At 35.6% G+C, this 57,671-nt stretch carries 54 protein-coding genes, 1 rRNA gene and 1 pseudogene (2 of these 56 only partly in view); 12 read left to right on the top strand and 44 right to left on the bottom strand.

Annotation, left to right across the window (positions count from 1 at the left end):
- From ASO14_RS14525 to ASO14_RS14500, 6 genes are all read right to left on the bottom strand, one after another.
- Positions 1–397 carry the beginning of a sensor histidine kinase gene (locus ASO14_RS14525; RefSeq protein ID WP_068457001.1) on the bottom strand. The gene continues 1,343 nt to the left of window position 1, outside the view, so only the first 397 of its 1,740 coding nucleotides appear in the window; its start codon is at positions 395–397; its stop codon lies off the left edge, out of view.
- The gene (locus ASO14_RS14520) at positions 394–1,161 is read right to left on the bottom strand and encodes a response regulator transcription factor (RefSeq protein WP_068456996.1); all 768 of its coding nucleotides are present in this window, start codon (positions 1,159–1,161) and stop codon (positions 394–396) included. Before ASO14_RS14520 ends, ASO14_RS14525 begins: the two co-directional genes overlap by 4 nt.
- 99 nt (positions 1,162–1,260) lie before the next feature.
- Complete coding sequence (msrAB, locus tag ASO14_RS14515) at positions 1,261–2,373, bottom strand: bifunctional peptide-methionine (S)-S-oxide reductase MsrA/peptide-methionine (R)-S-oxide reductase MsrB (RefSeq protein ID WP_068456992.1); 1,113 nt, start codon at positions 2,371–2,373, stop codon at positions 1,261–1,263.
- 18 nt (positions 2,374–2,391) lie between these two features.
- Positions 2,392–2,940, bottom strand: coding sequence for a TlpA family protein disulfide reductase (locus ASO14_RS14510; RefSeq protein WP_068456988.1), 549 nt, complete (start codon positions 2,938–2,940; stop codon positions 2,392–2,394).
- A 14-nt stretch (positions 2,941–2,954) separates the two neighbouring features.
- Entirely contained in the window at positions 2,955–3,671 is a 717-nt protein-coding gene (locus ASO14_RS14505; RefSeq protein WP_068456985.1) for a cytochrome c biogenesis CcdA family protein, read from the bottom strand.
- A gap of 140 nt (positions 3,672–3,811) precedes the next feature.
- Positions 3,812–4,726, bottom strand: a complete 915-nt coding sequence (locus ASO14_RS14500; RefSeq protein ID WP_068456982.1) for a GGDEF domain-containing protein — start codon at positions 4,724–4,726, stop codon at positions 3,812–3,814.
- Positions 4,727–4,906: 180 nt separating this feature from the next.
- On the opposite strand from ASO14_RS14500, the gene ASO14_RS14495 reads away from it, so the two are divergent.
- Positions 4,907–5,278 carry a hypothetical protein gene (locus ASO14_RS14495; RefSeq protein ID WP_068456979.1) on the top strand — a complete coding sequence of 124 codons (372 nt, stop codon included), beginning with the start codon at positions 4,907–4,909 and terminating at the stop codon, positions 5,276–5,278.
- 18 nt (positions 5,279–5,296) lie between these two features.
- Here ASO14_RS14495 and ASO14_RS14490 read toward each other — a convergent pair whose 3' ends face one another.
- The 10 genes from ASO14_RS14490 to ASO14_RS14445 form a co-directional block, all read right to left on the bottom strand.
- Entirely contained in the window at positions 5,297–5,653 is a 357-nt protein-coding gene (locus ASO14_RS14490) for a MaoC/PaaZ C-terminal domain-containing protein (protein WP_068456976.1), read from the bottom strand.
- The gene (locus ASO14_RS14485) at positions 5,629–5,988 is read right to left on the bottom strand and encodes a hypothetical protein (protein ID WP_068456971.1); all 360 of its coding nucleotides are present in this window, start codon (positions 5,986–5,988) and stop codon (positions 5,629–5,631) included. The genes ASO14_RS14490 and ASO14_RS14485 overlap by 25 nt, the downstream gene beginning before the upstream one ends.
- The gene (locus ASO14_RS14480) at positions 5,985–7,076 is read right to left on the bottom strand and encodes an acetyl-CoA C-acyltransferase (RefSeq protein ID WP_068456968.1); all 1,092 of its coding nucleotides are present in this window, start codon (positions 7,074–7,076) and stop codon (positions 5,985–5,987) included. The genes ASO14_RS14485 and ASO14_RS14480 overlap by 4 nt, the downstream gene beginning before the upstream one ends.
- The gene (locus ASO14_RS14475) at positions 7,069–8,517 is read right to left on the bottom strand and encodes an AMP-binding protein (RefSeq protein ID WP_068456966.1); all 1,449 of its coding nucleotides are present in this window, start codon (positions 8,515–8,517) and stop codon (positions 7,069–7,071) included. The genes ASO14_RS14480 and ASO14_RS14475 overlap by 8 nt, the downstream gene beginning before the upstream one ends.
- A gap of 57 nt (positions 8,518–8,574) precedes the next feature.
- Positions 8,575–9,156 carry a biotin transporter BioY gene (locus ASO14_RS14470; RefSeq protein WP_068456963.1) on the bottom strand — a complete coding sequence of 194 codons (582 nt, stop codon included), beginning with the start codon at positions 9,154–9,156 and terminating at the stop codon, positions 8,575–8,577.
- A gap of 155 nt (positions 9,157–9,311) precedes the next feature.
- Positions 9,312–10,778, bottom strand: a complete 1,467-nt coding sequence (locus ASO14_RS14465) for an N-6 DNA methylase (RefSeq protein ID WP_197409931.1) — start codon at positions 10,776–10,778, stop codon at positions 9,312–9,314.
- 74 nt (positions 10,779–10,852) lie between these two features.
- On the bottom strand, positions 10,853–12,361 hold the full coding sequence (locus ASO14_RS14460) for a DUF1846 domain-containing protein (RefSeq protein ID WP_068456957.1): 1,509 nt from the start codon (positions 12,359–12,361) through the stop codon (positions 10,853–10,855).
- A gap of 163 nt (positions 12,362–12,524) precedes the next feature.
- A complete protein-coding gene (locus ASO14_RS14455; RefSeq protein ID WP_197409930.1) occupies positions 12,525–13,772 on the bottom strand; it encodes a GTPase family protein in 1,248 nt (415 codons plus the stop codon).
- Between the two features lie 312 nt (positions 13,773–14,084).
- Positions 14,085–15,620 (bottom strand): GGDEF domain-containing protein, encoded by a 1,536-nt coding sequence (locus ASO14_RS14450; RefSeq protein WP_068456952.1) that lies wholly within the window; start codon positions 15,618–15,620, stop codon positions 14,085–14,087.
- A 117-nt stretch (positions 15,621–15,737) separates the two neighbouring features.
- Positions 15,738–17,219, bottom strand: coding sequence for a phytoene desaturase family protein (locus tag ASO14_RS14445; RefSeq protein WP_068456948.1), 1,482 nt, complete (start codon positions 17,217–17,219; stop codon positions 15,738–15,740).
- Positions 17,220–17,435: 216 nt separating this feature from the next.
- On the opposite strand from ASO14_RS14445, the gene rluF reads away from it, so the two are divergent.
- Positions 17,436–18,143, top strand: coding sequence for a 23S rRNA pseudouridine(2604) synthase RluF (gene rluF / locus ASO14_RS14440; RefSeq protein ID WP_068456946.1), 708 nt, complete (start codon positions 17,436–17,438; stop codon positions 18,141–18,143).
- Positions 18,144–18,343: 200 nt separating this feature from the next.
- Here the strand turns inward: rluF and rlmH are convergent, their stop codons facing one another.
- The 8 genes from rlmH to yycF all read right to left on the bottom strand — a co-directional run bounded on the left by rlmH (position 18,344) and on the right by yycF (position 26,212).
- The gene (rlmH, locus tag ASO14_RS14435) at positions 18,344–18,823 is read right to left on the bottom strand and encodes a 23S rRNA (pseudouridine(1915)-N(3))-methyltransferase RlmH (protein WP_068456943.1); all 480 of its coding nucleotides are present in this window, start codon (positions 18,821–18,823) and stop codon (positions 18,344–18,346) included.
- An 89-nt stretch (positions 18,824–18,912) separates the two neighbouring features.
- On the bottom strand, positions 18,913–19,077 hold the full coding sequence (locus ASO14_RS14895; protein ID WP_082701495.1) for a CxxH/CxxC protein: 165 nt from the start codon (positions 19,075–19,077) through the stop codon (positions 18,913–18,915).
- Between the two features lie 146 nt (positions 19,078–19,223).
- Positions 19,224–20,444, bottom strand: coding sequence for a S1C family serine protease (locus ASO14_RS14430; protein ID WP_068456940.1), 1,221 nt, complete (start codon positions 20,442–20,444; stop codon positions 19,224–19,226).
- Positions 20,445–20,629: 185 nt separating this feature from the next.
- The gene (locus ASO14_RS14425; protein WP_068456937.1) at positions 20,630–21,418 is read right to left on the bottom strand and encodes an MBL fold metallo-hydrolase; all 789 of its coding nucleotides are present in this window, start codon (positions 21,416–21,418) and stop codon (positions 20,630–20,632) included.
- Between the two features lie 12 nt (positions 21,419–21,430).
- Positions 21,431–22,324, bottom strand: coding sequence for a two-component system regulatory protein YycI (locus ASO14_RS14420; RefSeq protein WP_068456934.1), 894 nt, complete (start codon positions 22,322–22,324; stop codon positions 21,431–21,433).
- Positions 22,311–23,666 (bottom strand): YycH family regulatory protein, encoded by a 1,356-nt coding sequence (locus tag ASO14_RS14415; RefSeq protein WP_087682060.1) that lies wholly within the window; start codon positions 23,664–23,666, stop codon positions 22,311–22,313. The genes ASO14_RS14420 and ASO14_RS14415 overlap by 14 nt, the downstream gene beginning before the upstream one ends.
- Positions 23,666–25,495 (bottom strand): cell wall metabolism sensor histidine kinase WalK, encoded by a 1,830-nt coding sequence (gene walK / locus ASO14_RS14410; protein ID WP_068456929.1) that lies wholly within the window; start codon positions 25,493–25,495, stop codon positions 23,666–23,668. Before walK ends, ASO14_RS14415 begins: the two co-directional genes overlap by 1 nt.
- A 6-nt stretch (positions 25,496–25,501) precedes the next feature.
- Positions 25,502–26,212, bottom strand: coding sequence for a response regulator YycF (yycF, locus tag ASO14_RS14405; protein WP_068456927.1), 711 nt, complete (start codon positions 26,210–26,212; stop codon positions 25,502–25,504).
- Between the two features lie 311 nt (positions 26,213–26,523).
- On the opposite strand from yycF, the gene ASO14_RS14400 reads away from it, so the two are divergent.
- A complete protein-coding gene (locus ASO14_RS14400; RefSeq protein WP_068456923.1) occupies positions 26,524–26,931 on the top strand; it encodes a hypothetical protein in 408 nt (135 codons plus the stop codon).
- A gap of 54 nt (positions 26,932–26,985) precedes the next feature.
- Here ASO14_RS14400 and ASO14_RS14395 read toward each other — a convergent pair whose 3' ends face one another.
- From ASO14_RS14395 to rpsF, 8 genes are all read right to left on the bottom strand, one after another.
- A complete protein-coding gene (locus ASO14_RS14395; protein ID WP_068456921.1) occupies positions 26,986–28,278 on the bottom strand; it encodes an adenylosuccinate synthase in 1,293 nt (430 codons plus the stop codon).
- Between the two features lie 136 nt (positions 28,279–28,414).
- Complete coding sequence (gene dnaB, locus ASO14_RS14390; protein ID WP_068456918.1) at positions 28,415–29,776, bottom strand: replicative DNA helicase; 1,362 nt, start codon at positions 29,774–29,776, stop codon at positions 28,415–28,417.
- Positions 29,777–29,788: 12 nt separating this feature from the next.
- The gene (gene rplI, locus ASO14_RS14385) at positions 29,789–30,238 is read right to left on the bottom strand and encodes a 50S ribosomal protein L9 (RefSeq protein WP_068456915.1); all 450 of its coding nucleotides are present in this window, start codon (positions 30,236–30,238) and stop codon (positions 29,789–29,791) included.
- Positions 30,235–32,211: a DHH family phosphoesterase gene (locus tag ASO14_RS14380; protein WP_068456912.1), complete on the bottom strand. Its 1,977-nt coding sequence runs from the start codon at positions 32,209–32,211 to the stop codon at positions 30,235–30,237. Before ASO14_RS14380 ends, rplI begins: the two co-directional genes overlap by 4 nt.
- Positions 32,212–32,223: 12 nt before the next feature.
- Positions 32,224–33,177: a YybS family protein gene (locus tag ASO14_RS14375; protein ID WP_068456909.1), complete on the bottom strand. Its 954-nt coding sequence runs from the start codon at positions 33,175–33,177 to the stop codon at positions 32,224–32,226.
- A gap of 163 nt (positions 33,178–33,340) precedes the next feature.
- Positions 33,341–33,577 (bottom strand): 30S ribosomal protein S18, encoded by a 237-nt coding sequence (rpsR, locus tag ASO14_RS14370; protein WP_068456906.1) that lies wholly within the window; start codon positions 33,575–33,577, stop codon positions 33,341–33,343.
- A gap of 36 nt (positions 33,578–33,613) precedes the next feature.
- Positions 33,614–34,147, bottom strand: coding sequence for a single-stranded DNA-binding protein (ssb, locus tag ASO14_RS14365; protein ID WP_068456903.1), 534 nt, complete (start codon positions 34,145–34,147; stop codon positions 33,614–33,616).
- A gap of 38 nt (positions 34,148–34,185) precedes the next feature.
- Positions 34,186–34,476 carry a 30S ribosomal protein S6 gene (rpsF, locus tag ASO14_RS14360; RefSeq protein WP_068456899.1) on the bottom strand — a complete coding sequence of 97 codons (291 nt, stop codon included), beginning with the start codon at positions 34,474–34,476 and terminating at the stop codon, positions 34,186–34,188.
- Positions 34,477–34,634: 158 nt separating this feature from the next.
- Here rpsF and ASO14_RS14355 point away from each other — a divergent pair, with 158 nt between their 5' ends.
- Entirely contained in the window at positions 34,635–35,198 is a 564-nt protein-coding gene (locus ASO14_RS14355; protein ID WP_068456896.1) for a DUF3267 domain-containing protein, read from the top strand.
- An 18-nt stretch (positions 35,199–35,216) separates the two neighbouring features.
- Here the strand turns inward: ASO14_RS14355 and ychF are convergent, their stop codons facing one another.
- From ychF to rpmH, 12 genes are all read right to left on the bottom strand, one after another.
- The gene (gene ychF, locus ASO14_RS14350; protein WP_068456893.1) at positions 35,217–36,317 is read right to left on the bottom strand and encodes a redox-regulated ATPase YchF; all 1,101 of its coding nucleotides are present in this window, start codon (positions 36,315–36,317) and stop codon (positions 35,217–35,219) included.
- 76 nt (positions 36,318–36,393) lie between these two features.
- On the bottom strand, positions 36,394–36,600 hold the full coding sequence (locus tag ASO14_RS14345; RefSeq protein WP_068456891.1) for a DUF951 domain-containing protein: 207 nt from the start codon (positions 36,598–36,600) through the stop codon (positions 36,394–36,396).
- A 2-nt stretch (positions 36,601–36,602) separates the two neighbouring features.
- Positions 36,603–37,511, bottom strand: a complete 909-nt coding sequence (locus ASO14_RS14340; protein WP_231726963.1) for a mechanosensitive ion channel family protein — start codon at positions 37,509–37,511, stop codon at positions 36,603–36,605.
- Between the two features lie 150 nt (positions 37,512–37,661).
- Positions 37,662–38,501, bottom strand: coding sequence for a ParB/RepB/Spo0J family partition protein (locus tag ASO14_RS14335; protein ID WP_068456888.1), 840 nt, complete (start codon positions 38,499–38,501; stop codon positions 37,662–37,664).
- Positions 38,494–39,255 carry a ParA family protein gene (locus tag ASO14_RS14330; RefSeq protein ID WP_068456883.1) on the bottom strand — a complete coding sequence of 254 codons (762 nt, stop codon included), beginning with the start codon at positions 39,253–39,255 and terminating at the stop codon, positions 38,494–38,496. The genes ASO14_RS14335 and ASO14_RS14330 overlap by 8 nt, the downstream gene beginning before the upstream one ends.
- 114 nt (positions 39,256–39,369) lie before the next feature.
- Entirely contained in the window at positions 39,370–40,215 is an 846-nt protein-coding gene (noc, locus tag ASO14_RS14325) for a nucleoid occlusion protein (RefSeq protein ID WP_068456880.1), read from the bottom strand.
- A 156-nt stretch (positions 40,216–40,371) separates the two neighbouring features.
- Positions 40,372–41,088 (bottom strand): 16S rRNA (guanine(527)-N(7))-methyltransferase RsmG, encoded by a 717-nt coding sequence (gene rsmG / locus ASO14_RS14320; protein ID WP_068456877.1) that lies wholly within the window; start codon positions 41,086–41,088, stop codon positions 40,372–40,374.
- Between the two features lie 31 nt (positions 41,089–41,119).
- On the bottom strand, positions 41,120–43,009 hold the full coding sequence (gene mnmG / locus ASO14_RS14315) for a tRNA uridine-5-carboxymethylaminomethyl(34) synthesis enzyme MnmG (RefSeq protein WP_068456875.1): 1,890 nt from the start codon (positions 43,007–43,009) through the stop codon (positions 41,120–41,122).
- Positions 43,010–43,041: 32 nt separating this feature from the next.
- Positions 43,042–44,430 carry a tRNA uridine-5-carboxymethylaminomethyl(34) synthesis GTPase MnmE gene (mnmE, locus tag ASO14_RS14310; protein WP_068456871.1) on the bottom strand — a complete coding sequence of 463 codons (1,389 nt, stop codon included), beginning with the start codon at positions 44,428–44,430 and terminating at the stop codon, positions 43,042–43,044.
- Positions 44,431–44,582: 152 nt separating this feature from the next.
- Positions 44,583–45,314 (bottom strand): RNA-binding cell elongation regulator Jag/EloR, encoded by a 732-nt coding sequence (gene jag, locus ASO14_RS14305; protein ID WP_068456868.1) that lies wholly within the window; start codon positions 45,312–45,314, stop codon positions 44,583–44,585.
- Between the two features lie 67 nt (positions 45,315–45,381).
- Entirely contained in the window at positions 45,382–45,771 is a 390-nt protein-coding gene (gene rnpA, locus ASO14_RS14300; protein ID WP_068456865.1) for a ribonuclease P protein component, read from the bottom strand.
- Between the two features lie 101 nt (positions 45,772–45,872).
- Positions 45,873–46,007 carry a 50S ribosomal protein L34 gene (gene rpmH / locus ASO14_RS14295; protein ID WP_036200974.1) on the bottom strand — a complete coding sequence of 45 codons (135 nt, stop codon included), beginning with the start codon at positions 46,005–46,007 and terminating at the stop codon, positions 45,873–45,875.
- A 546-nt stretch (positions 46,008–46,553) separates the two neighbouring features.
- Between rpmH and dnaA the strand changes: the two genes are divergently transcribed.
- From dnaA to ASO14_RS14255, 8 genes and pseudogenes are all read left to right on the top strand, one after another.
- Complete coding sequence (gene dnaA, locus ASO14_RS14290; protein ID WP_068456863.1) at positions 46,554–47,897, top strand: chromosomal replication initiator protein DnaA; 1,344 nt, start codon at positions 46,554–46,556, stop codon at positions 47,895–47,897.
- Between the two features lie 168 nt (positions 47,898–48,065).
- Positions 48,066–49,202 carry a DNA polymerase III subunit beta gene (gene dnaN, locus ASO14_RS14285; protein WP_068456860.1) on the top strand — a complete coding sequence of 379 codons (1,137 nt, stop codon included), beginning with the start codon at positions 48,066–48,068 and terminating at the stop codon, positions 49,200–49,202.
- Positions 49,203–49,349: 147 nt separating this feature from the next.
- Entirely contained in the window at positions 49,350–49,577 is a 228-nt protein-coding gene (yaaA, locus tag ASO14_RS14280; RefSeq protein WP_068456856.1) for a S4 domain-containing protein YaaA, read from the top strand.
- Between the two features lie 3 nt (positions 49,578–49,580).
- Complete coding sequence (recF, locus tag ASO14_RS14275; protein ID WP_068456853.1) at positions 49,581–50,696, top strand: DNA replication/repair protein RecF; 1,116 nt, start codon at positions 49,581–49,583, stop codon at positions 50,694–50,696.
- 70 nt (positions 50,697–50,766) lie between these two features.
- Positions 50,767–52,686, top strand: a complete 1,920-nt coding sequence (gene gyrB / locus ASO14_RS14270; RefSeq protein WP_068456851.1) for a DNA topoisomerase (ATP-hydrolyzing) subunit B — start codon at positions 50,767–50,769, stop codon at positions 52,684–52,686.
- A gap of 28 nt (positions 52,687–52,714) precedes the next feature.
- Positions 52,715–55,200, top strand: a pseudogene (gene gyrA, locus ASO14_RS14265) (DNA gyrase subunit A).
- Between the two features lie 153 nt (positions 55,201–55,353).
- The gene (locus ASO14_RS14260) at positions 55,354–56,427 is read left to right on the top strand and encodes an HD-GYP domain-containing protein (protein WP_068456848.1); all 1,074 of its coding nucleotides are present in this window, start codon (positions 55,354–55,356) and stop codon (positions 56,425–56,427) included.
- 427 nt (positions 56,428–56,854) lie between these two features.
- Positions 56,855–57,671: ribosomal RNA gene (locus tag ASO14_RS14255) — 16S ribosomal RNA — on the top strand (it continues 731 nt past the right edge of the window).

Genomic DNA, 57,671 nt, shown 5'->3' with positions numbered 1-57,671 from the left:
TGAGCCCTTTTTCATTCGATAAGATTTCACCATTTTTACTGACAATGACAACCGACTCAATCGCTTGGTCTGTGGACATCGTTGTACGAATTGTAGATAGTAAATCTTGTTTTGTCGTTTGATTACGTTCTTCTGTTGATAAGTAATTAACAAGCTGTGGATTCTCTGCTAGAACGCGTGACACAGCTTTTAAACGATCTAAATACAAATCAATATACATACCACTTTGTTCAATGGCAGTCTCTGTTGTCGTAGTTTCTTCTTTTTGAACAATGGACGTCATACTGTAATACAAAATAATTCCCATACAAGCAAGTGTTAAAATACTTGCGATGACGTAATGCAAGGACATCTGTACACGTAATTTTTTTAAAACTGGAAAACGCGCTTTTTTCATTCTTTCACCTTATCTCGAAATTGATTCGGGGACATCTTGTACTTCTTTTTAAAAGAACTACTTAGATAATTCGGATCATCAAATCCAACTGCCGATGCAATTTCATATACTTTCATATTCGTACTAAGCAAGAGAATTTTTGCTCGTTCCAAACGTGTTGTCAGCATATACTCTTGAAAAGTTTGACCGTATAATCGTTTAAATAAATTGCTTAAATAGGACGTACTGAGTGATAATTGTTTTGCTAAATACGTTAGTGAAAAATCAACATCATTCATGTGGTCATCAATCTCTTTTTGAATCTTCTCTTGGTACCCTGTGTCATCTACTGTATCTACTTTTTTCGTTAAATCTTCTACGATTTTTGTCACAGCGAGGTGCTTATCATCTTGTTGACGTTTTGCGATGAGTTTTTGCAATGTTTGTTGAATATCTGTTTTAGATACAGGCTTTAATACATAATCATCTACACCTGCTTTTAAAGCTGTCAACGCATAATCGAAGTAGTCATACCCTGTAATCAACGCAATTTTTGTATCAGGTTTTATCTCTTTGACCGCAATTGAAAAATCAAGACCATTCATCTTTGGCATATTAATATCAGCTAAAATTAAATCGGGTTCATGCTCTTTAAAAAGCGCCAGTGCTGCTTCACCATTGGAAGCTTCATATACTTCTGAAATCGAGAGTGCATCAAAATCAACGAATGAGCGAATGCCACGAATAATAATCGCTTCGTCATCTACTAATAATAATCTATACATAACACGTATCACTCCTTTTCTATGTAATAAGAAAGAGAAACCACGTGAAACGCGATTTCTCTTATTGTTTTAGCTTTTCTTATACTGTACTAAATCAACCTATTTTGCAAATTTCAATAGGTAGCCGTAACCTTCTTTTTTCATATCTTCTTTTGGAATGAATTTGATTGCTGCACTATTAATACAGTAGCGTAGACCGCCTTTATCTTTTGGGCCGTCATCAAATACGTGACCTAAATGGCTATCGCCTGTACGACTTCTTACTTCTGTTCGAACCATATTGTATTTATTATCTTCACGCTCTACAATAACCGCTGGATCGATTGGTTTTGTGAAGCTTGGCCATCCACACATTGAATCATATTTATCTTCTGATGCAAATAATGGTTCACCTGTTACCACATCTACATAAATACCTGGTTCATATGTGTCCCAATATTCATTTGAGAATGCGCGCTCTGTGTCGCTACCTTGTGTTACTTCATATTGTTCTTTTGTTAATTTCTTTTTGATTTCTTCTGCACTTGGTTTTGGATATTTCGCAGGGTCAATCAATGAAGGTACTTTTTGATCTTCAAGTGAATCGAATTCCACATGGCAGTAACCATTCGGATTTTTCTCTAAATAATCTTGATGATATTCTTCTGCTAAACCAAAGTTTTTAAGTGGTTCTACTTCCGTTACAATTTTATCATCATAACGTTTTTGTTCTTTTGCCATAACTTTATCAATAACTGCTTTATCTTTTTCATCTGTATAGTAAATACCTGTGCGATATTGTGTACCGCGGTCATTACCTTGTTTGTTTAAAGATGTTGGATCGATAATTTTAAAGTAATAAGAAAGTAGCTTTTCTAGATCTACACGTTCTGGATCATATAATACATGAACTGTTTCCGCATGACCTGTCTTACCGCTAACGACTTCTTCATACGTTGGATTTTTTGTTGTACCATTCGCATAGCCTGACGTTACATCATAGACACCATACACACGTGCCATATAGGCTTCGACACCCCAGAAACAACCGCCAGCTAAATAGATTTCTTTTAAGTTCTTCTTATCGAATGTTAAATTCTCATTTGGATTTTCAGGGAACTTTGATTCTGCCCCATTACTGCCATTTGAACCACCACTTGTAATGCCAGCTGAACCACATGCCGCAAGTAGCAATACAGCGCCTAGTAAATAAAGCCATAAAAATTTCTTCATTTGCCTGACAACCTTTCTCTATTTAATTTCTTTAAATTTCTCGATAATTTGTTCGTTACTTGCATGTCCTGGTAATGTTTGAACAACTTTACCATCTGATGAGATATACGCTGATGTTGGGTAACCACGAACGCCATATTGGTCGGCAATTTTACCACCTTCATCAAGTAATACTGTAATATCTGGTGCTTCTTCTACACCACTAAACCATTTTTTAAAGTCGGCTGTGTTTTTTTCGTTTTTGTAGCCAGGTGCTACAACCGTTAATACTTCAAAATCTTTTTTCGTATTTTGTAATGTATTTAACTCCTCAAGACCTGCTAAACAGATTGGACACCATGAAGCCCAAAACTTCACATAGATCTTCTTACCTTCATAATCTTTTAAGCTATGTGTTTTGCCATTTACATCTGTCAATGTGAAATCAGGTGCTGCTTCACCTGCACTCGCAGTTGTAGTCGTTGTTTCATTTGATTTTGATTCTGTCTTCGTTTCGCCACCTGAGGAACAGGCAACTAGTAATAACATCAATACGGTTGCTAGTGTTAGAATTTTTATTCGTTTCATCTACTCGTTCTCCTTTACTGTGGAATAAGTGTTGTAAACCAATTTAGATTATTTGTCATTAAGAATAGACCCATGATGATGATAACCACACCACCGAATACTTTTAACTTCCCCATATACTGATTTAATTTGCGTACGCGCCCTAGTAATAAATCTGAAAATAGCGCTAAAACAAGGAATGGGATTAATAAACCAAGTGCATAGATGAACATTAATAATGCACCATATGCTGCTTGTCCTTCACTTGCTGATAAACCGAGTACTGCACCTAAGATTGGCCCAATACAAGGAGTCCATCCCATACTAAATGTTAAACCGAGTAAGTATGTTCCAAACAAATCACGTTTATTACTGCGATTCACTTCAACTTTCTTTTCGCGATTTAAAAATGAAAAGTTGAATAGTCCAACTTGTTGTAAACCTAAAAATACGACAATTGCACCGCAAATGACGATGAACCATTCACTTTGTACAACTGCACCTAAATAACCTGCGCCAAAACCTAATAATACAAAACTTGTTGATAGACCCGTAACGAAAATAATGGTCTTCAAAACAAGTAGCGGATGAATATGCCACTTCCCAATCGAGATGACTTTTCCTTTCGCTCCCTGTTCAGTTGTTGAAAGAATCGATATATAGACCGGTAATAACGGTAAAATACATGGAGAAAAAAATGATAGTAAGCCCGCAATGAATACAGAGCCCCATACAAGTTGCTCGACAGCCAATGAAGACACCTCCGTTCATGTTGTTATCCCTATCTTACTGATTTTATAGTTTTTAGAACATAGAATAAGCTATGCAAAATCTTTAAAATGATGTGGTCATACAAAAAAAGATACCTCTTAAAAGAAGTATCTCATTCACTCTATAATTGTTTTTGCTGTTTCTTTTGTTCATACATTTGAAGGTCTGCTTCATGTAATAGTTCATTCATTTTGCCATATGAATTTGGTGCATAAGCAGAACCTACAGACATTTGAATTTGTTCATGTATATTAGATAAATAACCATGTACTTTCTTGATATACTGTTCGAATTCAGTATAGTTACAATTCGGTTTAATAATCACAAATTCATCTCCACCAATTCGTGCAACCACTGTATTTTCACAAGCATATTGTTGTAAAGCTTGCGCCGTTGCTTGAATCATAAGATCTCCAGTCATGTGACCATATGTATCATTCACTTCTTTTAAACCATCTAAATCAATTACAGCAATCATCATTTCTTCCTGTAGTGCATCATATTTCTCCAATTGTTGTTGAAAATATTGACGATTGTAAACACCAGTAAGTCCGTCTCGAATTGCTTGATTAGATAATTTTTCTTCTAAAATAACCTTCTCATGAATGTTACGAAATAGCCCCTGAACAGCCACATAACGTCCATTTTCATAGACTGGAGTCGCATATTCTTCAAACCAAAGGTACTCTCCATGATGATTACGAAAGCGAAATCGAAGTGGTTGTGTGAAATCGACTTCACCCCGCTCCTTCGCTTCTAATAATGCATAATCTTCTGGATGAACTAAATCATAAATTGCTTTAGGATTATGAAGATGCGATTTTAACGTTCCTGGTCCTAATAAATCATCAATTGTCGGGCTTAGATAATGATATTTAAATTCTGGATAAGTTTCACAATAATAAAGTAAATCTCGGATGTTCTCTACAGATTCCACCATAGGTTGTAATAAAGTAATTTTTTTAGAAAGCTTTACTTTTTGCATGTAGATATAAGAGCATAAAATTAATAATAGTAAAACCACAAATAATATCATCATTTACCCACCCATCTAAAATATATACTATTTTATACATTATAAGATCTTTTTAACTAGAACTAAAGATGTATTGTATATACTTTTTAATATTTCCACTATTTTTAAATGGTTTATTGATTTACATTATAAATCTTTTTTTATATTTTATGGTAAAATAAGGTGGAGGTGGTGAATAATATGAACTTTAAACAACTATCACTCGGTAAAAAAATTATCTTAATTACAACTGTAATCGCTCTTATTTCTTTATTTTTGCCGTGGGTTGAATTAGGTATTTTAAGTGCTTCTGGTTTCCAACAAGGTGGATATCTTTTTTTAATTGCTTTTATTTATCCAGTTTATTGTGTTCTCAAGAATACTTATATAAATAAAGTTGGCGGACTAGTTTGTGGAATCGTAGCATTAATTGCTTCAATTGCTTATATTAGTTCAAAATCAGACGAAATATTTGGGACTGCCATTAATGTAGCAGGTTCAGGTGCCTATCTTTTTTTAATTTCAACAATCGGATTGATTATTGGCGTAGTTTTAGACAAAAGAATCTCATAGTAAAAAGAGTGAACAAATTTAAATGCGTTCACTCTTTTTGATTCCCCCTCGAACTACTTCATGCAATTGTATGGTGCCTTTGAATTTTATTTCTTGTACCGTAGATATCACTTCTATTTCTAGTATTTCTTCCGCATAGACGGGTGATAAAAATGTACATGCTATTTGTATACTTCCTTGCTCAAGTTGAAACAATGATTCTAGGCGCGATATGATTTTTGATTGCACGAGTAATCCATGCGCTACAATACTTTTAAATCCAGCTTGCTTTGCTGCTAATTGATCTACGTGAATGGGATTCTTATCTCCTGATAATATACTATATGCGTGAATTTCTTCACATGAAATTTTTAAAGTGAACTGATATCGTTCCATATTAAATCAGACTCCCCTTCAAACAGGCATTTTTCTTCATCGTATATTTTAATGATTTGCTGTACATACATAATATGTCGCTTTTTAATAGGATTAGTTATATAAATCTTCACATGATATACATGATTCACATACATCGTTTCATACATGATACAATTTTGTTTACGTAAAATAGGTGGACTTGACCATATATATAATTCCTGTGCAAATTTGCAAGCAATCATTGGAAACATATGAGGTAATTGTCGATTGTTTTTAGGTTCCATATCCATTAAATCTAAAAATTCCTTTACTTCTTCTTCTGTAAATGCGATATCAAAACATTTCTCTTTCATACAACTACCTCAAATAAGACAGCTACACCAATCCCACCACCACTACCGATTGCTGCTACTACATACTTTAGATTTTCCCGTCTTTGTACTTCATAAAATAAACGCGTGATTAGAATACTCCCTGACGCACCGTAAGGATGTCCAATGGTTAGTGCCCCTCCTCCGCAGTTTATTTTTTCAAGTGGAATATTCAACTCTTGCATACATGCCACTATTTTAGATGCAAAAGCTTCATTTATCTCAAATAAGTCAATTTGTTCTACTGTTAGTTGTTGCTTTTTTAAAAGCTGTTGAATTGCTGGAATCGGTGCAGCTCCAGGATAATTCGGATGATTTCCAACTACGACACTATCAATAAAACGTAGGACTGGTTGAAATCCTTGTTGAATTGCTAATTCTTCTTCCATAATCAATACTGCTGAAGCACCATCATGAATACCACAACTATTAGCTGCTGTTACAGTTCCATCTTTTAAAAGTGGACGTATTCTTTTGAGTAAAATAGCTAAATCCCTTTTCTTATATAATTCTTCATCACATTGTAACTGCTGAATCGGTATAATTTCTTGTTGTAAATATTCACTCTCAAACGCTCGCCATGTTCTTTCATAACTCGTTAAAGCATAAGTATCTTGCTGTTCTTTTGAAACATAAAACTTTCGCGCTACATTTTCAGCTGCTTCAACCATATCTGGATCGCCTATTTCTTTTGGTGAAAATTGTGCTCTTTTAGAAAAGGGTGATGTACTAGCACTTTCAACCCCACCAGCAATATAACATTGTCCTGCTCCGGACTTTATAAAGTAACTTGCCAGTCTAATGGCTTCTAACCCTGCACTGCATTGACGGTCAATTGTCATGCCAGGGATTTCCATCGGTAAACCCGCTTCCAATACGGAAAATCGCGCTACATTTCCACCAGGCCCTACAACATTTCCTAAGATAACATCGTCAATTGGCACTGTTAAACCTTCTACTAAACTTCTTAAAATAGGTGTCATCAATTGTTGTGGCGGTATATGTTTAAATTGTCCATTTACTTTTCCAATTGGCGTTCGTTTAGCTTTCAAAATTACCACATTAAACATATGTAAGCTCCTCACGTTCAATCTGCTTCAGTAATTCGCCGCGCGCTATTTTACCGCTTGTCGTATAGGGCATTTGCTCAACAAATAACCATTTACGTGGGATTTTATAAGATGCAAGCACTTTTCGACAATGCTTTTTGAGCTCCAATCTACTAACATTCCCTTTAATAATGGCTACAATCATTTGTCCCCAATAAGCATCTGCAACACCCATCACTACAGCTTCTTCGACGAATTCATGTGTCTTTAATACCTGTTCGATTTCTTCAGGGAATATATTAATACCGCCGTATAAAATCATATTATGTTCACGTCCTATAACTGTTACATAACCTTCTTCGTCGATATATCCCATATCATTTACTGTCGCAAACCCTTCTGCGTCACAAATCGTTTCAACCTCACGATTCATACCTGTAATATATCCATCAACCAATAATTCACTTCTTACATAGATTTTGCCTATCTGTGTTTCTTCTTTTTGATGTCGAATTTGAATTTCAACACCTGTACAAACTTTACCAACTGTCTCTGGACGATTTAGCGCGTCTTCATTTGATAAAACGGTGATAAAACTTGTTTCACTTGCGCCATAAAATTCATACATTTGGACATCATAAAAAACTTCATGAATTTGTTTTTTTGATTGTGATGACCATTTCGCTCCAGATGAAATCAATTGAATCGACTGTTTTACAGCCATTTGAGATTTAAAAAACGCTTCTATCATTGTAGGAACAACATATAAAACAGAGATTGGGTGTTGATTCAAAAACTGCATCGTGAATTGCGGCGTGAATTGTTCCATGATATATACACTTCCACCTAAATAAAGTGTACTCACAGCTCCATATAGAAAATGCGAATGAAATAAAGAACCCGGAATTAAAACATGCTTCGTGTTATCCAAATAAAAATCACAACGATTACATTGAAAACTAGCTACCCATGATTTTTGTGAACGAATAAAAGCTTTAGGAGTGCCTGTTGTTCCAGAAGTAAAACCAATATAGAATGGTTTATTTTTTTCTAATACTATATTTTCTGTTGGGAAAGAACGTATAGCTAAATCTAAATCGACGACATCAAACCAGTTTTGCGATAACTGATGATGCTTACTTTTTAAAGCATCTGTTGTCACAATGAGATCGGGCTTTGATAGTTGGATTCTTTTCATTAATTCATCTGTTGTCCAACGCACATCATAAGGAACAGCTACCCACCCTGCTTTTGCAGCACCTAAAAAAACTTGTAGAAAGTGACGGCTATTCGGTAGTAAAATACCAACGGTTTTATATTCATTTTGCATACTTTTTAACCAGTGTGCTGTTTGATTCGTCCACGTATGCCACTGTGAATAGCTAATTTTTTCAGTAGAAGTTGTAACTGCTATTTTTTCAGGATCTTCATTCACAAATACTTGATATGTTTCCGTAATCATTAACTTCCTCTCCTTTAATAAAAAAGAAGGAACCACTTAAGAGATCCCTTCAACATTTTAAATACTTTCCGTCATCATTTTTTTCACTGGCTTTTTTGATAAAGCTCGTACAAAGAAAGGATGTTTTCTTAATTTATAGACCAAAATAGAAGCGATAATCGCTTTTAATACATCCCCTGGTAAATAAACTAGACCTAACTTCACAGCAGTTAGAACAGGAATATCCATCATAAATGCTTGCATCGGCATACCAATTAAATACACTACAAAAATACCTGCTGTTAAATTCACAAGTAACACTTTATACAATTTAAGATTTTGAATACGTGAGAATAAATAACCAACCACGAAAGCTGCTAGTGGATAACCAATTAAGTAGCCAACACTCGGTCCAACAAATACACTTAATCCCCCACGCCCACCTGATAATAAAGGCATACCAGCTGCTACTAATAATAAAAAGACAATTTGACTCAAAGCTCCTAAACGCGCACCTAAAATTCCACCAGCTAATAAAACACCGACTGTTTGTAATGTAATCGGCACTGGTGTAAATGTTAAAACGATTGGTGGAATCATTCCAAGCGCCCCCATGATTGCTGCGAATAAAGCAACAAAAGTTAATTCTTTACGTGTCATTTTTTCAAACCCCTTTAAACAAAATATGTAATAAATTCTGGTGTTATCATACTGTAATCTTTCGATATGTGTCAACCAATTTTTATTTTAAGTTAACTTATTTAGCAATAATAAATTAGTATATAAAAAAAGTATGCACTCCATGTTGCATACTTTTATGTCCGTTGTACCAGATTCCTATTAAATTCTTTAATTTTCTTCGTTGTTTCATTTGAGAATGCAGTAACGCGATGAATCATGTCGTTGATGTCCCTTAATTGATCCTCATATGCATATTGTTGTTCTGCAAGTTCATAAGCTTGTTTTGCTAATATGCCTAACTGACTTTTTTGCTCATTCGTAAACGGTAATAAAGGGACTCTCGCCACATAACCTGAGGTCACCATATTTGAACGATTTAAAATACCACGTACTAAATAGGTGACTAAATCTGAATTGAGGTAGGCTAGTAACCACCAGACATCTTCATCCTCACAAATAATATTCGCGTTCACACCATAAGTTGCATTTTTAGGTAAACGACTCGCTGTGAAAGCCACGCCCATGGAAGAACAGGTAATACCAGATTGATAAAGTAGTTGCTTATTACGCACGTTAAACGTTTTAATCATTCGATCAAATTCTAAAAAATCTTCATGTAAATAAAGTCGAACCGGTGCGTAGAAGCGGTGACTTCCCGGATTTTTATAAAATGGAATTGTAAATGGTGCACGTTTTTCTTTTGATAAATAAAGTGCGTCTTTTCCTGTTGAAATACCTGTCACACAATCAAACTTATCACCGAGTCGGTCATATTGAAAAAGCTTTTTAACCTCCACAGGACAATCAATCATCCACTCCGCATAATCTTTTTCATCATTCAAAATTAGTTCATCTAACGTGTGTGTGTCTACTTCTCCATTCATAAATTCAGTCAGCTGTTGTTGCAATTGTTCTGTAAAAGCAACTGTTGAAATTGGTCGGTTTTTTGCATAGACGCCCTTTTGATAAGACGTTCCTTTTTGTAAAATGATGATGCTTGTTCTTACGTCTGCCGATTGTTCATGAAACAAATCTGTTGGACACATCGTAATCTCATGAATCGTACATGTTTCCAATATCTTTCTGCGTAAATTTTGATGAGCCTTCGCTGTAAAGAAAGAGTCATATGTAATCAATCCAAGTACTGCACCGTCTTTCGCTACATCAATTAAAGCCGATATGAACATGCTATACATATTGTGTACGCCCACATCGGAAAATAATGTCTTCAATTCTTTTTTATTCTTTTGAATATAATCGACTTCGTGGCAATTATAAGGAGGGTTCGCAATATAGTAATCATAGTGAAGTGGTTCTCGTTGTTCTCTATATACATCAATAAAATTCATCTGTGTAAATGTACAACCATATGTTTCTTCATGTCGAAAAATATCTACACCGTCCACTGTATAACCATCTGCTAAGAAATGCGTGACTAACTCTTCCTTTCCCACACAAGGGTCCAATACAGTTCGTCCATCTGGTTGAATCATGCGAAGTCTGTCCGTCAAATAACGCGCTACGAAGTCAGGTGTATAGTAATAGCCAAGCTCTCGTCGGTCCATCTTCTCTATTTGTAAAACTTTCGAACCTCTACCCAAGATACTCTCCTCCTTTTCTTTTATTGTACATGAAAAAATGTAGCCTTCTCTTGCAAAGAAGACTACATATATCATTAGTTATAGAATAAATTATCAGTTGGATAGATTGGATCGTTCGTTACGTCCATACCTAAGTTTTTCAATGTTTGCTCATTCTCACGATTTAAAATAACTGTTGAATGCGCCTGTGTATCTTGTAAGTTTGGTAATTGCTTATAAGCTAACTCAGACGTTGGATTCGTTACTGCGCTAATTGATAACGCAATTAACACTTCGTTCGCCGTTAATGTCGGTACACGACTATTTAGCTCATCTGTTTTTAAGCGTTGAATTGTTTCTAAAATCATTGGTGATAATAGTTTAATTTCATCTGAAATATTCGCTAATTTCTTCAAGCTATTTAAGATGGCTGCAGCTGATGCATCCATTAACTTTGTTGTACGCCCTGTAATCATTTCACCGTTCGGTAATTCTACAGCGATTACAGCTTGTAAATTCGTGCTACCTTCTTGTTCCTGTAATTGCTTCGCATATTCACGCGCAGGTAATACCGGCGCACGATCTTCTTTTTTCAAATTCGTTTCTTCTAAAATCACTTGCATGTGTCGTACGCTATCTTCATCAGCTAAACCTTTTTTATAATCATTCTCTACGCTAAAGCTACGACGAATAATCTCTTGGCGCGCTGCTTCTTGTACGATTTCATCATCTGTAATACCTGATTTCAGACGGTTTACACCCATATCTGTTGGTGATTGATATACCGATTCTTTACCTGTAATACGCTCAATAATACGTTTAATGACAGGGAATGTTTCCATATCACGATTGTAGTTTACAGCGACTTTTCCATACGCTTCATAGTGATAGTTATCAATTAGGTTCACATCTTTTAAATCGACTGTTGCTGCTTCATATGCGATATTTACAGGATGTTTTAAAGGTAAGTTCCAAACAGGGAATGTCTCAAACTTCGCATAACCCACTTTACTACCTAAACGATGTTCATGATACATCTGATTCAAACACGTCGCTAACTTACCGCTAGCTGGTCCTGGAGCTGTTACAACGACGATTGGCTTCGTTGTTTCGATATATGGATTCTTCGCAAATCCTTCTTCACCAATGACTTCTTCTACGTTTGTAGGGTAACCTTTGATTTGGCTATGTGTGAACACACGAATACCACTACGCTCTAACTTCGTCATAAATACTTTTGCTGTCGGTTGTCCTTCATAACGTGTTAAAAGTACGCTATTCACAGAAATACCGTATGCGCGGTACTCGTCGATTAAACGCAGTACATCTTGGTCATAGGTAATCCCGTAATCTTCACGTACTTTATTACGCTCGATATCTCCTGCATATACACAAATGATAATCTCTGCATTATCTTTTAATGTGTTTAATAATTTGATTTTCGCATCTTCATCAAATCCTGGTAACACACGCTTCGCATGTTTATCACCGATTAATTTCCCACCAAATTCTAAGTATAACTTATCATACTGCTCTACTCGTTCTAGGATATAAGCAGATTGTTCTTGCAAATACTTCTCGATATCAAATCCAACTTTTTTCATTTGATTTCTGCGCGCCCTTTCTCTCAAGCTCTTTCCTCAAATGGTTGCCCATTTCGAAAGAATGCTCACTAAAATACATCTTTTATCATTATAAGGCTTTCAAAAAAATAGACAAAGGAAAAATGACACAATCTAAAAAACGATTGTGTCATTTTGTGATTTATTAACTTAAAATAGTTTGTTTATTTTTTGTTTCTTCTTGCGCTTCTTCCATTAATTTTTTGGATTCTTCTTTTGACTTTCCGTCAATATAATAAGCCAATGCCGCTTTACCAACTGAATAAGTACCTGTGTAAGCTAATGAGCTACTAATAGCTGCACCACTTCCAGGTATCGTTAGATTCAATAATTTAGAGCCTTGTTGAGCGATAAAACGTAATGCCATACCAAATAATGCTACGCCACCTAAAGATAAAATAAACTCTCTAGCTGATTTTACATCTAGCTTCTCACCTGCTAGATACGCAATTACTCTAACCTCTAAAATTTGAATTGGGATTAAAATAGCAATATCACTAGCTGGAATTGGTGTAATAGCTATACTTGCACTAGCTGTTGAAAATACTTTTATAAACTTATCTGCTACTTTTCGAATTGCTACTTCATATTTATTGTTTAGCATCATATACACAGCTGCTCGAAAATCGATATTATCTTCTAATAGTTGTAGTAACTTATCAATATTGTAACGACCATCAAACTCGATTGTTAATGCTTCTTTTTCTTCCTTCGTTAACTCCTCTGGATTATCGTGATTCCATTCAATATAAGAGGAAACTGGTACAACAAACGCTTTAGAGATACCTACGTCTGATAATACCTCCTTAACCTGCTCTACTTTAGTATTAATATTTTCTTTCTTTTTTGTTGAGTATTGAGTAGGTTCTTTAATTCTTGAAGGCTCTATATCATCAATTCGATTAATTACCGTAATAAGTGGTACATGAATGTCTAATTTTTTATAAATTTCATTTAAATACATTGCATCCTCTCTTAACGTAGAGCGATCAGCACCATTTGTGATTAATAAAAAAGCATCTGGCTCAAAATCTTCAATAACTTTTTGTAAATCTATTTCTGCCTCACTATCTGTTTCTTGGACATTTTCACGTATTCCACGTGTATCAATTATCTCAAAAACTACTTCATCGCCTTTTTTATACTGAAATACATGAGCTTCTGTTGTACCAACATTTACAGAACTTGTTTCGGCAAGATATTCACCAAACATTGCATTAATTAAACTACTTTTACCAACACCTGAACGTCCCATAATGACTAATTTAGGTGGACGTTTTTCTTTTACACCATCAACTATTTCTTTGATTTCTTTTGATTGTACTGCTTTTAAAATTAATTCTTTAGCTGGTTTAGGCAATGAAAAATCTAATTGATCTATGAATGTTTCCATTGATTCTAATATTTTAACAATTTGACTTAATCTCTCTTCTAAAACTACTACGTTTTGCTTCATAATACATCTCCTTAATATTTTTATATAATTCATACGTCACTCATAATTCTACCTTTAAATATATTTTTTTACCATATTTTTATAATAAAAAAATAAAAAATAGTCTTTTTAAAAAAAATATATTATTTTTTTGATTTATCAGTATGATGTAGATATATTTCTTACAAAAATCAATCATACTATCATCTTTTTCAAAAACTAAAAAACTTCAGCACATTTTTATGTTGAAGTTTTTTAGTTTTTGTATCTTTATATTTCCTTCAGCTTATCTAATTTTCGTTTTCGTTTCATCTCATACATCGCTTGATCTGCTTGATGCATCAGCGTTTGCTCATCATTTCCGTCTTTCGGGAATTGGCTCATACCTACGCTAAGCGATAGTGATAAATCAGGATACTTCGCTTCAGTATATGCCTCAAAAGTACTTTGTAATTGCTTTGTGAAGTCATTCAATTGCTGCTCAAAATCGGGCTCTTTCATGAACAGTACAAACTCATCTCCACCTATTCGTGCAACCGTTCCTTTATCACCAACAGCTTGTTGTAAAATCTGTGCAGTCGCTTGCAATAGCTCATCTCCACATTGGTGACCATATCCATCATTTAAGCTCTTAAAATGATCCACATCGATTAAAAGAATTGTAAGTGTTTGATGATCTCGTTGACACACTTCAATAGCTGCTTCCAGTTGATTCGTAAATAATCGTCGATTTGGTAAGCGCGTCAATGTATCATGGTACGCTAAAAATTCAATTTCACTCTGATATTGTTTTTGTAATGTCATATCTTGAAGAATTAACAGAATGTGCATTTCATTATCTACCATCACATAGTCTGCATTCACTAATACAAAAAAATGAATATCTTCATTCGAAATATGCATCGCATAATCTCTAATTTGTTTTTCATGTAATAACTGTTCTTGCAGCGACTTGTCGAGTAACCCAAATAGTTGATTTTGTTGTAAATGTAGACGTCCCAACAATTTAGTAGCAGCTGGATTCGCATCGTGCACTTTCCCTTGAAAATCGAGCAGTACAATCGCATTCGGATTTAAGCGGAATAGCTTCTCATAACGTTTATCATATAAATTTAAAAAGTCGTATTGCTTCATCGTGCGAAGTAAGAAATAACACCAGACAATTCCTGCATAAATATATGAGTGTGGAGGCAATAGATTTTCATACTTGAAATAGCCTAGTACAATATTCAAAGTAATCGCGACATAGACCCCTATAATGAGTTGTTGGTAAATCTTTCGCTGCTCCTCTAATTTCGAACGGTGTTTTGCGATAAATAACGGGATTAAATACATACAATCAATGATTGTTCCTACTGTCATCGCAATATAATAATTCGTATTATAAACAGGATATTTCCACATTCCTGCCTCAAAGAAGTCTTGTGTATAAACAAGCTCCGCACCTATAAATGTATTCATAATGACGAATACAATTGGAACATAAAAAATATACGGATATATAAAACGCGGCCAACTCTTATAAAGGCCTGTAAATTTTATAAGAAAATGAAAACACAATCCTGGAATAATCATCCCGACACTACTTAACCATAGAGCAGATAGTATTGAACTATATTCAATTGGCACCTGATTCCTCACATATTCTTCAACAAACATCAATAAAAAACAAAAAGCAATCAAACTGAGTAGAATATGTTCCGTCTTTCTTTTGTTACGAAGAAGTATGTCGGTTGCCATGTATGCTAAAAATAAAATAGGGATCATGTGCGTCACTAATAGTACAAACGCCTCTTTCAACTCCATCTATAGATTGCCTCCTTTCCCAATATTTTATAATTATATCGTACCTTATCTAATTTATTTAGACTATAAATTTCGAATTTTTAAAATTAAAAAACTGTCCATTATAGAATGAACAGTTTATTTTAAACGATGTGTATGCATAATAGCGCGTGCTGCGTGGTAACCACTCAATGCCGATGATAGTGTTCCCGGTCCCGGAAAGGCTTGTTCACCTACAATATAGAGTTGTGGCAAAGGTGAACGAACACTTTTCTGTTTTGTAATAGCATTTCTCACTGTTAACGGGAAACCACCGACACTCGTTTTCCCCATATACTTTTTATATGTTAAAGGTGTTCCGGATTCTTCATAAATTAAATAATCTTTTATATTAATTACTTTTTGAATCTCCTTAAACATCGCATCCGTTATTTGCTGTTTAATTGCTTTATATTCATCTTTTAATTCCTTTCTCCATCCATCTTCATTCGCATGAATGGAAATCGTCATCATGACTTCTTCTGGTACCTTCTCCCCTTGATCGTCGTAAGCAGGTTGAAACGTTGCATATACAGGTCCATGAACATCTGAAAATAATACCGTTTGCTCTTTACTCGGCACAATTTGAAGCGCAAAAGGAAGGGGTCTTCCCTGTAATTCCTGATGCCAGAATGAATCTTTTAAAAGTGCATCTACACGAAAGGCACCCCAAGAAAATGAATCTGAATCGGCGTAACTTGTGCCCTTGCCGAATGAAATTCCAGTGTTATTAATGACGATATCGAATTCACCACTTCGCTTTCGACTTGTCACATGCCACTTTTTCTGTTCATATGTCAGCTCTTTTACCGTCGCTGCTAAAATAACCTCACCGCCAAGCGCGACAATACGCTCAGCTAACACTTCGCATAATTGCCCCATACCTTTTTCAATATAGAAACTACCACGTCTATAGATTGCTAATGCTAAGCTAGAAGGTAGCAAAGCAGCCTCTGTACAATCCGTCTGTGCTGCATCCATTAACTGTGCATCAATCAACTGACGAAGCGGCTCATACGATTCTAAATGGTATTTACGTAATAAATCCTCCACTGTCCACGTCGCATAGCGCGCCAAATGTAACATCGCTTTTGGATGTGTTAGTGCATGACTTGGTAACTTCCCTAAATCATAAGGACGACTAATCGGCATCGAGACACCCGTAGCTGTTACACCGTACACATATTCACTAATCTGCTCAAGCTTTTTCCAAAAAGTCTGCACATCTTTTTGACGTTCTGGTAGTACCTGTTGCAATTCTTCATCCCATCTTTTTTGATCCTGATAAATCGAGATTCGACGATCCGATAAGATGATATCCATTGGATGTTGCAACAACTGGAATGGCAAATCAAGTTGAAGTTCTTTTATTAAAGTATCGAGTAACCCCCGTTCTTCCAACCCAAAAGCAATCGTCGCACCCGTAGGAAACGTGCGCCCTTTTCGCACATACGAACCCGCCGAACCACCAACCTTTGTCGCCTTTTCAAGAACCGTCACCTGATAACCCTTCTTCGCCAAAAAAGCACCAGCCATCAAGCCACCAACACCCGCACCAATAATACAAACCGTTTTACCCAAGAGGAACCTCTCCCTTTCCAAGACATCGATTCATGTAATTGTTTTCATGTTTATTAAAGCATAAACAAGATGTATGTATAAAGAAAAGCATCTTATTTAGAGAGACTATGATGACAATCCATAATTCAATTACCTACACAATAGTATGTAATTTATCCTTAAAATAAAGTATAGTTAGTATTTAATAAAACAATCCATGAATAAGGATGTGGCAACATGCGTATTAATAAATATATAAGTGAATCTGGGAAGACTTCTAGACGAGGCGCTGATAAATTAATTACAGAAGGCAGAGTTAAAATTAATGGTAAACGTGCAACTATAGGTAGCCAAGTCGAACCTGGGGATGAAGTTGAAGTAGATGGAAATATTGTCCGAGTGGCACGAAATAATGTCTATATTGCCTTAAATAAACCTGTTGGCATTACGAGTACAACCGAAAAAGGTGTAAAGGGAAATATTGTTGATTTAGTCAACCACCCATTAAGAATATTTAATATTGGGCGTCTGGATAAAGATTCAGAAGGCTTAATACTTATGACGAACGATGGTGACATTGTGAACGAAATTCTGCGTTCTGAAAATAGACATGAGAAGGAATATATCGTTTCAGTGGATAGACCCATTACGCCCGAATTCTTGAAGAAGATGTCGGAAGGTGTCAAAATATTAGGCACAACAACACTTCCATGTGAAGTCGTTCAACTATCAAAATATGATTTTAAAATCATTTTAACACAGGGATTAAATCGCCAAATTCGCCGCATGTGCGCTGAATTAGGCTACGAAGTTTACCGATTACAAAGAATTCGCATCATGAACATTGAATTAGGCAAACTTCCTCCTGGACAATGGAGAGATTTATCTAAAAAAGAGCGAACTCAATTATTTAGAGAATTAAACTACGAACCAAAAGAATGGTAAAGTAGAATGATTATTGGATTGATATCTAATTAAGAAACTCAAAAACCGCACTTACTTGTGATGACAGTAAGTGCGGTTTTTTGAGCTTAGTAAGTTATATTGGAACAAATGTTGTAACTCCTACAGATTTTTATTCTTATTCTCTAGCTAACAAAAATAAATCACAAACTACTGTAATTGATGGTTTATTAAAATAGCACTTACTTATGGTACGGTTCACCTTTCATAATTCGAAAGCTGCGGTAAATCTGTTCGGTCAGGACGAGTTTCATGAGTTGGTGAGGGAGTGTCATTTTGCCGAACGAGATTTTGGTGTCGGCGCGTTTGAGTACGTCGTCATGTAGTCCGAGTGATCCGCCAATGATGAAGATGATTTTGCTTTGTCCATAGGTTAAGAGGTTCTCAATCTCTTTTGACATCCCTTCAGATGTACGTTGCTTCCCGTCAATTGCGAGTGCAAAAACGTAAGCATCTTGTGGTACTTTAGCTAAGATGCGTTCTGCTTCTTTTTTCTTCACAATCTCCATTTCTGCTTCACTTAATTGTTCAGGTGCTTTTTCGTCCGCTACTTCAATTAAGTCTAACTTCGTATAACTACCCAGACGTTTCGCATATTCATCAATGCCCAATTTCAAATACTTTTCTTTTAATTTTCCAACTGAAATGATACTAATCCCCACGTATTCGTCACTCTTTTCCTTTATTTGTTAGTGAGTTATCCACAAAACTTATACACATATCCACAAAACACCCTATATGTTGTAGGCGACTATTTGTTCCCTACAACATATTCTGCTGGTGCTTCACAGTATGCACATGATGTGGACAACTGTTCGCTTTCTTCTAGCTTATTTAAAATTGGAAAATCTTTTTCCTTTTCTAGGAACACATCAATCGCATGTCCTGTATGGTTTTCACAGCATTTAATCTCCATAATCTAACATCCTTTCTATTTTCAGAATTTATAAAAAGTTATACACAATTCACATTTTTTATCCACACATCATTGTAACAAACAAAAAAGACTGTCGCAAAGTGTATCCACACTTTCTACGACAATCTCTTTTGAAGTTATCCACATTATTTAGAAATCGTACTTGTTAGTTTCATCGTTTTCGTTACAAGTTTACCGTCTTGGTAAGCTTTCACTGTAACTGAATCGCCCACTTTTTTACTGTATAGGATTTTACGTAATTCAACTGAGCTACCGACTTTTTGTCCATCCATCTCAACAATTACATCGTATTGTTTAATACCTGCTTTTTCAGCAGCTGAACCATTTTCAACTTGTGCCATGACAACGCCTTCTGTCACGTCTTCAGGCAACTTTAATGTTTCTTTTTGATAGAATGCAGGTACTTCTGTTAAGTCGATTAACGATACGCCCATCGCTGGTCGTTGTACTTTACCTTTCGCTTCTAGCTCACTAATGATTGGAATTACTGTGTTACTTGGAATAGAGAATCCTAAACCTTCAACTGTAGATTGTGAAATCTTCATTGAGTTAATACCAATTACTTGTCCTGCTAGATTGATTAACGCACCACCTGAGTTACCTGGGTTAATCGCTGCATCTGTTTGTAATACTTCCGCATTCCAGTCTGCATTACCATCACCGTTAATATCCATTGGTACTGTTCGTTCTGTACCTGAGATAACACCTGTTGTTACAGAACCGTATAAATCTAAGCCAAGTGGGTTACCAATCGCAATCACTGTTTCCCCTTGTTTTAGTTTATCCGAATCACCGAATTTCGCTACTGTCGTTGCATATTTTTCATCCATTGAGATAACAGCTAAGTCTGTCCATTGATCTGTACCTACTAATTTTGCTTCTACTTTTTTATTGTTTGGTAATGTTACTTCTAAACGATCTGCATCTTCTACAACGTGATTATTCGTTACGATGTATGCTTTACCGTTCGCTTTTTTATAAATAACACCTGAACCACTGCCTGATTCTTCTGTTGTGCTTGAATCACGGTTATCTGTGCTTCCACCAAATGCACCACCGAAGATATCATTCGCTGTTTGGCGTTTTTGAATATTTGTAATCCCAACAACTGCATCCTTCGTCTTATCAACAGCTTTTGTGACATCTGTCGTTACTTCTGTGGATAGTTGTTCTGTTTTTACAGGATTCGTTGTATTATTACTTCCTGTATTCGAGATAGAAGGTACAATCAACCAGACAAGTAATGCGCCGACAATTACACCGATTAAACCCGTGAAAAAGTAGCCTACTTTACTTCCCTTTTTTTGTTGCCGTCTTCCATGTTCTGTATCATCATAGTATCCCATTTGTTTTCCTCCCTCTATTCTTTTGTTATTCTTACTATACCTGTCAAACATGAAAATTAGATGAAAATTGCTTTAAAATACCCTCAAAATTTCATGATATCTCATTTATTCCCCTTCTCGAATAGATAAAAACTATCTCTTCAAAATATAAAAAGAACAATCGCATTTTACGATTGTTCTTCAAATTAGACCATTACTAACTTCGTTGGCTCCTCTGCATCCGTATCATGTAGATGAACAAATTCACCTGGCATGATGCCAACAGATTGCAGCGTTTGTGCCACGCTAAGTCTTGCTAAATCTTTCATATTATTATCTTTACTTAGATGCGATAAGTAAATATGCGTATCTTTTTCAAATACCACATCACTCATTGCAATTGCCGCATCTTCATTACTCACATGCCCCACATCGCTTAAAATACGACGTTTTGTAGACCACGGGTATGAGCCCATCTGCAACATATTCACATCATGATTACTTTCGAATACGAATGCATCTGCTCCGCGTATAATCCCCTTCATACGGTCACTCACGTAGCCTGTATCCGTAATCACTGCTAACTTACGACCATTCTCATGGAATGTATAAAACATCGGATCTGCGGCATCATGTGACACACCAAACGATTCAATCTCTAATGTTCCAAAAGCCTGAACCGTCTCCATATTGAATTGAAAACGCTGGTCTAATGGAATATTCCCAACAGATGGTGTCATCGCTTGCCACGTCTTCTCATTCGCAAAGACCGGCACATTATATTTACGTGCTAATACCCCAACACCTTTGATATGGTCTGAATGTTCATGTGTGACAAGAATACCTGATAATTTTTTAATATCGCGATCAATTTTGGCAAATAGCTGCTCCATCTTTTTACCTGTCAGCCCTGCATCTACGATGAAAGCCTGATCGCCACTTTCAACATAAACAGCATTACCCGTACTACCACTCGCCAATACACTAAACTTCATGTGAAAGACTCCTTACTTACTTAATTCAGATTGCTTTGCATCTACATTTGAGCGAACTCTCTCTTTATATTCTACATCCGTAGCTGCTTTATTTTTGAATTGAATATTTTTTTCAATATCTAATATTTGATTATCTACTGCGTTCACAAAAAAGTCCTGTTGTTTTTTACGTCCATTTTCATCTGGTACCATAGCACGAATATGCCATGTTGGAGACAATACTTGCGTTTCTGTTAATGGAACTAATGTTGAATAGCCCAAATTCACAAATGAAATGGTTGTATGGTCTTTTAAATAACCTTTTTCAAAAATAGTTTTAATCGCTTGAATTGGTTTAATCAACATACTTTTCTCACCAACAGCTTTTAAAGAACCAAACATCGTTTGCTCATACTTTGTAATCTCTTCTTTTTCAGACCAATAAACTTTAATGGTCGCACTTTGATTATAAAAGATTGTTTTATCGTTCATCACTTGGAAAAATGTCGCTTCGCGTGCCGATTTATTAATCTGCCATAGTCGATATTCTTCACCTTTGAAAACCGTCCTTTTTAAGAACTCAGTTAGTGTTTTTTCATTTAGCGCTTCTAGTTTTTCTGGTTTTTTCATTGTTCCTTCAATAATCATATTATCACTTACTGTAATAATTTGATTTTTCGTCACTTGATCAAAATCAAAATTATCAAAGGTATTAATTCTTCCTGATACGTATGTTACTTTCTCCGTCGAAACAGGTAAATTCCCTACTGAGATATTCGCATTTTTTAAATCACTCTCAATATTGGATTCACCAAGTACTTCTAGCTCTTGTTCTTCATTGTAATTATTAATATACACCGAGTATAAGAATACATTCAAAATAGAGAATACGATGATAAAGATGGTTTTTGTTTTACTCCAATCCATCTGTATCACCTCCTACTTGTGCATCTTTCGGGTTAATTGGATACCATACACCATCTAAACGATAAAACCATGTCGGTTCAAATAAATAAATAGATGAGCGCCCTTCATCTTGTTTCATTGTTAATCCAACACGAAGTGCAGTAATTTTATTGAAGTCAATTTCATTACTTGCCATCAGTTTTTGAACGACATCAATACCTGAAATTAGCTTAATCTCCTTATTTTCCTCTTGTGGTAAATAAGCTAATTTATATGTCGGACGAATGTAACGATAGATGCGACCATTCCCCCAGAATGCTTCAATTTTAGCTGTACCTAAATCTGTTTTTAGCACTGGTAAATTTTCTATATACAGTTGATACACTACTTCTTGTGCATTATAGTCCACGTTGGCATAACGATAATCGCCTGTCCAGCCACCGTGTAAGTTAATAAAATTAAACGTTGATGCAATCAAATTACTCTTTTGAATATTTTCTTGATTCTCTGTAGCTGTCGCATCTACAAATGTTGCGAGATAGCGATTTTTATCAATTGTCATAATCGATTTATCATCAGTGTATTTATCAATACCTGCTTCTAAATCTGGACTCATCTTTACAATACCTGGCATCGTAAAGAGTGCATTTTTAAAATCCTCAATGCTAATCGCTGAAATCAGATATTTATACTGTGTTAATTTTTGCGTTTGAGTTGGTAAGAATAGTGTATTTGCATTATCTCTTTGAATTGGTTCATATGATGCTAAATCTTGGAATGATCCTAACACATCATTTTTAAAACCGTTCTCACTTTTCACTTTCACTTTTCCTCTGTATAACTGCTTCTGTTTTACATTAGAAAAAAGAATTGTTAATTCATTCTTAGGGATATCTGATTCTTCTGTAGACCAACTGATAATGACCTGATCGAAATTAATTTCAGGTACTTTCTTACTTGTCACAGGAAGTAAACTTTGAAATACAGGCATTGGTACTTCTCCATCGAATTGAAGAACAATTCGTTGATCTACTAATAGTTGATCATTTAATTTTTGTAAATTAAAGTTACTACTAACAGTTGAAATATCCGTCAGTTGCCATTTCTTCATCTCAGTAAATAGTGGAGCCATTTCTTCTGTATCAATGGTTCCACGCCAGTCACCTTCTTGATGAATTAATAGACGAGCAGGCTGAATAATTTCAGGTAATGTTCGTTTTTTGTCCATCAGTACACCTGCTGGCTCTGGCTTTTCTACTTTTTCATAGTTTGGATGGTATGACCAAATGGAGAATGTTAATAAAATACTTAGACCAACTAGAATAATTAATACAACGGTTTTACTTTGTTCTAAATACTTCATTATTCCCACTCACCATCCTCTTCTGCATTATTTGGTAATGTAAAGAATACAGATGTGCCTTTTCCCTCTACTGATTCAGCCCAGATGCGTCCACCATGTGCATTAATCATTTCACGTGAAATGGCTAGTCCAAGACCTGTTCCACCCATAGAGCGCGCGCGTGCTTTATCTACGCGATAGAAGCGGTCAAAAATGCGATCAACATTCTCTTTTGGAATTCCCATACCCGTATCTTTAATTTCGACTAAAATCTCGTCATCAATATTTGTTAATTTAAAGCGAATAGATCCACCATCTGGTGAATACTTCAACGCATTTGAAATAATATTATCAATAACTTGTGTGATTTTATCCGTATCAATTTCAACATAAATAGGTGTAGTTGGTAGCTCACGAATAAATTCTACTTCTTTAGATTTCGACATCTCAAATCGATTAATAATACGATCAAAGAATTTAACGAAATCAACGAAATCTGTATTCAATTCATATTCACGACTATCCATACGAGATAGTTGCAGTAAGTCTGTAACCAGACGAATCATACGCTCTGTTTCTGTACGTGTTACATTTAAAAATGTTGGTGCAATATTTTCATCACGCCATGCACCATCTGCTAGCGCTTCTAAATAACTGCGCATCGTTGTAAGCGGTGTGCGTAACTCATGTGATACATTTGAAACGAAGTCACGACGTTCCATTTCAATTTTTTCTTGTTCTGTGATGTCATGTAATACGGCAATTAAACCATTCACAAAACCTGTCTCTTTTTGAATAACAGAGAAGTTTGCTCGCCAAATATAAGGGCGGTCTTGCGTGCTAAAATCTAAATTCACAGCCTCTTGCATATGAATCAAATCTTCAAATGTGTATTCTTCATCTAAGCCCAGAATCTCTGTAATTTGTCGTCCCATTAATTCATTATTTTCAGTCGCAAGTAATTTCTGTGCAGGCGCGTTAATCAAAATAATTTTTCCTTTACGATCTGTTGCAATTACACCATCTGTCATATTCGTTAAGACAGATGCTAACTTCCTTCTCTCACCTTCAGTCGTTGAGTGCGCCTCTTGTAAGCGATTCGTTAAATGGTTAAAAGATACAGCCAGCTGACCGATTTCGTCATTCCCGTATACTTTAACCTTTCTCGAATAATTCCCTTTTGCCATTGCAACAGCTTGCCTACGCATATCCGAAATTGGTTTTGTAATCGTCTTAGCGATGAAAACGCCTAAAATAATTGTAATTAATAAAGCAATTGCTGTACCTACGGCGAGAATTTTATTAATCGTAGCCATTTGTTCAAATACCGTTTCAATATTGGCTTTAACATAGATGACACCAATTGTTTTTCCTTGTGATTGAATAGGTTTTGCAATAATCCATACGCGTTTATCAGTCTTTTTATCAATCGCCATCTTTTCAATTGGTGATGATGTAGAAAGCGCTGAAGTCACTGCGCTTTCTGCGGAACGCTGGCCAATAATCGATTGACTGTTATTATCTGAAGTCGCTAAGATTCTATTATGTGAATCGATTACACGAATTTCACTAATATCTCCCGAACCAGAAGACAATCCACCTAGAATATCGCGTAAATTGGATTCCAGTGTCCCATCATTTTCTTCACGTGACTTAACCATTTCTTCTTTCACGCTAAAATCGACTAGCTTAAGACGATCTGTTACGGAATGCGTAAAGTTGTGCTTAAGCGTAGTCTCTAATTTATTCGCAAAGTATAACCCCATAATTTGCATGGCAATCAATATTAAAAGTACATAAATCAATACAACTTTTGCGTGTACAGATTTAAAAAAACCTACCTTTTGCATTCAACATTACTCCTGTTCAGGATTTCTCAAATAGTACCCCACACCACGACGTGTTACAATCCATGCTGGATGACTTGGATTATCCTCAATTTTTTCACGTAGACGTCGAATTGTTACGTCAACTGTTCGTACATCACCGAAATAGTCATAACCCCAAACAGTTTGTAATAAATGTTCTCGTGTCATCACTTGTCCGATATGTTTCGCTAAATAATGTAACAATTCAAATTCACGATGTGTTAATTCAATTGTTTCATCTCTCTTTAAAACTAAATAAGCTTCTGGTTGGATCGTCAATGAACCTACAACAATATCATTTGAAGACTCTTCTTCCTCTTCAACAGTCGCTGTTGTTTGATGGCGACGCATATTTGCTTTGACACGCGCAACTAACTCACGTGTACTAAACGGCTTCGTTACATAATCATCCGCACCAAGCTCTAAACCCAAAACTTTATCAATTTCAGAGTCTTTCGCTGTAATCATAATAATTGGTGTGTCGTATTTTTTACGTACCTCACGCACTACTTCCATACCATCTCGTTTTGGTAACATGATGTCTAATAAGATTAAATCTGGTTTTTCTGCTTCTACTTTTTCTAAAGCTTCATCACCATCATAAGCTGTTACTACACTGTAACCTTCTTTTGTTAAATTAAATTGTAATATATCTGCAATCGGTTTTTCATCATCCACTACTAAGATTTTCTTATCCAAATTCTTTCATCCTTTCTCTCTAAAATACACTGTTTTATTTACATTCACTCTCTATTTACTCTAACATGATTTCAATTCTGACGCACCTTTAGGTAATATTTTGTAATTTATTCCCCAGGAAATATTATAATACATAAGAATGAACTCTTCTAACTTATCATATATTATAAATACTACCCATTTTGAAATTGTATTGTAAAGAAATTGAAACTTTCTATACATATACTTTTGTTATGAAAATAATCCAAAAGGGTACTATTCGACATGAATCAACTTCATTTTCCAAACATTTAAGGAAAGGTGGCCCATCTTTGGTTAAGAATCGTACATTACTTCTCATTGCTTGTTTTGTATGGCTTATTGCAGGAATTAATATTGTACGCATTGGCTTACTTGCTTATGTTGGACATATAACTGCCCTCAATATTATTTTATCAATTATTGTCTTTTGTTTGTTTTGGTTTTTGATTTTTAATCGCCTCGTTAATAAACATACGATTCGAATTGCTGGCTATGAGACAGAAAAACAATATTTTTGGTATTTCTTTGATTTAAAATCGTTTATTATCATGGCTGTTATGATGACACTCGGTATTACCATTCGTGTCATGAATTTAATGCCCGAATCCTTTATCGCATATTTCTATACAGGTTTAGGTACAGCCTTAACCCTTGCAGGAATTAAATTCGGGATTCGTTATCTTCGTTTTGATACGTAGGTATAAAAAAGCAGGAACCGCGTCTCATGCGATTCCTGCTTTTTTTATATGATACTAAATCTCGTCCCAAATATTTAATAATACATTTGTTTGATCACGGTCAGGACCTACTGAGAATGTAGCGATTCGAATACCTGTTAATTCACTTACACGTTCTACATACTTACGTGCATTTTCTGGTAAATCTTCTAAACGACGAACACCTGTAATATCTTCGTCCCATCCAGGAAGTTCTTCATAAATAGGTTTGCATTGTTCGATAATGTGTAAGTTTGCTGGATATTCTGTAATACGTTCACCATTATAATCATAAGCTACACAAATTTTCACTGTATCTAAACCTGATAAAACGTCAATTGAGTTGAGTGCTAAATCTGTAATACCTGAAACACGACGTGAGTGACGTACAACCACTGTATCAAACCAACCAACACGACGTGGACGACCTGTTGTTGTACCGTATTCACGACCGACCTCGCGAATTTGATTCCCTACTTCATCAAATAGTTCAGTTGGGAATGGACCATCACCTACACGTGAAGTATATGCTTTTGATACGCCGATTACACGATTAATAGAAGCTGGGCCAACACCTGTACCTGTTGTAACACCACCTGCTACTGGGTTTGAAGATGTTACATATGGATATGTTCCATGATCTACATCTAATAGTACGCCTTGAGCACCTTCAAATAATACTTTGCCGCCTTCATCCATGACATCATTTAAGATCTTAGAAGTATCTGTTACATAAGGAGCAATCTCTTGACCATACGCATAGAATTTTTCAAAAATATCATCAAACTCTAATCCTTCTACTTCGTAGAATTTCGTGAATAAACGGTTTTTCAATTCTAAGTTTGTACGTAATTTTTCTTCAAATACATCCTTATCAAGTAAGTCTGCAATACGAATACCAATACGTTGTACTTTATCTGTATAACATGGCCCAATACCTTTACATGTTGTACCGATTTTTGCATCGCCACGTGAAGCTTCGTCTACTTTATCTTGATGAATGTGGTACGGTAAAATGACGTGCGCACGATTTGAAATACGTAGATTTGACGTATCCACACCACGTTCTTGCAATCCTTTTAATTCTTTTACTAAAGATTCTGGATTGATTACCATTCCATTGCCCATTACAGAGCGCTTATCTGAATAAAAAATACCTGATGGAATTAAATGAAGTTTATATGTTTCGCCTTCGAATTGAATTGTATGACCTGCATTGTCACCGCCTGAAAAACGTGCAATGATATCTGCTTGTTTTGAAAGAAAGTCTGTAATCTTCCCTTTACCTTCGTCTCCCCATTGCGTTCCTACTACTACTACTGATGTCATTTTATACAGCACCTCCGTCAGATACTTTGTGTATCCTGATTAAAAACAAAAGTTATTTTAACAACCATCTTCTAAAAAGTCAATTAAAAATACGAACAGATTTCATTTTTACAATTGAAAATGTTCGTATTTAATGTTAGTAACTCGCTGGTGGTGATTCTTGAGACCAATCAACACTCACAAACTTATTAAATTCTTTTTTAAATGCTAATTTTACTGTATCTGTTGGACCATTACGTTGCTTTGCTACAATAATCTCAATTGTATTAGCATCTTCCGTTTCTTTATCATAATAGTCTTCACGATATAAGAAAGCAACGATATCCGCATCTTGCTCAATCGAACCTGATTCACGTAAATCAGACATCATCGGACGTTTATCTTGTCGTTGCTCTACACCACGTGATAACTGCGATAAAGCAATAACAGGTACTTCAAGCTCCCTAGCAAGTGCTTTAAGAGAACGTGAAATCTCAGAAACCTCTTGTTGACGGTTCTGTCCTGATGAACCACTACCCTGAATTAACTGAAGATAATCAATTAAGATCATCCCAAGACCACTTTCTTGTTTTAAGCGCCGACATTTAGCTCGAATTTCATTTACACGGACACCAGCCGCATCATCAATATAAATACCTGCATGCGATAAACTTCCCATAGCCATCGTTAATTTTCGCCAGTCTTCTGTTGTTAATGCACCTGTACGTAATACTTGTGCATCAATATTACCTTCAGCACACAACATACGCATAACAAGTTGATCTGCACCCATCTCTAGTGAGAATATGGCTACATTCTCAGTTGTTTGCGTCCCTACTGCTTGTGCAACATTCAAGGCAAATGCTGTCTTACCTACAGATGGTCTGGCTGCTACAATGATGAGATCACCACGCTGAAAACCAGCTGTTAAGCGATCTAAGTCGCGGAAACCTGTTGGAATACCCGTAATGTCTCCTTTACGATTTTGGAGCTTTTCCACATTCTCGTACGTCTGTACAAGAACATCTTTTACATGCTTAAAGTCCCCTGAATTACTACGATTGGCTACTTCCATTATTTGCTTTTCAGCTTCAGCTAATAATTCTGCTACTTCATCTTCTCTTGTAAAACTATCTTCTACAATTTTTGTAGCTGTACGAATTAACTTACGCAGTAATGATTTTTGGGCAACGATTTCTGAATAGTACGCGATGTTAGCCGCTGTCGGTACGGCATTGGCTAATTCCGTCATATATGAAATACCACCGACATCGTCCAATTGATTACGGCTTGAAAGTTCTTCCGTTACTGTTACGACATCGATGGCTTTTCCTAAATCACTCAAGCGTAGCATCGTTTCAAAAATCAAACGATGCGCTGCTTGATAAAAATCATCTGCTAATAATGTTTCAGAGGCTGTAATTAAAGCCTGTGGTTCAAGGAAGATCGCACCCAATACTGATTGCTCAGCTTCTTGGTTGTGCGGTGGAATACGGTCCATTAATGGATCATTATTCATATTTGTCTCCCCTTATTTTTGCTCTGTTACATGCACTTTCAATGTTGCTGTAACTTCTGGATGTAATTTCACAGGAACTTTTGTTACACCCAATGTACGAATTGCTTCTGGTAAATCCATTTTGCGCTTATCTACTTTAATACCATGCGCTTTATTTAATTCATCTGCAATTTGTTTTGATGTAATTGAACCAAATAGACGACCACCTTCGCCTGTTTTTGATTTTAATTCTACTGTTAATTCTTCTACTTTTACTTTTAAATCTTTAGCAGCTTGTAATTCTGCTTCTGCGTTTTGCTGCTCTTTACGCTTTTGACCTTGTAATTGGCTCATTGCTTGAGGTGTAGCTTCTACAGCTGATTTATTTTTTAATAATACGTTACGTGCGTAACCATCTGATACTTCTTTAACCTCACCTTTTTTACCTTGTCCTTTAACGTCTTTTAAGAAAATTACTTTCATGATTCTTGACTCCCCTCTAATGTTTCATCAATTGCTTTCTTTAAACGTTCGATTGCTTCTTCGATGGTATCCACTTGTAATTGTGTAGCTGCATTTGTTAAATGACCGCCACCTCCAAGTGCTTCCATAATGATTTGAACGTTAATCTCGCCTAAAGAGCGTGCGCTAATACCTATTTTACCATCACTTCTCGGTGCGACAACAAAGGACGCTGAAATGTCTTTCATCGTAAGTAAAATATCAGCCGTTTGTGCAATTAATACTGAATTATATACTTGGTCTTTTTCACCATGTGCAATCACAATGCCATTATGCACAAATTCTGCTGTTTTGACAATTTGTGCGCGTTCTAAATACGTATTTAAATCTTCTTTTAGTAAGCGTTGAACTAGAATAGTATCTGCACCGTTTGTTCGTAAATATGATGCAGCCTCAAACGTCCTAGCACCCGTTCTAAGCGTAAATGATTTCGTATCGACAATAATCCCTGCTAGTAGTGCTGTTGCTTCTAACATCGAAATCTTATCGTTCTTAGGCTGGTATTCGAGTAATTCTGTGATTAGTTCTGCTGTTGAAGAAGCATATGGCTCCATATATACAAGCATTGGACGGTCAATAAATTCCTCACCACGACGATGATGGTCAATCACGACAACCTTACTCGCTTGATTTACAATGCGTTCGTCAATCGTCATACTCGGCTTATGTGTATCGACAATGACAACGAGCGACTTATCTGTCATTTTATCTAGCACTTGATCTGGTGATAAAAATCGATCGTACAAATCAGACTTATCTTTAACAACTTGCATCAAACGATTAATACTTTGATCAATTTGGTCAAAATCGATGACAACATATCCATCGACTTTATTCATATCCGCCATCTTTCGTACACCAATAGATGAACCAATCGCATCCATATCAGGCATCTTATGCCCCATTACAAATACTTGATCACTATCTTGAATCAAATCACGTAAAGCATGTGAGATAACACGTGCTCTTACACGCGTACGTTTTTCTACAGGGTTTGTTTTACCACCATAGAATTTCACCTTTCCATCAGGTTGTTTAATCGCAACCTGATCTCCACCACGTCCTAAAACAAGATCTAAACTCGATTGTGCTAACTCGCCTAACTCTGTTAAAGAAGGTGAGCCAGCGCCTACACCAATACTTAATGTAAGTGATAAGTTTTGTTGAGCAGTGATTTCACGAATATCATCTAAAATTGCAAATTTCTTTTTTTCTAAATTCGATAAAATGGATTCATTCATAACCGCCATAAAACGATCTGACGAAATACGTTTAATATAAATATCGTGATAGGATCCCCACTTATTCACAAGTGATGTAATCAATGTGTTCGTCTGACTACGTGTTTGGTCATCCATACCTTGCGTAATTTCATCATAGTTATCAATAAATAGCACGGCTAAAACTGTACGATCTTCATAATACAATTCTTCAATTTCAACTTGCTCTGTAATATCAAAGAAATATAGAAGTTTCTCTTCTCTTTTGAATAATACACGATATTGACGATCTTCTACTGTTGCATTCATTTCATGTAAATCTTCATGTGCTGTTAATGAGATTAATTCATCTGATATAAAAGATAAATCGCGGCCAATCAATTCATCACCGTTCATCATCTTTTTAATATGTGGATTTGCCCATTCAATTGTTGTTTCATCATCAATTAAAATGATACCAATTGGCATTTCAAGGAGTGCTTTTTCTCCCACGTTTTCCAAACGATAACTCAGCATCGCAATATGACGTTCCGTTTCCTCGTATGTGTTTTTCTCATACTTCCAAGAAACAAATGTCGTAGCGATTACTAAAACTCCATATAACGTACCAATGATGGGATGCCACACAATAAGACCCACAATACTTGCGATCATCAACAGCGATAAAATTAAAAGAGGATATCTTATTGGTCTTTGTCTAAATCGAGTACCCATAGTTCTCATCTCCTATTTTGTCTTCTTATCGCCTAGTAATGCGCGAAGTCCAAACCCTAAATCTATTATACCCAGTAACGTGATAAACGAATTCAATGGAATTGCAAAAATTGTTGCAACCCATGCTACTGCTTTTGGCATTTCAGAACGTGCTACCATAAAGTGAATAAATGAAACACCCTGTAAAAAGAATAACATCGACAATAATAAATATGCATTTACATAAACAAGATATAGATATGTACCATCTTCAGGTTTCACAATAAATTGCACTAATAAAATAGCAAAATAAAAGAGTAGTAACATTCTTGGTAGTCTTAAGTCTTTGATTGGTGGAAACTTTGGTACAGGAACACGCAATTTTTTTATAACAGGGAAATTAATTGTGATTAATAACCACGCTAAAATAAATGTCGACAAAAATAACATAGCAGGCATTGTATCTGTGAACATTTTCACAATATTTGCGGCCATTTCATTCGTAAATGTCGATTTAGTATTTGTTAATTTAGCCATTTGCTCTGATAATTCCACATTTTTATACACAGCCGACTTTAACTGCTTTAATGTATCTGTAATTAAATTAATACCTGTAAACTGCATATAAGCAACAATAATTCCAGCCATCGCTACCAACGTAGCTAAACTCGTCGCTAAAAACACTTCTGTTTTACTTCTTTTGTTATGCAATGTATAACCGATTGCGAGACCAATAATAGCAAATAAAGCACTAATCAACATTGCTAATATACCTACAATTAAGAAGTTCACCATTGTACCCGCTACAATGACAAGTAATCCACTTTTCCATGAATAACGATACACGTACAAAATAATCGGTAATGGAATAAACCATGTAAAAATAAGTGAAATGACAGGTAAACTACTTAGCAGTGTTAAAAGTACAAACATTGCGGCCATCATTGCACCTGTTGTTAGCTGCCGAACTTTAGGATCTTGCGTCATTTTTAATCTTCCTTTTTTGTTTCAACATGAATATTTTATCTGTTTATTGTACCATGTTTCCCAATTGCAAACAAAAAAGCAAATGACTACTTTCAAAAGACATATATTAGAAAATCGCATAAAAAAAAGACCAGGACAATATGCCCTAGTCTCTCTCAATTACTTATTTATCATCAGTTGTGAATGGAAGTAAAGCCATTACGCGTGAAGTTTTGATAGCAAGTGTTAATTTACGTTGGTATTTCGCACTTGTACCTGTTACACGACGAGGAAGAATTTTTCCTCGTTCAGAGATGAATTTTTTTAGTAAATCAACATCTTTGTAATCGATGTGTTTAATGTTGTTAGCAGTGAAATAGCAAACTTTACGGCGTTTGCGGCCTCCTCTACGTGGTGCCATAGTATATGTCCCCTCCTTGTTTAAATTTGTACACGATTAGAATGGTAAATCGTCATCTGAGATGTCAACTTTACCTTGATCATTTGGCATCGCAAATGGATCTTGTTCTACACGTGTATAGTTTTGTTGATTTGGTGATTGATTTTGCTGATAATTGTTTTGCTGTGGTGCTTGGTTATACGATTGACCGCCACCATACGATGGTTGGTCACCAAATTGTTGGTTCGTTTGTGGAGCACCGCCGCCTGCATTGCGAGGTTCTAAGAACTGTACGCTATCTGCAACAACTTCAGTTGTGTAAACTTTTTTACCATCTTGACCATCATAACTACCTGTTTGGATGCGACCCTCAACACCCGCTAAAGAACCTTTACGAAGGAAATTAGCTGTGTTTTCGGCTTGCTTACGCCAAACGACGATATTAATGAAGTCTGCTTGTCTTTCGCCTTGTTGGTTCGAGAATGTACGGTTTACAGCAAGTGTAAAACGTGCAACTGCTACACCAGATGGCGTATAACGAAGCTCTGGATCTTTTGTAAGTCTTCCAACTAATACAACACGGTTAATCATCAGAAATCAACCTCCTTATCTATTTTATATCGATGTTATTACTTTTCTTCTTCGCGAACAGCGATGTGGCGGATGATATCTTCGTTGATGTTAGCTAAACGAGTATACTCATCGATTGCCGCAGCTGGAGCAGTAACTTTCATGATTTGGTAGAAACCTTCACGGAAGTCATTGATTTCGTAAGCTAAACGACGTTTACCCCAATCTTTTGATTCATTAAGTTCTGCACCGTTTGAAGTTAAGATTGTGTTGAAACGTTCAACTAAAGCTGCTTTCGCTTCTTCTTCGATGTTTGGACGAATAATGTACATTAATTCGTATTTTCTCATTATTAAGCACCTCCTTATGGACTTAGGCCTAGACTCATTGAGTAAAGGCAAGGAGCTAGTATTTAATACTACTCACATCGTTAAATTGTAACATAGGGATATCCATAGTGCAATAACTTCATATCGAATATACTAAGAATAAAAGGAGATGATTTTTCATGGGAAATTTCGAAAAAGTCGGTGAATTTGAATTAAAAATCGAAGAAATCGTTAAACCTATGACACGATGGACAATCATTTTAACGCTATTTGTATTAGTTCTTCAATTTGTAATCCATCAAAATTTCACATTTACAATTATCAATTTTCTAATCGGTACATTAATTGTCATTCTACTTTACATACTCTTTATGTTTTTACATGAAATTTGTCATCTCATTGGTTTTGTACTATTTGGACACGCTCCTTTAAAAAGTTTGAAAATGGGCGTGAACTTACAAATGGGTGTAGCTTATGCTACAACAACAAAATTAATGCCAAATAAAGCGATGCGAAAAGCACTTCTACTACCTTTTTGGGTGACAGGAGTAGTTCCTACTATTTGCGGCATTTATTTTGATTACACACCACTTACATTAGTGGGTGCTTGGCTTATGGTAGGTGCAATTGGTGATTTTTATATGTACAAACAATTAAAACGTATAGATGATGCCTACTATATTCAAGATGATACTGAGCATCCTAAACTACATTTCTATACAAAAAAACTCGAAACCGATTGATTTCGAGTTTTCTTTATTTTATACGTTGAATAAGAATTCCATTACATCGCCGTCTTGTACAACATATTCTTTACCTTCTAAACGTAAACGTCCAGCTTCTTTTGCTGCTGGTTTTGAACCATATTCTACTAAATCATCAAATGATACCGTTTCTGCACGGATAAATCCACGCTCAAAATCAGAGTGAATAACACCAGCACATTGTGGTGCTTTCATACCTTTACGGAATGTCCAAGCACGTACTTCTTGTACACCTGCAGTAAAGTATGTAGCTAAACCTAATAAGCTATATGCTGCTTTAATTAATTGATCTAAACCTGATTCTTCAATCCCTAATTCTTCTAAGAACATTGCTTTTTCTTCATCATCTAATTGTGCAATCTCTTCCTCAATCTTCGCACAAACAACGATTACTTCAGCGCCTTCTTTAGCTGCATATTCACGAACTTGTTTTACATATTCATTTTCTTCTGAATCTGATACTTCATCTTCAGAAACGTTCGCTACATAAAGAGCAGGTTTTAAAGTTAGTAGGCTTAAACCTTTTACAATTTTCTTTTCTTCATCTGTTAGTTCAACAGAGCGAGCTGGCATTTCGTTCGCAAAAGCATCTTTTAGCTTTTCAAGAACTGCTGCTTCTTCCATTGATTCTTTATCTTTTTGTTTCGCTAATTTACTTACTTTTGCGTAGCGTTTATCCACAGATTCTAAATCAGCTAGGATTAATTCTAAGTTAATTACTTCGATGTCGCTGATTGGATCTACTTTACCTGCTACGTGTGTAATATTCTCATCTTCAAAGCAGCGAACTACTTGTGTAATCGCATCTACTTCACGAATATGAGATAAGAATTTATTTCCTAAACCTTCACCTTGGCTAGCGCCTTTTACAATACCCGCGATGTCTGTAAATTCAAAAGAAGTTGGAACTGTTTTCTTTGGTTCAACTAATTCTGTTAATTTATCAAGACGTGCATCAGGTACTTCCACGATTCCTACGTTTGGATCAATTGTTGCGAATGGATAGTTTGCAGCAAGTGCTCCTGCTTTTGTAATTGCATTAAATAATGTTGATTTACCTACGTTTGGTAAACCGACAATACCGGCTGTTAAAGCCATATATGTCACAACCCTTCAGTTTGTTTGTTTTCAAATTTTCAACTCGTCTTATTATAGTGACTTCTATCGTAAAAGTCTAATTGTCTTCTGGATTCGCTTGTACAAGTACTTTTTTCATTTTTTTCTCAAATTCACGACGTGGAATCATCACGCTATGTTGACATCCAACACATTTAATTCGAATGTCTGCACCTAATCGAATAATCTTCCATTCGTTTGTGCCACATGGATGTGCTTTTTTCATTTCAACGATATCGCCTAAATTATACACTTTTGCTTGCACTCTTATTTTTCCTCCTCTTTATTTTTTGTAGTATCTCGTTCATAAACCATCATTTTAGGATATGGAATTTCAATATGATTTTCATCAAAAATTTCTTTAATATCTTTACGTATTAAATTAGCTGTAGCAAAGTGACGCATTGGTAATGTTTCGACTGACATACGTAATGTAATTTCTGCTCCATTCACATTTTGAACACCTAATAAATTAGGTCGTGTCACGACATCTTCATAACGTTCCACTAAACCGTCTAGATATTCTTCAATTAACCGTTCAGCTTTGTTGATATCTGCATTGTATGCCACACTAATATCCACAATTGCAACGGAGTTATTCACAGAGCAGTTAACAACTTCTAAAATGGAGCCATTTGGAATAATATTTATCTCGCCTTCAATTCCACGAATTTTTGTAGTGCGTAATCCAATTTCAATAACTGTTCCCTGTACTCCAGCAACTTTAATGAAGTCCCCAACACCAAATTGATCCTCAAATATAATGAAGAACCCTGTAATAACATCTTTTACTAAACTTTGCGCACCGAATCCAACTGCTAAACCAACAATACCAGCTCCTGCCAATAATCCAGCAACTTTTACTTGCATAACAGATAAAATGGCTAAAATGGCTGTAAAGTACACAACATACGTAATGACGCTTTGAAGTAATTTCAAAATCGTTTCATATCGACGTTCACGCTGCTGCGTCATTTTTGCAGGTGCGTGAATCCGTAAATCAAATGCTTTTTTTATCATATGATTTCCGAGCTTTACTAAAATAATTGAACAAATTGTAATGGCAATAATTTTTAACAATCCTGTTCCTAATGCCACCCACATATCCTCATCTGTTAGCTTATTCATAACCCATTTATATAATTGACTTTTGGCATCTCCATACAAATTAGACAAATAAAATCCCTCACTTTCACTCGTTTGATTATATAAAAATTATGTTATAGATGCGATAAATCACTATGGAGATTTTATAAAATTTTAATTTAAGTCAAACGATTCCTTTAATTGTGCAGAAGATTTTATTGCACTGCTTTTTATATCCTATTACTTTTCAAGTATTTCTAAAATGCGTTCTAAATCGTCTTCTGAGAAAAATTCAATTTCAATTTTCCCTTTTTTCTTTCCTTTTGTGATTACAACACTTGTTCCAAAGACATCACGCAATTGATCTTCACGCTCTTGTAAAAATAAATCCTTTTTAGGTTTTTCTTTCGTTTCACGTGAAACATCTTCATTATATTGTTGAACAAGCGCTTCTAACTGACGAACATTTAATCCTTGTTGAACAACTTTAGCTGCTACTTGTGAAATGAGCTTATTGCGTTTTAAACCTAGTAATGTACGACCATGTCCTGGTGTAATTATTTGTTCTGCTATTAATTGTTGAACATCTTTTGGTAGCGATAGTAAGCGAACTTGATTCGCAATATAGGGACGGCTTTTTCCTAAACGCTGTGCCAATTGTTCTTGTGTAAAATTCAAGTTCTCCATTAAATTTTGATAGGCCTCTGCTTCTTCCAATGCTGTTAAATCTTCACGCTGTAAATTTTCTAAAATAGCTAACTCCATCATTTGTTGTTGATTGAATTCGCGAATAATTGCCGGAATTTCTTTTTGCAAAGCCATTTTAGCAGCTCTAAATCGTCGTTCTCCTACAACTAGTTCATAGCCTTTTCCTTGTTTACGAACAACTACTGGTTGTAAAACCCCATGTTCTTTAATTGATTCTGCTAATTCTTCTAGCGCTTCTTTTTTAAATTCTTTACGTGGTTGATACGGGTTTGGTTTAATATCACGTACTGGAATCTTCTCAACTTTTTCCCCTGCAACTACTTCATCTGTATTAAATAAGGCATTTAATCCTTTTCCTAAACCTTTAGCCAATCTGATTCACTTCCTTTGCTAATTCTAAATAAACGAGCGCACCTTTTGATTTTGCATCATATTCTAAAATAGATTCGCCATGACTTGGTGCTTCACTCAAACGAACATTTCTTGGAATAACTGTTTGATAAACTTGATTACCAAAAAATTGACGCACTTCATCTGCTACTTGTGTGCTTAAGTTTGTTCTTATATCAAACATTGTGAGTAAAACACCAGCAATTTTCAAATCTTGATTCAAATGTTTTTGTACTAATGTAATTGTGGATAATAACTGACTCAAACCTTCTAAAGCATAATATTCACATTGTACTGGAATCATTACTTCATCCGATGCTGTCAGTGCGTTTAACGTTAATAATCCTAAAGATGGTGGACAATCAATTACAATATAATCAAACTGATCCTTTATTTCTTCTAACGCTTTCTTTAAACGCGATTCACGTGAAATAATAGAGACTAATTCAATTTCTGCACCTGCAAGCGCGATTGTCGTCGGTACAATGGATAGATTAGATGTATTGGTTTTATGTATAACTTGATTGATGTGTACATCTCGAACTAATACGTCATAAATAGATTGTTCGATTGTACTTTTATCCACACCTAATCCACTTGTTGCATTTCCTTGTGGATCTAAATCAACAATTAAAACACGTTGTCCTAAACTAGCCAAACCTGCACTCAAATTAATCGTTGTGGTTGTTTTACCAACACCGCCTTTTTGATTAGCCATCGCAATTACACGTACCATATAAATTCCACCATCCCTTAATTGTCTGTATTTTCTATATTCTATCAAATTTTTTTCAGTATAAGTATATGAAAAAGGGAAACAGCTCATATGTCTGCTTCCCTTTTACGCAATTTATTTTTTATTTTTTGGTATCTTTACAGTAATTTGATAATACTCATCATGTTCTTCTTCTTCTGCTTTTACATCAATACCTGTTTTATTAACAAGGGTTAATGATTCACGAATTGTATTTAAAGCAATACGAACATCACGACTAACAGACTTCCTTTTAACACGTGGTTTCTTCACCTTTTCAATTGGCTCTAGAATTTCACGAATCCGCTGTTCTAACTGACGCACATTGTAGTCTTGTTCCTTAATTTCTTCTAATAATTGCAATTGCAATTCTTCATTTTTCAAAGGAACTAATGCACGAGCATGACGCTCAGAGATTTCACGTTTTAAAATAGACTCTTTAATTTGCTCAGGTAATTTTAATAGACGCAATTTATTTGCGACAGTCGATTGGCCCTTACCTAAACGTTGCGCTAACGCTTCCTGTGTTAATTCATGTAGCTCTAGCAACTGTTGAAATGCTTGTGCTTCTTCAATTGCTGTTAGTTCTTCTCGTTGAAGATTTTCGATTAATGCGACAGAAGCAGTCTCTTTATCTGACATCTCTCGAATAATAGCTGGGACTTCCACCCATTGTAATGACTTCATCGCACGATATCGGCGTTCACCTGCAATGATTTCGTAATCACCATTCTCCATTGTTCGTACAACAATTGGTTGAATAATCCCATGTGTATGAATTGTTCGAGCTAATTCTTCAATTTTGGAGTCATCAAAAATTGTACGTGGCTGGAAACGGTTCGGATGAATTTTACTAATTGGTAAGTTTAGCACATTTTCAGCTGACTCTTTCGTTACAGTTTTATCGCCGCCACCAAAAATACGTGATAAAGCACTTTTCAAGTTTAGCACCACCTTTTAACGATTATTTCAAGTATATCCTCATTCCACATCATTGTGATAAGTCGATTTTATGTCTGTTTTGTTGCGCAATACCTCTATTATAGTTTCTTTCTACAAAAAAAGTAAGATGACATATCGTTTCACATGAAACATTCGTTATTTAATAGGAGATTTATTCGGTGTTCCAGGTTTTCTTGGATATTTTTTTGGTGTTGCTTTTACTTTATCAAATACATAAATGGTACGTTCACTTTCCTCAACAGGTAACTCAAAAGCAACATGATGCACTAATTTACCACCTAATATAGTAATCGCTTTTTTAGCATCTTTTAATTCATCATCACCACTTGCAGCTTTCAATGCAAGGAATTTACCGCCTTCTTTAACAAGAGGTAAGCATAGTTCTGATAATACAGATAAACGTGCCACAGCTCTAGCAGTTACAAGCTCAAATTTTTCGCGGTATTGAGGATTTTGACCAAATTCTTCTGCTCTTGCATGTACAAATTCCACATGATCTAAACCAATCTCATCGCTTAAATGATTCAAGAATTGAATACGTTTATTCAAAGAATCCACAATCGTAATGTGTAAATGTGGATAACAAATTTTAATTGGTAAACTTGGGAAACCAGCCCCTGCACCTACATCACATACAGTTGTAACTTTTGTAAAATCAAAATGGAAACTTGCACTAATTGAATCGTAGAAGTGCTTTAGGTAAACAGATGGTTCATCTGTAATCGCTGTAAGATTCATTTTTTCATTCCATTCAACTAAAATTTCAAAGTAGCGACGGAATTGTTGAATTTGTTTTTCTGATAACTCAATACCTTGTTCTTTTAACGCTTGTATAAACTGTTCCTCGTTCATATTGTTCCCCTCTCATCTCGACTAAATTGATTTATGATTGTGCGATTTTAGCAATTTTACCTTGTTCAATATACACTAATAAAATTGAAATATCGGCTGGATTTACGCCTGAAATTCGTGATGCTTGTGCAACAGTTAATGGACGAATCTCTTTTAGCTTTTCACGTGCTTCTGTCGCAATTCCTGAAATGGCATCGTAATCAATTTGCTCTGGAATTTTCTTACCTTCCATTTTCTTAAGTTTTTCAACTTGTTGTAAAGCTTTTTCAATATAACCTTCGTACTTCACTTGAATTTCTACTTGTTCTTTCACATCTTCAGGTAATTCAGGAGCTTCTGTCACTTTAGCAACAAAATCATAATTTAATTCTGGACGTTTTAATAAATCTGTTCCATGAATACCATCTTTTAAAGGACTACTGCCCATTTCAGTTAAAGCTTCATTGACAAGACGTGGTTTTATGCCAAATTCAGCTAGACGATTAATTTCAGCTTTTACTAACTCACGCTTTTCAACAAATTTGTTATAACGCTCTTCAGAAACAAGACCTAATTCAAAAGCTTTTTCTGTTAAACGCATATCTGCATTATCGTGACGTAGTAATAAACGATATTCTGCACGTGATGTTAATAAACGATACGGTTCATTTGTACCTTTTGTAACTAAGTCATCAATTAAAACACCGATATAAGCATCTGCACGACCTAAAATAACTTCTTCTTTACCTAATACGCGCGCTGCTGCATTAATACCAGCCATCATTCCTTGACCTGCTGCTTCTTCATAACCAGAAGTACCATTAATTTGACCTGCTGTGTATAAGTTTTTAATCTTTTTCGTTTCAAGTGTTGGCCACAATTGTGTAGGAACTACTGCATCATACTCAATCGCATAACCTGCACGCATCATTTCAGCTTTTTCTAATCCTGGGATTGTCTCAAGCATTTTACGTTGAATATGTTCAGGTAAACTTGTGGATAAACCTTGTACATAAACTTCTTGTGTATTACGTCCTTCTGGTTCTAAGAACAGTTGGTGACGTGGTTTATCATTAAAACGTACAATTTTCGTTTCAATTGATGGACAATAACGTGGACCTGCACCTGTAATCACACCTGTGAACATTGGTGATGAATCTAAGTTATCATTAATAATTTGATGTGTTTCAGGACTTGTATATGTTAACCAACATGGAATTTGATCCATAATGAATTCAGTTGTTTCAAAACTGAATGCACGTGGCTCTTCATCGCCTGGTTGAATTTCTGTTTTTGAGTAATCAATTGTTTTACTATTTACGCGAGGTGGCGTACCTGTTTTAAAACGAACCATTTCAAACCCTAAATCACGCATATTATCTGCTAATTTAATCGATGGTTGTTGATTATTTGGACCTGATGAATATTTTAAGTCGCCAATAATAATTTCGCCGCGTAAAAATGTACCTGTTGTAATAACAACTGTTTCTGCACGATATACAGCACCAACTTGTGTAATTAATCCTTTAATTTCACCATCTTCAACGATTAACTCGTCTACCATTGCTTGGTGAATTGTTAAATTATCTTGTTCTTCTAATAATTGTTTCATAGCTTGTTGATATAAAACTTTATCTGCTTGCGCACGTAATGCACGTACAGCTGGACCTTTACCAGTATTCAGCATACGCATTTGAATATGAGTTTGGTCGATGACTTTTCCCATCGCGCCTCCCATTGCGTCAATTTCACGAACGACAATTCCTTTTGCCGGTCCACCAACTGATGGATTACATGGCATAAAAGCAATCATATCTAAATTAATTGTTAAAACGAGTGTTTTTGCTCCCATACGTGCTGAAGCATAAGCAGCTTCTACCCCTGCATGACCTGCTCCTACTACGATGACATCAAACGTGCCTGCTTCAAATGTGTTTGGCATGTTCGTACTTCCCTTCTTTTTTAAAAATAAATTTATTTTCCTAAACAGAATTGTGAGAATAACTGATTTAATAAACTTTCTTGCATTGTATCGCCGATAATTTCTCCAAGGATTTCCCATGTACGTGTTACATCAATTTGAATCATATCCACAGGCACATCTGCCTCTGCTGCATTAATCGCATCTGTGATACGATCTAATGCTTGATGCAGTAACGCAATATGACGTGAATTCGATACATACGTAGCATCTCCGGCATCAATTGAACCTTCAAAGAACATCGAAGAAATTGCTTCCTCTAAAGCGTCTACACCTTCTTCATTTAAAATAGATGTTGTAATCACACGACGATCCTTCGCTAAAGTCTTCACTTGATCTAAATCGATATTTTGTTCTAAATCTGTTTTATTTACAACGACAATATAATTCATATCTTGAATTGTTTCGAAAAGACGTAAATCTTCGTCTGTTAATGCTTGATTATAATTTACAACAAATAAAATGAGATCTGCTTCATGTAATACTTGGCGTGAACGTTCTACACCAATACGTTCTACAATATCTTCTGTTTCGCGAATACCTGCTGTATCCACAAGACGAAGTGGCACACCACGAACATTGACATACTCTTCAATGATATCACGAGTTGTTCCGGCAACATCTGTTACAATTGCTTTATTTTCTTGTACTAAACTATTTAAAAGTGATGATTTCCCCACATTTGGACGTCCTAAAATAACTGTGGATAAACCTTCACGTAAAATCTTACCTTGTGAAGAAGTTTGTAATAACTTTTCGATTTCACCTTTTACCCAATTTGATTTTTCAAGCATGAGTGGAATTGTCATTTCTTCCACATCATCATATTCTGGATAATCAATATTTACTTCAACTTGTGCCAACACTTCGATTAGTGCTTGGCGTAACTGTGTAATCAAACGAGACAATTTTCCGTCCATCTGTCCTAAAGCTACATTCATCGCGCGATCTGTTTTCGCACGAATTAAATCCATTACTGCTTCTGCTTGAGATAAATCAATTCGCCCATTTAAAAATGCGCGTTTTGTAAATTCGCCTGGTTCAGCCATGCGTGCACCGTTTCGTAAAATAAGTTGAAGTACACGATTCACAGTAACGAGACCACCATGACAGTTAATCTCAACTACATCCTCACGTGTAAAAGTTTTTGGCCCCTTCATAATTGAAACCATGACTTCTTCCACAACTTGTCCACTATCCACTTCTTTTAAATGACCATAATGAATTGTGTGAGATGGTGCTTCCATCAAACTTTTTCCACTCGGGGAATGAAATACACGATCAGCAATTGCAAATGCCTCTTCACCACTAATGCGTACAATCGCAATCGCCCCTTCTCCTGGTGGCGTAGAAATTGCCGCAATTGTATCAAATTCAAACATCTTTTGAATCCTCCTTGGATCTAATTTTCCGTAATTCACTAATGATATATGTTAACATAAATTCTTTTTTCACTACACTCATATTACTTCAAAAAATAAAGAGTCCTTCTCCGTAAAAACGTGAGAAGGACTCTTTCACAATCCTTTAATACTTATGAGCGAATCGGTTCAATTACTAAATGGCGACGGTTCGCGTCACCTTCAGAAAAAGTATCCACATCCAAACGTCTCGCTAACGAATGATGAATAATTTTTCTTTCACTAGATGGCATTGGTTCTAAATCAATACGTTTACCTGTGGATACAGCTTGATCAGCTAAACGATGTGCCAATTCAATTAATGCTTCTCTACGCTTTTGGCGATAGTTTTCCACATCTAATTCTAAAGTAAGGTAACGCGTTGCATATTTTTGTACAACTAACTGTGCAACTAGTTGAAGTGAGTTCAATGTTTGACCTCGTTTTCCAATTAACAGTGCTGCTTTCTCGCTTGATAATTGAATATGAATTGTTTTCTGCTTTTGTATAACATCCATTTGCAAATCATGGATATCCATTTGCTTTACGATAGACTCAATATACGTTTTTGCTTCTTCAATTGCACGGGTGTCATCATGCTTTATTTGAACTTCTTCTTTTTCCACAGGGTTATCTACAGTTTGTGGATGAGCTTCATCATTTTCTACTTCTTCAATTTCTGGTTCAACCAATATTAATTTCTCTTTTACATGAACATGTGCATCGCGCGCACCAATGCCTAAAAAACCCTTTTTAGGCTCCTGTAAAATTTCTATTTCTACTTGGTCATGGGTCAAATCAAGTTTTTTCAAAGCATTCGCAACAGCTTCTTCCACTGTTTTCGCGACTTGGATCGATTCTTTCAATTGGGCCCCTCCTGTTGTTCGCAGGATGAAGTAATGTAGAAATCTTTTTAGTGATCGCCCCTGCGAGTCAATTCATTTTCTCTATTTTATCATGCTTATTCTGCTTAACTCTAGTAGTTCTCTTCAAAAATTTAGAGATTTTTAAAACATGTTCTAAACTCTTTTTTACTTCTTCAAAATTCATTGTGGCCGCCGGTTTTCTGGCGATAATGACGTAATCCATATCTTGACGTAACTCAAAATCTAGCTCGTGAAAGCTTTGTCGGATATAACGTTTAATTTGGTTTCGTGTTACGGCATTCCCTAACTTCTTACTCACAGATAAACCGATACGAAACTGTTCTTGCTCTTCTTTTGCTAAACCGTAAACAACAAATTGACGATTCGCAAAAGATTTACCTCTTCGAAATACTTTTTGAAAGTCATGTTCTGACTTCACTCTACGACTTTTTTTCATCGTTCACCTGCTCAACAATTATTGAATAGAGGTGTCCGTGCCAAAAATTGACACGAACCTCTCAAAAGAAAAAGACCACTGATGTTGGTCAGTGGACTTGCTTATGCTGATAATACTTTTCTACCTTTACGACGACGAGCTGCTAATACGCGACGACCGTTTTTAGAACTCATACGAGCACGGAAACCATGCACTTTGCTATGTTTACGTTTTTTTGGTTGGTATGTGCGTTTCATTGTGTAATACACCTCCTGTTGAAAGTCTAAAGTCCATTTATAAATGCTACAGACAGTCTTGCACATTATAGCGTTTTTATAAATAGTTTGTCAATACGGATCCCAAAAAGTCTGCTTCAAAAATACCCTGATTTTCATTACTGAATAACAAATGAAATTTATCCACAAATCTCATTTTGGTTATACAGAAGGCTTGTGACTAAAAATTTTCAGATATTTTTTATCCACAGGCATTATCTACAAGTTTTTCACAAATTAATACCCTGTGGATAAAGTTATTCGAACAATAAATTATTTCTGTGGATAAGTGCTTTAAATACTGATATATCAATCATTAAAGAACTTCCATTTTGTTGAAATGTTTGTATACAATTTTTCCCTTAATTCTATTTATCCACAATTTTCCACAACCTGTGGATAAAGTTATTTGCAACCTCTTAACAACACTTATCCACAGGTTGTTGCTATTGTGTATAATTCTATTTTCATGTATATTAAACATTGCGCTTTTATTTACATAAAAATTAATTGAAAGGAGAGACGATTTTGAACCAAGAAGAACTAAAACATTTTTGGAGTCAGGTGTTACATGAGGCCAAAAAAATCATATCGAAACCAAGCTTTGATACTTGGCTTAAATCAACTGAATTAATTGCATATGAAGATGATCAACTCGTTGTTTCAGCTGAAAACTCATTTTCAAAAGAATGGTTAGCTAAAAATTATGTAACTACAATTCAAGGGATTGTTAAAAAATTAACGGGTTCGTCATTGGATATTCATTTTACTGAAGTAGCAGATGATGATTTTCAACCATCAACTAAACGTAAGAAAAAAGAGTTACCTGTCGTTGCAAATGATCACTCTCCAGCAATGTTAAATACAAAAAATACATTTGATACATTTGTAATCGGACCAGGAAATCGCTTTGCACACGCTGCATCATTAGCTGTAGCTGAAGCACCGGCAAAAGCTTATAACCCTTTGTTTTTACATGGAGGGGTAGGTTTAGGAAAAACGCATTTAATGCATGCAATTGGTCATTATGTGCTAGAACATGATCCAAATGCGAAAGTAGTTTATTTATCTTCGGAGAAATTCACAAATGAATTTATTAATTCAATTCGTGATAATAATACGGAGGCCTTTCGTAATAAATACCGAAAAGTAGATGTGTTATTAATTGATGATATCCAGTTTTTAGCTGGAAAAGAATCTACTCAAGAAGAGTTCTTCCATACATTTAATACCCTACATGAAGAGTCTAAACAAATTATTATTTCAAGTGACCGCCAACCGAAAGAAATTCCAACATTAGAAGATCGTTTACGTTCTCGTTTTGAATGGGGATTGATTATCGATATTGGTCCACCTGATTTAGAAACACGTATTGCCATATTAAGAAAAAAAGCTGATGCAGATGGTTTACAAATTTCAGATGATGTAATGAGTTATATTGCAAGTCAAATTGATTCGAACATTCGAGAGTTAGAGGGTGCTTTAACACGAGTTGTTGCTTATTCAAACTTACTAAATCAACCTTTAACAGCTGAATTAGCTGCTGAAGCTTTAAAAAGCATTATGCCTTCAACAACTCCAAAAATTTTATCCATTTTGGATATTCAAAAGACTGTTGGGGAACACTATGGTATTAAACTTGAAGATTTTTCTGCTAAAAAGAGAACAAAATCAATTGCTTTTCCTCGTCAAGTAGCTATGTATTTATCACGAGAAATGACAGACTCCTCACTACCAAAAATAGGTGAAGAATTTGGTGGGCGTGATCATACAACTGTAATTCACGCACATGAAAAAATTACATCCTTATTAAAAACAGACGCAATTTTACAAGATGATATTAAACAGATTAAAACCAAGTTAAGTAATTAGCTTGTGGATAAATTAGATTTTTAACCACACACTTATACACAGTCTATCTACAAGCAGATAGACTGATTTTATTCGTACGAGGTGGGTTATCCACAGAATCCACACCCCCTATTACTTAAACTATTAAAAATAATATTAATTAATAATATATAAAGAGAGGTTATTTACATGAAATTCAACATAGTAAGAGATCAATTATTAAATGCACTAAATGATGTAATGAAAGCTGTAAGTTCAAAAACAACAATTCCAATTTTAACAGGTATTAAAATCGATGTATCTACAGAAGGTATTCGTTTAACAGGTAGTGATGCAGATATTACAATTCAAACATTTATTCCAACTGAAAAAGACGGTCAACAATTAATTCAAATTGATGAAACAGGTTCAATTGTTTTACAAGCTCGTATGTTTAACGAAATTATTCGTAAATTACCAACAAATGAAGTTGAAATTGAAGTAACTGAAAATTATCAAACGCGTATTCGTTCTGGTAAATCAGATTTCCACTTAATCGGATTAGAACCAAATGAATATCCAATGCTTCCAGAAGTAAGTGAAGAAAATCAAATTTCAATTCCTGGGGATTTATTAAAATCGATTATTCGTGAAACAGTATTTGCAGTTTCAACAAGTGAATCGCGTCCTGTATTAACAGGAGTAAATTGGAAAGTTACAGAAGAAGGGCTTATTTGCGTTGCAACAGACAGCCATCGTTTAGCACGTAGAATTGTCACACTGGATAACTTACCAAAAGATGTGGAAAGTGTTGTTATCCCAGGGAAGAGTTTAACTGAATTAAGCAAAATTCTTTCAGATTCATCTACACCTGTGAATATCTATATGACAAATCAACAAGTCCTATTCAAAACTGAAGATGTTCTTTTCTTCTCACGTTTATTAGAGGGGAATTATCCTGATACAAATCGCTTAATCCCAGAAACATATCAAACTACTGTACAAATTAACGGTAAAGAATTATTACAAGCAATCGATCGTGCATCACTTTTAGCACGTGAAGAACGCAATAATGTTGTTCGTTTTTCAACTTTAGATCAAAACCAAATCGAAATTTCTTCAAATTCACCTGAGATTGGTAAAGTTGAAGAAGAAATTCAAGTACAAGAATTAACGGGTGATGAATTGCGTATTTCATTTAGTGCGAAATATATGATGGATGCTCTAAAATCAATCGATGGTCAAGATGTAATCATTCAATTCACTGGTGCGATGCGTCCGTTTATCATTCGTTCAATTCATGACGACTCGATTCTACAGCTGATTTTACCTGTGCGTACGTATTAATATTTTAAAATAGCAACAGTGTGAATTATTTCCCAAGCGAATTTAGTACCAGGTGCTAAATTCGCTTTTTTAATACCTATTTTTACTTATTGCTCAAAATTCGGTATAATAGAAAGATAAAGAATCGTTATGAAAAGGATGAAAACTGTGAACGAAATCGTAATAGACACTGAATATGTAACATTAGGTCAATTTTTAAAAATGGTCGACATTATTAGTTCTGGAGGCCAAGCAAAATGGTACCTTGCTGAGAATGATGTATTTGTGAATGATGAGTTAGAAAATCGCCGAGGAAGAAAATTAAGACACGAAGATATTGTGGAGTTACCTGAGGTAGGGAAATTTATTGTGAAAGATGCATTTCTTGAGGAATAATGCATGTATATTGAACGCTTAAAATTACATGATTACCGAAATTACAATTCTTTTGAATTAAATTTTTCTAAAACGATTAATATCTTTATCGGTGAAAATGCACAAGGTAAAACGAATGTCATGGAAGCAATCTATGTTTTAGCGATGGCAAAATCACATCGAACATCGAATGATAAAGAATTAATCCAGTGGGGCGCTGAGTATGGTAAAATAGAGGGAGACATTCAAAAACGATATGGAAAACTTCCTCTAGAACTTACAATCTCCAAAAAAGGTAAAAAAGCGAAAGCAAATCACCTCAATCAAAGTAAATTAAGCGAATATATTGGACAAATGAATGTAGTCATGTTTGCTCCTGAAGATTTAAATGTCGTCAAAGGAAGTCCACAGTTACGCAGGCGTTTTTTAGATATGGAGATTGGTCAGATTTCGCCGACTTACTTACATGATTTATCTAGTTTTCAAAAAATATTAAAACAACGTAATCACATTTTGAAAAAAAATCAGGGAAAACGAAATTTAGATGATTTAAGTTTTGATATTTTCACTGAACAATATGTTGCCGCTGCAGTGAAGGTTATTCGTAAACGTTTTGAATTCATGGAATTATTACAAGAGTGGGCTGCGCCTATTCATTTTGGAATCTCAAGGGAAAAAGAAAAGTTAGAAATTCACTATAAAGCTGTAAGTGGATTAGAAGCTTCTTGGGATTCGACAGCTATGGAAGAACATCTATTAGCTAAATTAAAAGAACAAAAAAATCGAGAGCTTGAGCGTGGTGTTACATTACTTGGTCCGCACCGTGATGATTTACAATTTATGGTAAATGATTATGATGTACAAGTATATGGTTCACAAGGTCAACAACGTACAACAGCACTTTCTTTAAAGTTAGCTGAGATTGAATTAATTAAACAAGAAGTGGGAGAAGCGCCAATTTTATTATTGGATGATGTTTTATCTGAATTAGATGATTATCGCCAATCCCATTTATTAAACACAATACATGGCGATGTACAAACATTTGTTACAACAACGAGTGTAGATGGCATTGACCACAATACAATACGTGAAGCAAAATTGTTTCACGTGAAACAAGGTTCTGTAGATTCTGAGTAACAGTATTTACAGAACCTTATCAAATCAAAAGACATCTAAATGTTATATGAAAGAGTAGGTGGAACAAGTTATGACGTTAGAAGAGAAAAATCCAGCTTCATATGATGCCGAGCAGATTCAGGTTTTAGAAGGATTGGAAGCTGTTCGTAAAAGACCAGGTATGTACATTGGATCTACCAGTTCTAAAGGTCTTCATCATTTAGTGTGGGAAATTGTGGATAACAGTATTGACGAAGCTTTAGCAGGTTACTGTGACACGATTACTGTTGCAATTGAAAAAGATAATTGGATACGCGTAGAGGATAATGGTCGTGGTATTCCAGTTGATATACAAGAAAAAGTTGGTAAGCCAGCTGTAGAAGTTATTATGACAGTACTACATGCAGGTGGTAAATTTGGCGGTGGCGGTTATAAAGTTTCGGGCGGTTTACACGGTGTAGGTGCTTCAGTAGTAAATGCACTATCTGTCGAAACAAGCGTACAAGTTCATCGTGATGAAAAAATCCATGAAATCATCTTTGAACGTGGTCAAGTTGTACAAGAGCTAAAAGTGATTGGTGAGACAAATCATAATGGTACAACAACGCGTTTTAAAGCAGACCCAGAAATTTTCAAAGAAACAACTGTATATGAATATGATATTTTAGCGCATCGTATTCGAGAATTAGCATACTTAAATCGTGGTATTACGATGATTATTATTGATGAACGACCAGATAGCGAACGTCGTGATGAGTTCCACTACGAAGGCGGTATCAAATCATATGTAGAACATATCAATGAGAACAAAGATCCACTTCACCCAGCGATTGATTTGAAAGGTGAAAAGGACGGCATTTCTGTAGAGATTGCAATGCAATATAATGATGGCTTTGCATCCAATATTTTCTCTTTTGCTAATAATATCAATACGTATGAGGGTGGAACACATGAATCAGGTTTTAAAACTGCCTTAACACGTGTGATTAATGATTATGGACGTAAAAATAATCTAATAAAAGAAAATGATGCGAACCTTACAGGTGAAGATGTACGAGAAGGGTTAGTTGCGATTGTTTCAATTAAACATCCTGATCCACAATTTGAAGGTCAAACAAAAACAAAATTAGGTAACTCGGAAGTTAGTACGATTACGAATTCATTATTCTCAGAACGCTTCGAACGTTTTTTATTAGAAAATCCAAATGTAGCACGTACAATTATCGACAAAGGTTTAATTGCCTCTCGTGCGCGCGTAGCTGCTAAAAAAGCACGTGAAATGACACGTCGTAAATCAGCCTTAGAATTTTCAAGCCTTCCTGGTAAGCTTGCTGATTGTTCATCTCGTAATCCAGCTGACTGTGAGATTTATATTGTAGAGGGTGACTCTGCAGGTGGGTCTGCAAAATCTGGACGTGATCGTCATTTCCAAGCAATTTTACCGCTGAAAGGTAAAATTTTAAACGTTGAAAAAGCACGTTTAGATCGTATCTTATCAAACGAGGAAATTCGTGCGATGATTACAGCCATCGGTACAGGTATTGGTGAAGAATTTAATTTAGAAAAAGCGCGTTATCATAAAATCGTTATTATGACAGATGCCGATGTTGATGGTGCGCATATCCGTACATTACTATTAACATTCTTCTTCCGTTTCATGCGCCCATTGATTGAAGCAGGTTATGTGTATATCGCACAACCACCACTTTATCAAGTGAAACAAGGTAAGCATTTAGAATACTGTTATAGCGATGCGGAATTACAAGAAATTTTAAATCGTTTACCAAGTCAACCAAAACCAATGACACAACGTTATAAAGGTCTTGGTGAGATGAATGCAGAGCAACTGTGGGATACAACCATGGATCCAGAACATCGTGTATTATTACAAGTTGAATTAGATGATACAATTGAAGCAGATCAAGCATTTGAACAATTAATGGGTGATGATGTAGAACCACGTCGTCAATTTATTAATGAGAATGCAGTATATGCAGATTTAGATATTTAAGTAAGGTTTTTGAAAGGAGGTTTACGTTTTGTCTGAAGAAAATCACTCCGGCGTAAAAGGAGTCAATATTACTAAAACAGTTAAAACAGCATTTTTAGATTATGCTATGAGCGTAATCGTTTCACGTGCATTACCAGATGTGCGTGATGGATTGAAGCCAGTTCAAAGACGTATTTTATATGGAATGCAAGAGCTAGGTAGTACATCGGATAAACCATATAAAAAATCTGCACGTATTGTTGGGGATGTTATGGGTAAGTATCACCCACATGGTGACTCATCTATTTATGAAGCAATGGTACGTATGGCACAGGATTTCAGTTACCGTTACATGCTTGTAGATGGGCATGGTAACTTTGGTTCAAATTGATGGTGACGGTGCCGCAGCGATGCGTTATACAGAATCGCGTATGTCAAAAATCGCAATGGAGATGTTGCGTGACATTAATAAAAAATACAATTGATTATAAAGATAACTACGATGGGAATGAACGTGAACCGGTTGTATTACCAGCGCGTTATCCTAATTTACTTGTGAATGGAACATCAGGTATTGCTGTAGGTATGGCGACAAATATCCCTCCTCACCAACTTGGTGAAGTGATTGATGGCGTTTTAGCAGTATCTGAAAATCCTGCAATTACGACAGAAGAATTAATGGAGATCATTCCAGGACCAGACTTCCCTACAGGTGGTCTTATTCTTGGGCGTAGTGGAATTCGTCGTGCTTATGAAACAGGACGCGGATCAATTGTTGTCCGTTCAAAAGTTGAAATTGAACAAAAAACAAGTGGTAAAGAAGTAATCATTGTGAATGAACTTCCTTACCAAGTAAATAAAGCGCGATTAATTGAGAAAATTGCTGAATTAGTTCGTGATAAAAAAATTGATGGCATTACGAATATTCGAGATGAATCGGATCGTAATGGTATGCGTATTGTGATCGATGTACGTAGAGATGCAAATGCAAATGTTGTTTTGAATAATTTATATAAACAAACAGCGATGCAATCGAGCTTTGGTATTAATATGCTAGCTTTAGTAAATGGACAGCCTCAAACATTAAGTTTAAAAGAAGCACTTTATCATTATCTAGAGCATCAAAAAGAGGTAATTCGTCGTCGTACAGAATTTGAATTGAAGAAAGCTGAAGATCGCGCACATATCCTAGAAGGACTTCGTATTGCGCTAGACCATATCGATGCAATCATTCAATTAATTCGTAGTTCACAAACAGCAGATGAAGCGAAGCGAGCGCTAGGTGAGCAATATTCATTAAGTGAAAGACAAGCACAAGCAATTCTGGATATGCGATTACAACGTTTAACAGGTTTAGAACGCGATAAAATTGAAGAAGAATACAATGGTTTATTAGCTCTAATCGCGGAATTAAAAGAAATTTTAGCAAATGAAGGAAAAATCATTGCGATTATTCATGAAGAATTAACAGAAGTAAAAGAACGCTTCAATGATGCACGTCGTACAGAAATTATTGCTGGTGGCGCGAATATGATTGAAGATGAAGATTTAATTCCAAGAGAAAATTCAGTATTAACACTTACACACAACGGTTATATTAAACGTTTACCAGCTAATACATACCGCAGCCAACGACGCGGTGGACGCGGTGTTCAAGGTATGGGAACGAATGAAGATGATTTTGTAGAACATTTAATGTATGCTTCAACGCATGATACAATTCTATTCTTCACTTCAAAAGGTAAAACGTTTAAAGCGAAGGGATACGAAATCCCTGAGTTTGGACGTACAGCAAAAGGTTTACCGATTGTGAATCTGTTAAATGTGGATAAAGATGAAAAAGTAACAGCGATGATTCGCGTTCCTTCATATGAAGAAGATGCTTACTTTATTTTCACAACAAAAACAGGTGTAACGAAGCGTACATCATTATCAAACTTTGCAAACATTCGTACTAACGGTTTGATTGCTATTTCTTTACGTGAAGATGATGAATTAATCTCAGTGCGTTTAACAGACGGTACAAAAGAAATTATTATCGGAACACATCAAGGGATGTTAGTTCGTTTTAAAGAACAAGATATTCGTGCGATGGGACGAAATGCAGCTGGTGTTCGTGGTATTCGTTTACGTGACGATGACTATGTAGTCGGCATGGAAATCTTAGAAGAAGGTCAAGAGATTCTTGTTGTTACAGAAAAAGGTTATGGAAAACGTACTTCAGAAGAAGAATATCGTTTACAAACTCGCGGTGGCGTTGGAATTAAAACATGTCAAATTACAGATAAAAATGGTCCGGTAGTGGCAGTTAAAGCAGTTACAGGTGAAGAAGATATTATGCTGATCACAATTAACGGTATGTTAATTCGTATGGATGTAAATGATATTTCTCAAATTGGACGTAGTACACAAGGTGTTCGTTTAATTCGTTTAGCCGATGAAGAATTTGTTGCGACTGTTGCGAAAGTAGAAAAAGAAGATCCATCTGAAGAAGAATCCGAAATTGTTGAAGAAGAATCTACAGAAGAAGAATAGTTGTTAGACTTAGAAGAAATCACGTTAATATGCGTGATTTCTTCTTTTTATATTGGAACACATAAAAATTAGGTGTATATTTAATGAAAGTAGACTATTTAGTGGAAAATATGTGAATTGATTTTTTATAAAATAGAATGAGGAGGCAGTGAGTTGGATACAGTAAAAATTAATTTAGATGAAATAAAATTAGGTAGTGTATTAGCAGAAGATATTTTAGCGAACACACAGTATCCAATCGCATATAAGGATACAAGAGTAGACCGTGACATGTTGATGGTCTTTCAAGCGTTCAATATATCGATGATTCCAATATCAAAACAATCAATTGAATCTAAAAAAGAAGTAGTATATACAAAAGAAATTTTTAAAACAGATGAGCAGAACTTTGAGAAAAAACTTAAAACAAGTGTGCAAAAATTTAAATCTGAATTTTCTAACTGGGAAGCAGGCTCTAAAGTAGATATCGTTAAAGCACGAGATATTGTCATGCCGCTAATTGATGAGATGATTACAGATCGCACAAAAATCTTCACATTGAATGATTATGCGGATTCTAGAGAATATATTTACCATCATTCAGTAGCAGTAGCTTTAGTAGCAGCTGTTATTGCGAATAAGATGAAATATAACAAAGGCGATGTTCTACAAATTGCAACAGCTGCCTTGTTAGCTGATTGTGGTATGGCGAAGATTAGTAAGAGAATTCGAATGAAACCGGGTGCTTTAAATGAATTTGAATTTAAAGAAATCATGAATCATCCACTTCATAGTCTGAAGATGGTAAAAGATATACCGATTTTAAAACAAGAAATGAAGCTCGCAATTTTTCAACATCATGAAAAATTAGACGGAAGTGGTTATCCTAATCGAGTCAAAGGTGATTCAATTACACAGGTAGCTCATATTATTGCAATCGCAGATGTATTTCATGCAATGACTAGCGAACGTTTATACAAACCTAAAGAGTCTGTGTTTAAAGTAGTAGAAGTCATTAGAGAATCAGCATTTGGTAAGTATCGTATAGATGTCGTTCAGGCCTTATTGGCGTCAGTAGCAGATTTACCTTTAGGTACAGTAGTGGAACTGTCTAATGGATTAATCGGAACGATTGTTTATACAAATAATAATTTAATTACACGACCTACTGTTAAAATTGAACATAGCGGCGAGATTATTGATTTGAGTTTAAAAAGAAACATATTTATTCACCGAGTTCATATATAGAAGAAACACTTTGGAAATACACCACAGACAGTAAGTCTAAGGTGTATTTTTAAAATCTAAAGTTAATTTCATAAAAAAACTTGCACTTTATAAAAAAGTATTATATTATATAAAAGTTGCTGTTGGAAAACAGTTATAAAAATATTTTAAAAAAGCAATTGACTTCAATGAATTATTGTTATATAATTAAGAAGTTGTCCAGTTAAGAAATACTAACTGACACAAAAAACTTTTTTTAAAAAGTTGTTGACTTCTAAGAAGTTATCGTGATATAATGATTAAGTCGTTAAGATGACGACGAAACAACATGAACCTTGAAAACTAAACAAGCAAGAAGATAATCACAAACAAGTCTTATCACATTAAGTGAATAAGCAATTGTTATCAAAAGATAACGCTAGCAAAGCAAATGAGCTTTCAAACTACTTTTATGGAGAGTTTGATCCTGGCTCAGGACGAACGCTGGCGGCGTGCCTAATACATGCAAGTCGAGCGAATGACGAGAAGCTTGCTTCTCTGATTTAGCGGCGGACGGGTGAGTAACACGTGGGCAACCTGCCCTACAGATCGGGATAACTCAGGGAAACCTGGGCTAATACCGGATAATCCTTCGAATCACATGTTTTGAAGTTGAAAGGCGCTTCGGCGTCACTGTAGGATGGGCCCGCGGTGCATTAGCTAGTTGGTGGGGTAACGGCCTACCAAGGCAACGATGCATAGCCGACCTGAGAGGGTGATCGGCCACATTGGGACTGAGACACGGCCCAAACTCCTACGGGAGGCAGCAGTAGGGAATCTTCCACAATGGACGAAAGTCTGATGGAGCAACGCCGCGTGAGTGATGAAGGTTTTCGGATCGTAAAACTCTGTTGTAAGGGAAGAACAAGTACGTTAGGAAATGAACGTACCTTGACGGTACCTTATTAGAAAGCCACGGCTAACTACGTGCCAGCAGCCGCGGTAATACGTAGGTGGCAAGCGTTGTCCGGATTTATTGGGCGTAAAGCGCGCGCAGGTGGTTTCTTAAGTCTGATGTGAAAGCCCACGGCTCAACCGTGGAGGGTCATTGGAAACTGGGGAACTTGAGTGCAGAAGAGGATAGTGGAATTCCAAGTGTAGCGGTGAAATGCGTAGAGATTTGGAGGAACACCAGTGGCGAAGGCGACTGTCTGGTCTGTAACTGACACTGAGGCGCGAAAGCGTGGGGAGCAAACAGGATTAGATACCCTGGTAGTCCACGCCGT

Source organism: Kurthia sp. 11kri321, from assembly GCF_001534765.1.
In the GTDB taxonomy this organism is placed as follows: Bacteria; Bacillota; Bacilli; order Bacillales_A; family Planococcaceae; genus Kurthia; species Kurthia gibsonii.
Note: the sequence above shows the minus strand (reverse complement) of the source record. Positions and strands in the feature narration are given on the sequence as shown.

What these genes read in the sequence shown, in the direction of transcription:
- ASO14_RS14485 (WP_068456971.1), bottom strand. Translation starts at nt 5,988, where the DNA reads ATGAAAGAGAAATGTTTTGATATCGCATTTACAGAAGAAGAAGTAAAG.
- ASO14_RS14450 (WP_068456952.1), bottom strand. Translation starts at nt 15,620, where the DNA reads ATGGAGTTGAAAGAGGCGTTTGTACTATTAGTGACGCACATGATCCCT.
- ASO14_RS14455 (WP_197409930.1), bottom strand. Translation starts at nt 13,772, where the DNA reads ATGGAAACATTCATAGATCAATTAGATTTTTCATTGCCTAAACCAGCT.
- ASO14_RS14495 (WP_068456979.1), top strand. Translation starts at nt 4,907, where the DNA reads ATGAACTTTAAACAACTATCACTCGGTAAAAAAATTATCTTAATTACA.
- ASO14_RS14415 (WP_087682060.1), bottom strand. Translation starts at nt 23,666, where the DNA reads ATGAAGTATTTAGAACAAAGTAAAACCGTTGTATTAATTATTCTAGTT.
- rpmH (WP_036200974.1), bottom strand. Translation starts at nt 46,007, where the DNA reads ATGAAACGCACATACCAACCAAAAAAACGTAAACATAGCAAAGTGCAT.
- ASO14_RS14460 (WP_068456957.1), bottom strand. Translation starts at nt 12,361, where the DNA reads ATGAAAAAAGTTGGATTTGATATCGAGAAGTATTTGCAAGAACAATCT.
- ASO14_RS14430 (WP_068456940.1), bottom strand. Translation starts at nt 20,444, where the DNA reads ATGGGATACTATGATGATACAGAACATGGAAGACGGCAACAAAAAAAG.
- mnmE (WP_068456871.1), bottom strand. Translation starts at nt 44,430, where the DNA reads ATGTTTGAATTTGATACAATTGCGGCAATTTCTACGCCACCAGGAGAA.
- ssb (WP_068456903.1), bottom strand. Translation starts at nt 34,147, where the DNA reads ATGATTAACCGTGTTGTATTAGTTGGAAGACTTACAAAAGATCCAGAG.
- ASO14_RS14355 (WP_068456896.1), top strand. Translation starts at nt 34,635, where the DNA reads ATGGGAAATTTCGAAAAAGTCGGTGAATTTGAATTAAAAATCGAAGAA.
- recF (WP_068456853.1), top strand. Translation starts at nt 49,581, where the DNA reads ATGTATATTGAACGCTTAAAATTACATGATTACCGAAATTACAATTCT.
- gyrB (WP_068456851.1), top strand. Translation starts at nt 50,767, where the DNA reads ATGACGTTAGAAGAGAAAAATCCAGCTTCATATGATGCCGAGCAGATT.
- rsmG (WP_068456877.1), bottom strand. Translation starts at nt 41,088, where the DNA reads ATGAACGAGGAACAGTTTATACAAGCGTTAAAAGAACAAGGTATTGAG.
- ASO14_RS14470 (WP_068456963.1), bottom strand. Translation starts at nt 9,156, where the DNA reads ATGACACGTAAAGAATTAACTTTTGTTGCTTTATTCGCAGCAATCATG.
- dnaN (WP_068456860.1), top strand. Translation starts at nt 48,066, where the DNA reads ATGAAATTCAACATAGTAAGAGATCAATTATTAAATGCACTAAATGAT.
- msrAB (WP_068456992.1), bottom strand. Translation starts at nt 2,373, where the DNA reads ATGAAGAAATTTTTATGGCTTTATTTACTAGGCGCTGTATTGCTACTT.
- ASO14_RS14425 (WP_068456937.1), bottom strand. Translation starts at nt 21,418, where the DNA reads ATGAAGTTTAGTGTATTGGCGAGTGGTAGTACGGGTAATGCTGTTTAT.
- ASO14_RS14380 (WP_068456912.1), bottom strand. Translation starts at nt 32,211, where the DNA reads ATGGGTACTCGATTTAGACAAAGACCAATAAGATATCCTCTTTTAATT.
- mnmG (WP_068456875.1), bottom strand. Translation starts at nt 43,009, where the DNA reads ATGCCAAACACATTTGAAGCAGGCACGTTTGATGTCATCGTAGTAGGA.
- ASO14_RS14330 (WP_068456883.1), bottom strand. Translation starts at nt 39,255, where the DNA reads ATGGTACGTGTAATTGCGATGGCTAATCAAAAAGGCGGTGTTGGTAAA.
- ASO14_RS14510 (WP_068456988.1), bottom strand. Translation starts at nt 2,940, where the DNA reads ATGAAACGAATAAAAATTCTAACACTAGCAACCGTATTGATGTTATTA.
- ASO14_RS14420 (WP_068456934.1), bottom strand. Translation starts at nt 22,324, where the DNA reads ATGGATTGGAGTAAAACAAAAACCATCTTTATCATCGTATTCTCTATT.
- dnaB (WP_068456918.1), bottom strand. Translation starts at nt 29,776, where the DNA reads ATGAATAATGATCCATTAATGGACCGTATTCCACCGCACAACCAAGAA.
- rplI (WP_068456915.1), bottom strand. Translation starts at nt 30,238, where the DNA reads ATGAAAGTAATTTTCTTAAAAGACGTTAAAGGACAAGGTAAAAAAGGT.
- ASO14_RS14520 (WP_068456996.1), bottom strand. Translation starts at nt 1,161, where the DNA reads ATGTATAGATTATTATTAGTAGATGACGAAGCGATTATTATTCGTGGC.
- ASO14_RS14475 (WP_068456966.1), bottom strand. Translation starts at nt 8,517, where the DNA reads ATGATTACGGAAACATATCAAGTATTTGTGAATGAAGATCCTGAAAAA.
- ASO14_RS14480 (WP_068456968.1), bottom strand. Translation starts at nt 7,076, where the DNA reads ATGTTTAATGTGGTAATTTTGAAAGCTAAACGAACGCCAATTGGAAAA.
- ASO14_RS14375 (WP_068456909.1), bottom strand. Translation starts at nt 33,177, where the DNA reads ATGACGCAAGATCCTAAAGTTCGGCAGCTAACAACAGGTGCAATGATG.
- rpsR (WP_068456906.1), bottom strand. Translation starts at nt 33,577, where the DNA reads ATGGCACCACGTAGAGGAGGCCGCAAACGCCGTAAAGTTTGCTATTTC.
- rluF (WP_068456946.1), top strand. Translation starts at nt 17,436, where the DNA reads ATGCGTATTAATAAATATATAAGTGAATCTGGGAAGACTTCTAGACGA.
- rpsF (WP_068456899.1), bottom strand. Translation starts at nt 34,476, where the DNA reads ATGAGAAAATACGAATTAATGTACATTATTCGTCCAAACATCGAAGAA.
- ASO14_RS14490 (WP_068456976.1), bottom strand. Translation starts at nt 5,653, where the DNA reads ATGGAACGATATCAGTTCACTTTAAAAATTTCATGTGAAGAAATTCAC.
- ychF (WP_068456893.1), bottom strand. Translation starts at nt 36,317, where the DNA reads ATGGCTTTAACAGCCGGTATTGTCGGTTTACCAAACGTAGGTAAATCA.
- ASO14_RS14895 (WP_082701495.1), bottom strand. Translation starts at nt 19,077, where the DNA reads ATGGAGATTAAATGCTGTGAAAACCATACAGGACATGCGATTGATGTG.
- walK (WP_068456929.1), bottom strand. Translation starts at nt 25,495, where the DNA reads ATGCAAAAGGTAGGTTTTTTTAAATCTGTACACGCAAAAGTTGTATTG.
- ASO14_RS14500 (WP_068456982.1), bottom strand. Translation starts at nt 4,726, where the DNA reads ATGATATTATTTGTGGTTTTACTATTATTAATTTTATGCTCTTATATC.
- rnpA (WP_068456865.1), bottom strand. Translation starts at nt 45,771, where the DNA reads ATGAAAAAAAGTCGTAGAGTGAAGTCAGAACATGACTTTCAAAAAGTA.
- ASO14_RS14395 (WP_068456921.1), bottom strand. Translation starts at nt 28,278, where the DNA reads ATGACATCAGTAGTAGTAGTAGGAACGCAATGGGGAGACGAAGGTAAA.